This window comes from Pseudomonas sp. S5F11 (genome assembly GCF_019641515.1).
In the GTDB taxonomy this organism is placed as follows: domain Bacteria; phylum Pseudomonadota; class Gammaproteobacteria; order Pseudomonadales; family Pseudomonadaceae; genus Aquipseudomonas; species Aquipseudomonas rhodesiae.
In genome coordinates this window covers 2,626,219-2,683,889 of the sequence record NZ_JAIFJZ010000001.1, presented here as the reverse complement: position 1 = coordinate 2,683,889, position 57,671 = coordinate 2,626,219, and the positions used below count along the sequence as shown (strand labels likewise).

At 58.8% G+C, this 57,671-nt stretch carries 48 protein-coding genes (2 of these 48 only partly in view); 22 read left to right on the top strand and 26 right to left on the bottom strand.

Features of this window, described 5'->3' with window-relative positions; all coding sequences use genetic code 11:
* The 4 genes in view from K1567_RS12135 to K1567_RS12120 are tightly spaced (at most 20 nt apart) and all read right to left on the bottom strand, a layout consistent with a single transcriptional unit that may run on beyond the window.
* Window positions 1-639, bottom strand: the 5' portion of a protein-coding gene (locus K1567_RS12135; protein ID WP_003171711.1) for a betaine/proline/choline family ABC transporter ATP-binding protein. It extends 519 nt beyond the left edge of the window; 639 of the gene's 1,158 nt are visible here — the first part of the coding sequence; its start codon is at window positions 637-639; its stop codon lies beyond the left edge, outside the window.
* Complete coding sequence (locus K1567_RS12130; protein ID WP_005784720.1) at window positions 636-1,289, bottom strand: ABC transporter permease; 654 nt, start codon at window positions 1,287-1,289, stop codon at window positions 636-638. Before K1567_RS12130 ends, K1567_RS12135 begins: the two co-directional genes overlap by 4 nt.
* A 12-nt stretch (window positions 1,290-1,301) precedes the next feature.
* Entirely contained in the window at window positions 1,302-2,195 is an 894-nt protein-coding gene (locus tag K1567_RS12125) for a glycine betaine ABC transporter substrate-binding protein (protein WP_034111735.1), read from the bottom strand.
* 20 nt (window positions 2,196-2,215) lie between these two features.
* Window positions 2,216-2,968 carry an ABC transporter permease gene (locus K1567_RS12120; protein WP_232925194.1) on the bottom strand — a complete coding sequence of 251 codons (753 nt, stop codon included), beginning with the start codon at window positions 2,966-2,968 and terminating at the stop codon, window positions 2,216-2,218.
* 296 nt (window positions 2,969-3,264) lie between these two features.
* Here K1567_RS12120 and K1567_RS12115 point away from each other — a divergent pair, with 296 nt between their 5' ends.
* Together K1567_RS12115 and K1567_RS12110 are read left to right on the top strand one after the other, a co-directional pair.
* Window positions 3,265-4,848 (top strand): peptide chain release factor 3, encoded by a 1,584-nt coding sequence (locus K1567_RS12115; RefSeq protein ID WP_034111736.1) that lies wholly within the window; start codon window positions 3,265-3,267, stop codon window positions 4,846-4,848.
* A gap of 737 nt (window positions 4,849-5,585) precedes the next feature.
* Window positions 5,586-5,831: a hypothetical protein gene (locus K1567_RS12110; RefSeq protein ID WP_034095858.1), complete on the top strand. Its 246-nt coding sequence runs from the start codon at window positions 5,586-5,588 to the stop codon at window positions 5,829-5,831.
* An 87-nt stretch (window positions 5,832-5,918) separates the two neighbouring features.
* Here K1567_RS12110 and K1567_RS12105 read toward each other — a convergent pair whose 3' ends face one another.
* The 11 genes from K1567_RS12105 to K1567_RS12055 all read right to left on the bottom strand — a co-directional run bounded on the left by K1567_RS12105 (window position 5,919) and on the right by K1567_RS12055 (window position 22,707).
* Window positions 5,919-6,890 carry a peptide ABC transporter ATP-binding protein gene (locus tag K1567_RS12105; protein WP_034095859.1) on the bottom strand — a complete coding sequence of 324 codons (972 nt, stop codon included), beginning with the start codon at window positions 6,888-6,890 and terminating at the stop codon, window positions 5,919-5,921.
* Window positions 6,890-7,858: an ABC transporter ATP-binding protein gene (locus tag K1567_RS12100; RefSeq protein WP_034095860.1), complete on the bottom strand. Its 969-nt coding sequence runs from the start codon at window positions 7,856-7,858 to the stop codon at window positions 6,890-6,892. The genes K1567_RS12105 and K1567_RS12100 overlap by 1 nt, the downstream gene beginning before the upstream one ends.
* 10 nt (window positions 7,859-7,868) lie before the next feature.
* Window positions 7,869-8,780, bottom strand: coding sequence for an ABC transporter permease subunit (locus K1567_RS12095; RefSeq protein WP_010213191.1), 912 nt, complete (start codon window positions 8,778-8,780; stop codon window positions 7,869-7,871).
* A gap of 10 nt (window positions 8,781-8,790) precedes the next feature.
* On the bottom strand, window positions 8,791-9,801 hold the full coding sequence (locus tag K1567_RS12090) for an ABC transporter permease subunit (protein ID WP_034095861.1): 1,011 nt from the start codon (window positions 9,799-9,801) through the stop codon (window positions 8,791-8,793).
* Window positions 9,802-9,877: 76 nt separating this feature from the next.
* Window positions 9,878-11,476, bottom strand: coding sequence for an ABC transporter substrate-binding protein (locus K1567_RS12085; RefSeq protein WP_034136955.1), 1,599 nt, complete (start codon window positions 11,474-11,476; stop codon window positions 9,878-9,880).
* 80 nt (window positions 11,477-11,556) lie between these two features.
* Window positions 11,557-12,954, bottom strand: coding sequence for an OprD family outer membrane porin (locus K1567_RS12080; RefSeq protein ID WP_034095863.1), 1,398 nt, complete (start codon window positions 12,952-12,954; stop codon window positions 11,557-11,559).
* Window positions 12,955-13,124: 170 nt separating this feature from the next.
* Window positions 13,125-14,669 carry an ABC transporter substrate-binding protein gene (locus K1567_RS12075; protein ID WP_371918485.1) on the bottom strand — a complete coding sequence of 515 codons (1,545 nt, stop codon included), beginning with the start codon at window positions 14,667-14,669 and terminating at the stop codon, window positions 13,125-13,127.
* 364 nt (window positions 14,670-15,033) lie between these two features.
* Entirely contained in the window at window positions 15,034-16,662 is a 1,629-nt protein-coding gene (locus tag K1567_RS12070) for an ABC transporter substrate-binding protein (RefSeq protein ID WP_220698524.1), read from the bottom strand.
* Window positions 16,663-16,920: 258 nt separating this feature from the next.
* Window positions 16,921-18,522, bottom strand: a complete 1,602-nt coding sequence (locus K1567_RS12065) for an ABC transporter substrate-binding protein (RefSeq protein ID WP_220698523.1) — start codon at window positions 18,520-18,522, stop codon at window positions 16,921-16,923.
* A 110-nt stretch (window positions 18,523-18,632) separates the two neighbouring features.
* Window positions 18,633-21,230, bottom strand: a complete 2,598-nt coding sequence (locus K1567_RS12060) for a hypothetical protein (protein ID WP_236238625.1) — start codon at window positions 21,228-21,230, stop codon at window positions 18,633-18,635.
* Window positions 21,231-21,996: 766 nt separating this feature from the next.
* Window positions 21,997-22,707, bottom strand: coding sequence for an SIMPL domain-containing protein (locus K1567_RS12055; RefSeq protein WP_034111744.1), 711 nt, complete (start codon window positions 22,705-22,707; stop codon window positions 21,997-21,999).
* A gap of 204 nt (window positions 22,708-22,911) precedes the next feature.
* Here K1567_RS12055 and K1567_RS12050 point away from each other — a divergent pair, with 204 nt between their 5' ends.
* Complete coding sequence (locus tag K1567_RS12050; protein ID WP_034095868.1) at window positions 22,912-24,174, top strand: ATP-binding protein; 1,263 nt, start codon at window positions 22,912-22,914, stop codon at window positions 24,172-24,174.
* Window positions 24,167-24,727 carry a response regulator transcription factor gene (locus K1567_RS12045; protein ID WP_003171731.1) on the top strand — a complete coding sequence of 187 codons (561 nt, stop codon included), beginning with the start codon at window positions 24,167-24,169 and terminating at the stop codon, window positions 24,725-24,727. The genes K1567_RS12050 and K1567_RS12045 overlap by 8 nt, the downstream gene beginning before the upstream one ends.
* A 93-nt stretch (window positions 24,728-24,820) precedes the next feature.
* Here K1567_RS12045 and K1567_RS12040 read toward each other — a convergent pair whose 3' ends face one another.
* Entirely contained in the window at window positions 24,821-27,607 is a 2,787-nt protein-coding gene (locus tag K1567_RS12040; RefSeq protein WP_220698522.1) for a dermonecrotic toxin domain-containing protein, read from the bottom strand.
* A 401-nt stretch (window positions 27,608-28,008) separates the two neighbouring features.
* On the opposite strand from K1567_RS12040, the gene K1567_RS12035 reads away from it, so the two are divergent.
* Window positions 28,009-29,733 (top strand): ABC transporter ATP-binding protein/permease, encoded by a 1,725-nt coding sequence (locus K1567_RS12035; RefSeq protein WP_220698521.1) that lies wholly within the window; start codon window positions 28,009-28,011, stop codon window positions 29,731-29,733.
* 83 nt (window positions 29,734-29,816) lie between these two features.
* Here the strand turns inward: K1567_RS12035 and K1567_RS12030 are convergent, their stop codons facing one another.
* Window positions 29,817-30,254: a YhcB family protein gene (locus K1567_RS12030; protein ID WP_034095870.1), complete on the bottom strand. Its 438-nt coding sequence runs from the start codon at window positions 30,252-30,254 to the stop codon at window positions 29,817-29,819.
* A 147-nt stretch (window positions 30,255-30,401) separates the two neighbouring features.
* On the opposite strand from K1567_RS12030, the gene K1567_RS12025 reads away from it, so the two are divergent.
* The 3 genes from K1567_RS12025 (at window position 30,402) to zapE (ending at window position 33,585) form a co-directional block, all read left to right on the top strand.
* Complete coding sequence (locus K1567_RS12025) at window positions 30,402-31,031, top strand: alpha/beta hydrolase (RefSeq protein WP_034111748.1); 630 nt, start codon at window positions 30,402-30,404, stop codon at window positions 31,029-31,031.
* 24 nt (window positions 31,032-31,055) lie between these two features.
* Window positions 31,056-32,411 carry a tryptophan--tRNA ligase gene (locus K1567_RS12020; RefSeq protein ID WP_034111750.1) on the top strand — a complete coding sequence of 452 codons (1,356 nt, stop codon included), beginning with the start codon at window positions 31,056-31,058 and terminating at the stop codon, window positions 32,409-32,411.
* A 79-nt stretch (window positions 32,412-32,490) separates the two neighbouring features.
* Window positions 32,491-33,585, top strand: coding sequence for a cell division protein ZapE (zapE, locus tag K1567_RS12015; protein WP_034095873.1), 1,095 nt, complete (start codon window positions 32,491-32,493; stop codon window positions 33,583-33,585).
* Between the two features lie 34 nt (window positions 33,586-33,619).
* On the opposite strand, the gene K1567_RS12010 is transcribed toward zapE, so the two are convergent.
* Window positions 33,620-34,540, bottom strand: coding sequence for a GlxA family transcriptional regulator (locus K1567_RS12010; protein ID WP_169868007.1), 921 nt, complete (start codon window positions 34,538-34,540; stop codon window positions 33,620-33,622).
* Window positions 34,541-34,760: 220 nt separating this feature from the next.
* Here K1567_RS12010 and K1567_RS12005 point away from each other — a divergent pair, with 220 nt between their 5' ends.
* Window positions 34,761-35,897, top strand: a complete 1,137-nt coding sequence (locus tag K1567_RS12005; protein ID WP_034095875.1) for an acyl-CoA dehydrogenase family protein — start codon at window positions 34,761-34,763, stop codon at window positions 35,895-35,897.
* A 118-nt stretch (window positions 35,898-36,015) separates the two neighbouring features.
* On the opposite strand, the gene K1567_RS12000 is transcribed toward K1567_RS12005, so the two are convergent.
* The gene (locus tag K1567_RS12000; protein ID WP_034095876.1) at window positions 36,016-37,056 is read right to left on the bottom strand and encodes an NADP(H)-dependent aldo-keto reductase; all 1,041 of its coding nucleotides are present in this window, start codon (window positions 37,054-37,056) and stop codon (window positions 36,016-36,018) included.
* A gap of 247 nt (window positions 37,057-37,303) precedes the next feature.
* Between K1567_RS12000 and rplM the strand changes: the two genes are divergently transcribed.
* From rplM to K1567_RS11965, 7 genes are all read left to right on the top strand, one after another.
* Complete coding sequence (gene rplM, locus K1567_RS11995) at window positions 37,304-37,732, top strand: 50S ribosomal protein L13 (protein ID WP_003188508.1); 429 nt, start codon at window positions 37,304-37,306, stop codon at window positions 37,730-37,732.
* 14 nt (window positions 37,733-37,746) lie between these two features.
* Entirely contained in the window at window positions 37,747-38,139 is a 393-nt protein-coding gene (gene rpsI / locus K1567_RS11990; protein ID WP_016971570.1) for a 30S ribosomal protein S9, read from the top strand.
* A 266-nt stretch (window positions 38,140-38,405) separates the two neighbouring features.
* The gene (gene petA, locus K1567_RS11985; RefSeq protein ID WP_034095877.1) at window positions 38,406-38,999 is read left to right on the top strand and encodes a ubiquinol-cytochrome c reductase iron-sulfur subunit; all 594 of its coding nucleotides are present in this window, start codon (window positions 38,406-38,408) and stop codon (window positions 38,997-38,999) included.
* Complete coding sequence (locus K1567_RS11980) at window positions 38,999-40,210, top strand: cytochrome bc complex cytochrome b subunit (protein ID WP_034095878.1); 1,212 nt, start codon at window positions 38,999-39,001, stop codon at window positions 40,208-40,210. The genes petA and K1567_RS11980 overlap by 1 nt, the downstream gene beginning before the upstream one ends.
* Window positions 40,210-40,992, top strand: a complete 783-nt coding sequence (locus K1567_RS11975; RefSeq protein WP_034095879.1) for a cytochrome c1 — start codon at window positions 40,210-40,212, stop codon at window positions 40,990-40,992. Before K1567_RS11980 ends, K1567_RS11975 begins: the two co-directional genes overlap by 1 nt.
* Before the next feature lie 146 nt (window positions 40,993-41,138).
* Window positions 41,139-41,756 (top strand): glutathione S-transferase N-terminal domain-containing protein, encoded by a 618-nt coding sequence (locus tag K1567_RS11970; RefSeq protein ID WP_034136968.1) that lies wholly within the window; start codon window positions 41,139-41,141, stop codon window positions 41,754-41,756.
* A gap of 17 nt (window positions 41,757-41,773) precedes the next feature.
* Window positions 41,774-42,193: a ClpXP protease specificity-enhancing factor gene (locus tag K1567_RS11965; RefSeq protein ID WP_034095881.1), complete on the top strand. Its 420-nt coding sequence runs from the start codon at window positions 41,774-41,776 to the stop codon at window positions 42,191-42,193.
* Between the two features lie 62 nt (window positions 42,194-42,255).
* Here the strand turns inward: K1567_RS11965 and K1567_RS11960 are convergent, their stop codons facing one another.
* Window positions 42,256-43,851 carry a glucan 1,4-alpha-maltotetraohydrolase domain-containing protein gene (locus K1567_RS11960; protein WP_220698520.1) on the bottom strand — a complete coding sequence of 532 codons (1,596 nt, stop codon included), beginning with the start codon at window positions 43,849-43,851 and terminating at the stop codon, window positions 42,256-42,258.
* 263 nt (window positions 43,852-44,114) lie between these two features.
* On the opposite strand from K1567_RS11960, the gene K1567_RS11955 reads away from it, so the two are divergent.
* Window positions 44,115-44,864, top strand: a complete 750-nt coding sequence (locus K1567_RS11955) for a FadR/GntR family transcriptional regulator (protein WP_034095883.1) — start codon at window positions 44,115-44,117, stop codon at window positions 44,862-44,864.
* 38 nt (window positions 44,865-44,902) lie between these two features.
* Here K1567_RS11955 and K1567_RS11950 read toward each other — a convergent pair whose 3' ends face one another.
* The gene (locus tag K1567_RS11950) at window positions 44,903-46,057 is read right to left on the bottom strand and encodes a hypothetical protein (protein WP_047881658.1); all 1,155 of its coding nucleotides are present in this window, start codon (window positions 46,055-46,057) and stop codon (window positions 44,903-44,905) included.
* A gap of 234 nt (window positions 46,058-46,291) precedes the next feature.
* Between K1567_RS11950 and kdgD the strand changes: the two genes are divergently transcribed.
* The 5 genes from kdgD to K1567_RS11925 all read left to right on the top strand — a co-directional run bounded on the left by kdgD (window position 46,292) and on the right by K1567_RS11925 (window position 52,834).
* Window positions 46,292-47,203, top strand: a complete 912-nt coding sequence (gene kdgD, locus K1567_RS11945; protein WP_034095885.1) for a 5-dehydro-4-deoxyglucarate dehydratase — start codon at window positions 46,292-46,294, stop codon at window positions 47,201-47,203.
* A 54-nt stretch (window positions 47,204-47,257) separates the two neighbouring features.
* Complete coding sequence (locus K1567_RS11940; protein ID WP_169902815.1) at window positions 47,258-48,703, top strand: aldehyde dehydrogenase family protein; 1,446 nt, start codon at window positions 47,258-47,260, stop codon at window positions 48,701-48,703.
* Window positions 48,704-48,799: 96 nt separating this feature from the next.
* On the top strand, window positions 48,800-50,164 hold the full coding sequence (locus K1567_RS11935) for an MFS transporter (RefSeq protein ID WP_034136973.1): 1,365 nt from the start codon (window positions 48,800-48,802) through the stop codon (window positions 50,162-50,164).
* 10 nt (window positions 50,165-50,174) lie between these two features.
* Window positions 50,175-51,728: a galactarate dehydratase gene (gene garD / locus K1567_RS11930; protein WP_034111764.1), complete on the top strand. Its 1,554-nt coding sequence runs from the start codon at window positions 50,175-50,177 to the stop codon at window positions 51,726-51,728.
* Between the two features lie 164 nt (window positions 51,729-51,892).
* Entirely contained in the window at window positions 51,893-52,834 is a 942-nt protein-coding gene (locus K1567_RS11925; RefSeq protein WP_034095889.1) for an AEC family transporter, read from the top strand.
* Here the strand turns inward: K1567_RS11925 and K1567_RS11920 are convergent.
* The 5 genes from K1567_RS11920 to gatA all read right to left on the bottom strand — a co-directional run.
* Entirely contained in the window at window positions 52,831-53,211 is a 381-nt protein-coding gene (locus tag K1567_RS11920; protein ID WP_169867981.1) for a carboxymuconolactone decarboxylase family protein, read from the bottom strand. The two genes, K1567_RS11925 and K1567_RS11920, sit on opposite strands and share 4 nt — an antisense overlap.
* Complete coding sequence (locus tag K1567_RS11915) at window positions 53,208-54,254, bottom strand: calcium/sodium antiporter (protein ID WP_040267246.1); 1,047 nt, start codon at window positions 54,252-54,254, stop codon at window positions 53,208-53,210. Before K1567_RS11915 ends, K1567_RS11920 begins: the two co-directional genes overlap by 4 nt.
* 67 nt (window positions 54,255-54,321) lie before the next feature.
* Window positions 54,322-54,693, bottom strand: a complete 372-nt coding sequence (locus tag K1567_RS11910; RefSeq protein WP_169867982.1) for a septal ring lytic transglycosylase RlpA family protein — start codon at window positions 54,691-54,693, stop codon at window positions 54,322-54,324.
* Between the two features lie 159 nt (window positions 54,694-54,852).
* Window positions 54,853-56,298: an Asp-tRNA(Asn)/Glu-tRNA(Gln) amidotransferase subunit GatB gene (gatB, locus tag K1567_RS11905; protein ID WP_034095893.1), complete on the bottom strand. Its 1,446-nt coding sequence runs from the start codon at window positions 56,296-56,298 to the stop codon at window positions 54,853-54,855.
* Window positions 56,299-56,308: 10 nt separating this feature from the next.
* A protein-coding gene (gene gatA, locus K1567_RS11900) for an Asp-tRNA(Asn)/Glu-tRNA(Gln) amidotransferase subunit GatA (RefSeq protein ID WP_034095894.1) crosses the window boundary here: on the bottom strand, window positions 56,309-57,671 show its 3' portion. The gene runs 89 nt beyond the window's last position; the window shows 1,363 of its 1,452 coding nt (coding positions 90-1,452); the start codon falls outside the window, past its right edge — the gene reads right to left on this strand; its stop codon occupies window positions 56,309-56,311.

The window sequence follows — 57,671 nt, the reverse complement described above, 5'->3', positions numbered from 1 at the left end:
GAAAATCGCGATCTTGTCGCCCAGCTTGATGGCTTCGTCGATGTCGTGGCTGACCATAATCACCGTCTTGTTCAGCGCCCGCTGCATCTCGAAAAACTCGTTCTGGATCATCTCCCGGTTGATCGGATCGACCGCGCCGAACGGCTCGTCCATCAGCAGCAACGGCGCATCCGCCGCCAAGGCGCGGATCACGCCAATCCGCTGTTGTTGGCCACCGGACAATTCACGCGGATAGCGATGTAGGTACTGCTTGGGCTCCAGCTTGATCATGCTCATCAACTCGCGGGCGCGGTCGTGGCATTTCTGTTTGTCCCAGCCGAGCAGTTTCGGCACGACCACGATGTTCTCTTCGATGGTCATATTGGGAAACAGGCCGATCTGCTGGATCACATAGCCGATGTTACGGCGCAGGGTCACTTCGTCGAGGTCGGTGGTGTCTTCGCCGTTGATCAGGATCTTGCCCGAGGTGGGTTTGATCAGGCGGTTGATCATCTTCAGCGTGGTGCTTTTGCCGCAGCCCGATGGCCCGAGGAATACACAGATCTCGCCTTCATTGACGGTCAGGCTGACATCGTTGACGGCGGTGACGGTTTTGCCGTTGCTTTGGAACGTCTTGGACAGGTTTTGAAGTTCGATCATTTGAGCAATCCTTTTGGAGTCAGCGAGCGTTGCAGCCATTGCAGAAGCAGGTCGGCGAAGATGGCCAGCAGGCTGACCAGCACGGCACCGACGATCAGCATCGACATATCGCTGCGGCTGATGGAGGCCAGAATCAGTACACCCAAGCCACCGGCGCCGATGGTGGCGGCGATGGTCATCACACCGATGTTCATCACCACGGCAGTGCGCACGCCAGCGAGGATCACTGGCACCGCGATGGGCAACTCGACCATGCGCAAGCGCTGGCCGAAGGTCATACCGATGCCTTTGGCGGCTTCGCGAATGCCCGGCTCCACGCCGGTGAGGGCCAGGTAGGTGTTACGCATGATCGGCAGCAGGGAGTAAAGGAACACGGCGGTAATGGCCGGCATCGGCCCCAGGCCCTGGCCGAACTTGGAGTAGAACGGCAACAGCAGGCCGAACAGGGCGATGGAAGGCACCGTCAGCAACACGGTGGCGCTGGCTTGGAGCGGGCCGGCCAGCGTCGGGAAGCGCGTCATCAGGATGCCCAGGGGAACACCGATAAAGATCGCCAGGATCACCGCGATACCGACCAGGGTGATGTGCTGCCAGGTCAGGTGCAGGACTTGGGCCCAATCAAGATGGGAAAAGGCGTTCAGGAATTCCATGTCTTCTCCTCGTTAGTTGATCGGATGCTGGCGCAGAAAATCAGCGGCCACGACGGACGGGCTTTCGTGGTCGACGTCGACGCGCGCGTTGAGTTGGCGCATGGTTTCGTCGTCGAACAGCGCGGCCAGCGGCTTGAGGTCGGCGGCCAGTTGCGGGTGCGCGTCCAGGTAGGCCTGGCGCACTACCGGCGCGGCGGTGTAGTCCGGGAAGTAATGCTTGTCGTCCGCCAGCAGTTTTAATTTGAAGGCGTTCAAGCGACCGTCGGTGGTGTAGACCAGGCCGGCGAACACTTGGCTATTGCGCAGCGCGGTGTAGACCAGGCCAGCGTCCATTTGCCGGGTGTTTGCGCGGGTCAGGTTCATCTCATACAGCTTGACCATGCCGGCAAGACCGTCGGATCGATTGGCGAACTCGGTGTCCAGCGCGACCAGGCGATGTTCCCGGGTGTTTTCCGCCATCGCCTTGGTGAGGTCGCTGATGCTGTTGATCCCGGGATGTTCCTGCGCGACCTTCTGTGGCAACGCCAGGGCATAGGTGTTGCTGAAGCGCGACGGCGCCAGCCAGATCAGGCCCTTTTTCGCGTCGAGTTCTTTGACCCGAGCGTAGGACTGTTCGCTGTCGAGTTTCTCGTCGATGTGGTTGTAGGCCACCAGCGACACACCGGTGTATTCCCATAACAGGTCCAGTTGCCCGCTTTCCTGGGCACTGCGCGCCAGGTTGCTGCCAAGGCCGCCGGTCACTTGAGGGGCATAGCCCTTGGTGCGCAAGTATTGGGAGGTGATCTCGGCGAGCAGGGTCTGTTCGGTGAACACCCGGGCGCCGATGCGGATTACCGGTTTTTCTGCGGCTTGTGCAAACCCTGCGCACAGCAGGACGCAGCTCAATATCAGTGTCAGCTTTTTCATGTGAATTCCTTTGCCAAGCCTTAAGACGGACGCAAGCCGCGTTCCAGCCAGAGGCGGCTGGCCATGGTCACCAGACCGTCCAGCAACAAGGCCAGCAGTGCCGTGCATGCGGCGCCGAGCAACAGTTGCGGCTGATTGTTCAGGGCGATGCCGGGGAAGATCAGACTGCCCAGGCTGTTGGCGCCGATCAGAAACGCCAGGGGCGCGGTGCCCACATTGATCGCCAGCGCCACGCGCACGCCGCCGATGATGATCGGCACGGCATTGGGCAACTCCACGCGAAACAGCACCTGGCGCGGGGTCATGCCGATGCCGGTGGCGGCTTCTTTGAGCGAGCCTTGAACGTTTTTCAGGCCTTCGTAGGTGTTGCGCACGATAGGGAGGAGGGAGGCGAGGAACAGCGCGAAGATGGCCGGGCCGCTACCGATGCCGAGGACGCCGAGGGCGATGGCCAGTACGGCCAGGGGAGGGACGGTATTACCGATGTTGAAGATCTGCATGAAGCGTTCTGCGCGCCCGACCATGTGCGGTCGACTGAGCAGGATACCGGCGGGGATGCCCACAACGAGGGCCGCCAGCATGGAGACTAGAACGAGAACTAAGTGAGCTTGCAGGTAAAACAACAAATCGTCGCGGTACAACTCGATCGTGTTGATGCCGATCCAGTGGATCAGCAGGGCCAGGAGCGCGACGACAACCGCGCCTCCTATCAGCCCTTTGCCATAGCGAATAGCCACAGGCGGACTCCTTTTTTCTTCTGTCGACGAACACATTCCTGCGTGGCATGCCATGGCTGGCTGTCAGCGAAAAGTGAACGCGAAATGCAGCTCGCCAATGCCGTCAAAAGCGGCATGAGTTCGAGCCATAAGCGCAGCCTCGTCAGGCTAACTTGCTGATTTTTCAGCCCCTGTTACGAGTGCGATAGCAGGGGAGTGGACGTCTCTACCTTTTAAAAGGTTCCACACTTGGCACCATTTAGCCACCCCTGATCGGGTGAACGGTGGTCCGTCACCTTGGGTTTGCGCTATACTCGCCGCCCTTTTTTGACTCACCTGCCAGGCGATTTCCCATGACCCACCAGGCCGCCGAAGTCGCGAAACGCCGCACTTTCGCCATTATTTCCCACCCCGATGCCGGTAAAACCACCATCACCGAGAAGCTCTTGCTGATGGGCAAGGCAATCGCAGTGGCCGGCACGGTGAAATCCCGCAAATCCGACCGCCATGCCACCTCCGACTGGATGGAAATGGAAAAACAACGGGGTATCTCCATTACCACGTCGGTCATGCAGTTCCCGTATCGCGATCACATGGTCAACCTGCTCGACACCCCGGGCCACGAAGACTTCTCCGAAGACACTTACCGCACCCTGACCGCGGTGGACTCGGCGTTGATGGTGTTGGACGGCGGTAAGGGCGTCGAGCCGCGCACCATCGCGCTGATGGACGTGTGCCGTCTGCGCGATACGCCCATCGTCAGCTTTATCAACAAACTCGACCGCGATATCCGCGACCCGATCGAGCTGCTCGACGAAATCGAAGCCGTATTGAAGATCAAGGCCGCGCCGATCACCTGGCCGATTGGTTGCTACCGCGACTTCAAAGGCGTGTACCACCTGGCCGACGATTACATCATCGTCTACACCGCCGGCCACGGGCATGAACGCACCGAAACCAAGATCATCGAAAAACTCGACTCCGACGAAGCCCGCGCCCACCTGGGTGACGAGTACGACCGCTTCGTCGATCAGTTGGAGCTGGTGCAGGGCGCCTGCCATGAATTCAACCAACAGGAATTCCTCGACGGCCAGCTGACCCCAGTGTTCTTCGGGACCGCCCTGGGCAACTTCGGCGTCGACCATGTGCTCGACGCCGTGGTGGACTGGGCCCCGCGCCCGCTGCCACGGGTGGCCAACGAACGTACCGTGGAACCGGTGGAAGAGAAATTCACCGGCTTCGTGTTCAAGATCCAGGCAAACATGGACCCCAAGCACCGCGACCGTATCGCGTTCATGCGCATCTGCTCCGGCAAATACGAAAAAGGCATGAAGATGCGCCACGTGCGCACCGGCAAGGACGTGCGCATCGGCGACGCCCTGACGTTCTTCTCCTCCGAGCGTGAACAGCTCGAAGAAGCCTACGCCGGCGACATCATCGGTTTGCATAACCACGGCACCATCCAGATCGGCGACACCTTCACCGAAGGTGAAGCGCTGGGCTTTACCGGTATCCCGCACTTCGCCCCGGAACTGTTCCGCCGCGTGCGCCTGCGCGATCCGCTCAAATCCAAGCAATTGCGCCAAGGCTTGCAGCAACTGGCGGAAGAGGGCGCCACCCAGGTGTTCTTCCCCGAGCGCAGCAACGACATCATCCTCGGCGCCGTGGGTGTGCTGCAGTTCGATGTGGTCGCCAGCCGCTTGAAAGAGGAATACAAGGTCGAATGCTCCTACGAGCCGATCACCGTGTACTCCGCACGCTGGATCGAATGCGCCGATAAGAAAAAGCTGGAAGAGTTCTCCAACAAAGCCGTGGAAAACCTCGCGCTCGACGGCGGCGGGCACCTGACCTACCTGGCCCCGACCCGCGTCAACCTGGCGCTGATGGAAGAGCGCTGGCCGGACGTGAAATTCCGCGCGACCCGCGAGCACCACTAAACAACATGTGGGAGGGGGCTTGCCCCCGATAGCAGTGTGTCAGCCCTGAATGTACTGGCTGACACACAGCTATCGGGGGCAAGACCCCTCCCACTTTTTTTACCGCGTTGTGTCTAACCGGAACTTGGATAGGCGGAAATTGGCGGTTAGCGGGCCAAATTGTGGCGAATTTGCCAGCACATCTTGGCCCAGATGTGGGAGGGGGCTTGCCCCCGATAGCAGTGTGTCAGCCCTGAATGTACTGGCTGACACACAGCTATCGGGGGCAAGCCCCCTCCCACTTTTTTTACCGCGTTGTGTCTAACTGGAACTTGGATAGGCGGAAATTGGCTGTTGGCGGGCCAAATTGTGGCGAATTTGCCAGCACATCTTGGCCCAGATGTGGGAGGGGGCTTGCCCCCGATAGCAGTGTGTCAGCCCTGAATGTACTGGCTGACGCACTGCCATCGGGGGCAAGCCCCCTCCCACTTTTTTTACCGCGTTGTGTCTGCCCCGGAACTTGGATAGGCGGAAATTGGCGGTTAGCGGGCCAAGTTGTGGCGAATTTGCCAGCACATCTTGGCCCAGATGTGGGAGAGGGCTTGCCCCCGATAGCAGTGTGTCAGCCCTGAATGTGCTAGCTGACACACAGCCATCGGGGGCAAGCCCCCTCCCACATTTTTTTCCACCAGGCGTTAGATTGGCGAGAACCCGGCATCCGGTCTAGCGTTTAACCACCGACTGCAAAGGAGACCACCGTGCGAAAGGCTCAACGCGCCATATCCCTGCTGTTGCTGGCCTGCCTGTGGCTGACGACCCTCCCGGCACTGGCTGACGCAGGCACGCCTCAGTGGAAAGACACCGGCCCGGTCACCAAGAAAAAGCAGAAAGAGGTCAATTCCGGCAGCTGGCAACCCCAGGCCCAACCGGCTCCCAAAGAGGACGCAGAAAACCCCTACAACGAAGGGGAAGACAGCGAAACCTATGACGATGGCGACCAATAGCCGCAAAAAGAAAGCCCCTCCCGCCAGGCTGATGCGCAACCTGATGGGAAGGGCTGTGAAACTCTGCTACTGATCGGTCCGGCGCGCTCAGGCGACGAATTGTTCCGCGTAGTGGCAAGCCACCTGACGGTTATCCAACGCTCGCAATTGCGGCTCCTCGGTGCTGCAACGCTCGGTGGCGTACGGGCAGCGCTTGTGGAACGCGCAACCCGGCGGCGGGTTCAAGGGGTTGGGCAACTCGCCGACGATTTTGATCTTCGGTTTGTTCGGATCCGGATGAATGGTCGGCGTGGCCGACAGCAGCGCCTGGGTGTAGGGGTGCAGCGGGCGCGCGTAAATGTCTTCCTTCGGGCCGACTTCCACCGGGCGACCGAGGTACATCACCATCACATCGTCGGCAACGTGTTGCACCACCGCCAGGTTGTGGGAAATGAACACGTAGGCCGTGTTGAATTCCTGCTGCAGATCCATGAACAGATTGAGCACCTGGGCCTGGATCGACACGTCGAGCGCCGAGGTCGGTTCATCCGCCACCAGCACTTTGGGTTGCAGCATCATCGCCCGAGCCAGTGCAATCCGCTGGCGCTGGCCGCCGGAGAACATGTGCGGGTAGCGCTGATAATGCTCGGGGCGCAGGCCCACTTGCTTCATCATTGCCTGCACTTTCTCGCGGCGTTCGGCGGCGGACAGGTTGGTGTTGATCAGCAGCGGTTCGCCCAATTGGTCGCCGACTTTCTGCCGTGGGTTCAACGAGGCATAAGGGCTTTGGAACACCATCTGCACGTCTTTGCGCAATTGCTTGCGCTGGGCCTTGTCGGCACCGGCGACTTCCTGGCCGGCGATTTTCAGCGAGCCCGAAGACGGTTCTTCAATCAGCGTGAGTGCGCGGGCGAGGGTGGACTTGCCGCAACCCGACTCGCCGACCACGGCGAGGGTCTTGCCGGCTTCCAGCTCGAACGACACACCATTGAGGGCCCGCACGGTGGCGTGGCCCTTGAACAGGCCACGGGACACTTCGTAGTGACGGGTCAGGTCGCGGGCGGTAAGAACGACGGCCATTACGCCACCTCCTGGTTCAAGGGGTAGAAGCAGCGCGCGAGGCTGTTGGTTTTGGGATCGAGGCCCGGGCGCTGGGCACGGCAGGATTCCTGCACATACGGGCAGCGCGGCGACAGCAGGCAACCCTGCGGGCGGTCGTAGCGGCCGGGCACGATGCCAGGCAACGTGGCCAGGCGGGTGGCGCCCAGGCTGTGCTCGGGGATCGCCTTGAGCAGCGCTTCGCTATAAGGGTGCGCGGGAATATCAAACAGTTGCGGCACCTGGCCAACTTCCACGGCTTGGCCGGCATACATCACGCATACGCGCTGGGCGGTTTCGGCCACCACGGCGAGGTCGTGGGTGATCAGCACCAGGCCCATGTTCTGCTCTTTTTGCAGGGCCAGCAGCAGGTCCATGATCTGCGCCTGGATGGTCACGTCCAACGCGGTGGTCGGTTCGTCGGCGATCAGCAGTTTCGGCTCGCCGGCAATTGCCATGGCGATGGCTACGCGCTGGCTCATACCGCCGGACAGTTGGTGCGGATAGGCGTCCATACGGCTGGCGGCGCCTGGGATCTCAACTTTTTCCAACAATTCGATCGCGCGTTTGCGTGCCTGTTTGCCGGACATTTTCAGGTGCAGGCGCAGCACTTCTTCAATCTGGAAACCCACGGTGTAGCTGGGGTTCAGCGCGGTCATCGGGTCCTGGAACACCATCGCCAGGTCTTTGCCGACGATCTGGCGACGTTGACGGCTGCTCAGCTTGAGCATGTCCTTGCCGTCGAAGGTCAGCGCATCGGCGGTGACGATGCCGGGATGCTCGATCAGGCCCATCAGCGCCATCATGGTCACGGATTTCCCCGAACCCGACTCGCCCACGATGGCCAGTACTTCGCCCTTGTCCACGGACAGGTCGAGGCCGTCGACCACCGGCACGGCGGTTGCGTCGCCGAAGCGTACGTTGAGATTCTTGATTTCTAACAGTGACATGGGAATCTCCTCAGGCGGCGTTCTTGAGTTTCGGGTCCAGCGCATCGCGCAGGCCGTCACCCATCAAGTTGATTGCCAGCACGCTGAGCAAAATGGTCAAACCAGGCAGGCTCACCACCCACCAGGCGCGTTCGATGTAGTCACGGGCCGAAGCCAGCATGGTGCCCCACTCCGGGGTCGGCGGTTGTACGCCAAGGCCGAGGAAGCCCAGCGCCGCGGCATCGAGGATCGCCGAGGAGAAACTCAAGGTGGCCTGCACGATCAGCGGCGCCATGCAGTTGGGCAGCACAGTGATGAACATCAGGCGCGGCAGACCGGCACCGGCCAGGCGCGCGGCAGTCACGTAGTCACGGTTCAACTCGCCCATCACCGCAGCACGGGTCAGACGCACGTAGGACGGCAGCGACACGATGGCGATAGCGATCACGGTGTTGATCAGGCCAGGGCCGAGGATGGCAACGATGGCCACGGCCAGCAGCAGCGACGGCAGGGCCAGCATGATGTCCATCAGACGCATGATGGTCGGGCCCAGCAGACGCGGGAAGAACCCGGCGAACAGACCCAGCAGGATGCCCGGGATCAGCGACATCACCACCGACGACAAACCGATCAGCAGCGACAGGCGCGAACCCTGGATCAGACGCGAGAGCAGGTCACGGCCCAGTTCGTCGGTGCCCAACAGAAACTGCATCTGCCCACCCTCCAGCCACGCCGGCGGGGTGAGCAGGAAGTCGCGGTATTGCTCGCTGGGGTTATGGGGCGCGACCCACGGGGCGAAGATCGCGCAGAACACGATCAGCAACATAAACAGCAGGCCGGCAACCGCGCCTTTGTTCTTGGAAAAGGCTTGCCAGAATTCTTTGTACGGGGACGGGTACAGCAGGCTTTGATCGACTGCTGACACTGGAGTAGGTGTGGTCATGGTCATGATCTCAGCGCTGGTGACGGATGCGTGGGTTGGCGAAGCCGTAGAGGATATCCACCACGAAGTTCACCAGGATCACCAGGCAGGCGATCAGCAGGATGCCGTTCTGCACCACCGGGTAGTCCCGCGCGCCAATGGCTTCGATCAGCCATTTGCCGATGCCGGGCCAGGAGAAGATGGTTTCGGTCAGCACAGCGCCGGCCAGCAGGGTGCCGACTTGCAGGCCCACTACGGTCAATACCGGGATCAGCGCGTTGCGCAGGCCGTGTACGAACACCACGCGTGTCGGCGACAGGCCCTTGGCCTTGGCGGTGCGGATGTAGTCTTCGCGCAGCACTTCGAGCATCGACGAACGGGTCATCCGCGCGATCACCGCCAGCGGAATGGTGCCGAGCACGATGGCCGGCAGGATCAGGTGGTGCAGGGCGTCGAAGAACGCGTCCGGCTCGTCAGCCAGCAGCGTGTCGATCAGCATGAAGCCGGTGCGCGGCTCGATGTCGTAGAGCAGGTCGATGCGCCCGGAAACCGGGGTCCAGCCCAGGCTCACCGAGAAGAACATGATCAGGATCAGGCCCCACCAGAAGATCGGCATCGAATAGCCCGCCAGGGAGATGCCCATCACCCCGTGGTCGAACAGGGATCCTCGCTTGAGTGCCGCGATTACCCCGGCCAACAGGCCCAGGACGCCGGCGAACAACAGGGCGGCCATGGACAGTTCCAGGGTCGCGGGGAAGAGGGCGGTGAACTCGGTCCACACGCTGGTACGGGTGCGCAGGGACTCACCAAGATCGCCCTGGGCGAGCTTGCCGACATAGTCCAGGTATTGCGCATACAGCGGCTTGTTAAGGCCAAGGCGTTCCATTGCCTGTGCGTGCATCTCGGGGTCGACGCGGCGTTCGCCCATCATGACTTCTACGGGGTCGCCGGGAATCATGCGTATCAACGCAAACGTCAGCAACGTGATGCCGAAGAACGTGGGGATCAATAACCCCAGTCGGCGGGCAATAAAACTAAACATCTTGTGGTGTACCTCAATCAGCCGGTTAGGCAGGTTCGGCACCGCCCATGTCGACGGTGCCGAGCGTTTTTCTTATTTACTTCACCTGGGTGGTGGCGAAGTTATTAGTCGTCAGAGGGCTTTGGGTAAAGCCTTCGACGTTCTTGCGCATGGCGGTAAACATTTTCGGGTAGGCCATGGGAATCCACGGTTGGTCTTTCTCGAAAACATCCAGGGCTTGTTCATAGAGTGCAGCGCGCTCAGCGGGTTCAGCGTCAGCGCGGGCCTTGTCGATCAAAGCCTGAAACTCTTTGTTACACCAGCGGGCGTAGTTTTCGCCGTTTTTCGCAGCATCGCAACTCAGGTTCGGCGTGAGGAAGTTATCCGGGTCGCCGTTATCGCCGGCCCAGCCCGCGGACACCATGTCATGCTCGCCAGCTTTGGCACGCTTGAGCATCTCGCCCCATTCCATGACTTTGATGTTCACTTTCAGGCCGATCTGCGCCAGGTCTGCCTGCATGCGCTGGGCGCCGAGCATCGGGTTGGGGTTCGTCGGGCCGCCGCCGTTACGGGTGAACAGGGTGAACTCGGTGCCTTCCGGTACGCCAGCTTCCTTGAGCAGGGCGCGGGCCTTGTCCAGGTCGCGCTCAGGGTTCTTCAACTTATTGTTGAAGCCCAGCAGGGTTGGTGGATACGGGCCGGTGGCGTCGATGGCGTTGCCTTTGCCATAGAGGGATTCGTTGTAGCCTTTCTTGTCGAACGCGATATTGATCGCGTGGCGCACCCGCGCGTCGCTCATGTACTTGTGGGTGGTGTTCAGGGCGGTGTACGCGGTGGTCATCGCCGCCAATTCCGCCACTTTCAGGTTTGGGTCGGCCTTCACGCTCGGCACGTCGTCGGGCTTGGGATACAGCGCGATCTGACATTCGTTGGCCTTGAGCTTTTGCAGGCGCACGTTGTTGTCGGTGGTGATCGCCAGGATCAGCGGATCGGCCGGCGGCTTGCCACGGAAGTACTCCGGGTTGGCCTTGAAGCGCACCTGGGCGTCCTTGGCGTAGCGGGTGAAGATGAACGGGCCGGTGCCGATCGGCTTGCTGTTCAGCTCATCGGTCTTGCCGGACTTGAGCAACTGGTCGGCGTATTCGGCGGAGTGAATCGAGGAGAACGCCATGGCCAGGTCGGCCAGGAATGGTGCTTCAGGACGGGTCAGGGTAAAGACGACGGTGTGATCGTCGGTTTTCTCTACGCTCTTGAGCAGTTCTTTGAAGCCCATGCTCTCGAAGTACGGGTAGCCCACGGTGGACTTGTTATGCCACGGGTGATTCGGGTCCAGCTGGCGCTTGAAGCTCCAGAGCACGTCGTCGGCATTCAGGTTGCGCGTGGGTTTGAAGTAATCGGTGGTGTGGAACTTGATGTCTTCACGCAGGTGGAAGGTGTAGGTCAGGCCATCGGCGCTGATTTCCGGCAGGTCCTTGGCCAGCGCGGGAACCACTTCGGTAGTACCGGGCTTGAAATCCACCAGACGGTTGAACACGGTTTCGGCCGCGGCGTCCGCGGTGACGGCGGTGGTGTACAGGACCGGGTCAAAACCCTCCGGGCTGGCTTCGGTGCAGACCACCAGGGGTTTGGCCGATACGCCGATAGCTGCGCTCAATAGCGCGGCGGCAACGGCAGCTTGTAGCGGGAGCATTTTCATTCAGAGCCCTCTGCAATCGATGGGACCAGACAAGCGTAGACGGCAGGCTCTTCCTGAGCCTGCCGTCTGCCTGGTGCTAATTAAAGAATGTTGAATGGGATGGTGGTGACCAGACGGAACTCTTTGATGCTGCCGTCCGCCTGGAACTCGCTGCCACGGTGCTCCACATAAGTCGCGCGCACGGTCGTGGCTTTGAGTGGGCCGCTTTGCAGGGCGTAAGAGGCGCCTACACCGTATTCCTGATGCTTCTCGCCGTCTTGGGACTGGATGCCGTCGTAGGCGAACTTGGCCCGGCCATTGTTGCCGGTGTAGTGAGTACCGTCGATACCCCAGCCGCGAGCCGAGTAGGCGTTGAATTTCAAGCCTGGTACACCGTACTCCGCCATGTTGATGGCGTAGGCGACCTGGAAGGACTTCTCGTTCGGGCCGTTGAAGTCCGAGGTCAGGGAGTTGGCCAGGTAGATGCCGTTGGTTTCGTGCAGGTAGTCGAAGTACTCGTTACCGTTCACTTGCTGGTAAGCGAAGGTCAGGCTGTGTGCCTGGTGAGTCAGGCCCAAGGACAGGGAGAAGGTATCGTTGTCGATTTCCCCCATCTCTTTTTTGCCTTCATCGACAGTCTTGTAGTAGTTGAAGCCGGTGGTCAGCCCCAGTTGCTGAGCGTCGCCCAATTCGTGGGTAGCGCCGAAGTAGTACTGGTTCCAGAAGTCCTTCACGTTGGCGGCGAAGAAGCTGGTTTTCAGGCTTTTCAGCGGCTGGTAGTTCACGCCCAGGGTCGATACTTTGTCGGTTTCCTGGGTGCCGTTGCCGTATTCGCTACGGAATTTCGACAGGCTTTGTTCGGTACGTGGCGAAACGCGATCGAAGATACCGCCCTGGAACGACAGGTTGCTGAACTCTTCGCTATTGAAGCTCACACCTTCGAAGCTCGATGGCAAAGCACGGTTGCCGATGGTGTCGACGATGCCGCTGCTGAAGTTCTGGCGACCTGCGGTCAAAGTGGTGTTGGACACGCGGAACTGCACGTTGGCCAGGCCCAGTTTGCTCCACTGATCTACGGCGTTGCCGTCGGAGTCGGCTAGGGTACGGTTGGAGCCGCCCTTGATGTCACGCTTGCTGCGATCCAAGACCAGCGCGTTGTAAACCGCTACTTCTGTCTTGACACCGACAGTGCCCTGGGTGAACCCCGAGCTAGCGTTAAGGATAGTGCCCTGCACCCAGTTGGTACGGTTGCGGTCGGTGCGAGTTTCGCCGTGTTTCTCGTAGGAGAAGGTGCCGCCACGGTATTTGCTTTCATGGGAGTACCAGTTACGCGTGGTGCCGCCCAGGCTGAAATCTTCGATAAAGCCTTTGGCTTCGCTTTGCGCGCTGGTGCCGGCCAATGTCGTCGGAACGAAGTCCTGGCTGGCCGGTTCTGCGTAGGCGGTGGCCGTGATGCTGCTGATGGCCATAGCCAGAAGCACTTTGCTGCTCAGTTTCATGGGTGGAGCTCCTTTGGTTCTCTTTTTTTATGCCGGTCTTTTTAGGTGAACCGGCTATTGGTGTGTAACTCGTTCAAGCTGTTGCAAACGTTTGCCGTAGGAAAAATCCCAATAAAAGGCTGCACGTTTGCAGCAGGGCAGCTTTCGCCCTGCGCAATCCGGTTATTTTCTTATGGGGTAATACTGACGCCCGAGAACACGTTGCGGCCGAAGGGGCTGACTTTGAACCCTTCGACTTTGACGCTTAACGGCTGGTTGACCGTCGAGTGGGCGACGGGCGTGATCGGCACCTGCTGCTTGAGCAGTTGCTGCGCCTGTTTGTATAGAACAGTCCTTTGTTCACGGTCGGTTACGACCTTGGCTTGCTTGATCAGCTTGTCGTACGCCGGGTCACACCACATCGAGTAGTTGTTCCCACCGATGGCGTCGCAGCTGTAGAGGGTGCCCAGCCAGTTGTCCGGGTCACCGTTGTCGCCGGTCCAGCCAATCAGGCTGACATCGTGCTCACCGTTCTTGGTGCGCTTGATGTATTCGCCCCACTCGTAGCTGACGATCTTGACCTTGAGGCCGATCTTGGCCCAGTCGCTTTGCAGCATCTCGGCCATCAGCTTGGCGTTGGGGTTGTACGGCCGTTGCACCGGCATCGCCCACAGGGTGATCTCGGTGCCTTCCTTCACGCCGGCGGCCTTGAGCAGTTCCTTGGCTTTTTCCGGGTTGTAGGCGGCGTCTTTGATGGTGTCGTCGTAGGACCATTGGGTCGGCGGCATTGCGTTGACCGCCAGTTGCCCGGCGCCCTGGTACACGGCATTGAGGATGCTTTGCTTGTTCACCGCCATGTCCAGGGCCTGGCGCACTTCAAGTTGGTCGAAGGGCTTGTGACGCACGTTGTAGGCGATGTAACCGAGGTTGAAACCCGGTTTGGTCAGCAATTGAAGGTTCGGGTCGGCCTTGAGCGCATCGACGTCCGCCGGACGCGGGTGCAGGGTTACTTGGCATTCGCCGGCCTTGAGTTTTTGCACGCGCACCGAGGCATCGGTGTTGATGGCGAAAATCAACTGGTCGAGCTTCACGCGGCTCGGGTCCCAGTATTGTTTGTTGGCCACGTAACGGATCTGCGAGTCTTTCTGGTAACGCTGGAATACGAACGGCCCGGTGCCGATCGGCTTCTGGTTGATGTCGCTGGGCTTGCCTTCTTTGAGCAATTGCTCGGCGTATTCGGCCGACAGAATCGAGGCGAAGCTCATGGCGATGTTTTGCACGAACGCAGCGTCCACCGTGTTCAGGGTCATCACTACGGTATACGGGTCGGTTTTCTCGACCTTGGCGATGTTCTTGTTCAGGCTCATCCCGTTGAAGTACGGAAACTCGGTGGGGTAGGCCTTGCGGAACGGATGATCCGGGTCAAGCATGCGGTTGAAGGTGAACAGCACGTCGTCGGCATTGAAGTCCCGCGTCGGCTTGAACTCCTTGTTGCTGTGAAATTTCACCCCTTCACGCAGATGGAAGGTGTAGGTCAGGCCATCTTCTGAAATATCCCACTTGGTCGCCAACCCAGGTACTACGTTGGTGGCGCCTTTCTCGAACTCGACCAAGCGGTTGTACAGCGGCTCGGCCGCGTCGTTGTCGGTGGCGGTGGTGTACTGCGCTGTATCGAACCCTGCGGGGCTGCCTTCGGAGCAGAACACCAGGCTCTTCTTGTCGGCGGCTTGGCCCATCGTGGCCACAGCCAGCAGGCTGGTGCCAAAAATTGCGGATAGAACGGTGGTATGGCGCATGACGATCCCGATCCTTGTTTGTAGTTGTCATCAGCGAGCAATCGCCCAGCCTTTCGGACTGGGAGACATCACTGATCCCACGCACAGCAAGTGCCTTTCCCATATAGCTACCGCTGCTGTCCTACGACGTTATGGGTCGCGGAGTTCGCAGTAAATGCGCCAAATCGGATTGACCTTGTAGGCAACGGAGTCGCGGACCGCAGTTCGTTGCTGTAGGACGCAACGGATGCGAGCGTGGTCTGTTTCCTACTGGTCTGGCGGATGCAATAACGGCGACGTTATGAAACGTCGCCGTCACTGGTTCTTACTTGCCGCTTACGCTCACGCCATAGAAGGAGTTCAAGCCAAACGGGCTGATCTTGAAGTCCTGTACGGTGTTACGCATGGGTTGATACACCGTCGAGTGCGCGATAGGTGTCATCGGGACTGCATCTTTGAGGATATGTTGCGCCTGCTTGTACAGCTCGGTGCGTTTAGCGACGTCGGAAGTGGCCTTGGCCTCTTTCACGATGCCGTCGAATTTCTTGTCACACCACTTGGAGAAGTTGTTACCGGCCAGCGAATCGCAGCCGAACAGCACGTTCAGCCAGTTGTCCGGGTCACCATTGTCGCCGCTCCAGCCAATGATCATGGCCTGGTTCTCGCCGCCTTTGGAGCGCTTGATGTACTCGCCCCACTCGTAGCTGGTGATCTTGACCTTCAGGCCGATCTTCGACCAATCGTTCTGCAGCATTTCTGCCATCAGTTTAGCGTTCGGGTTGTACGGACGCTGAACCGGCATGGCCCACAGCACGATCTCGGTCCCTTCCTTGACGCCGGCTTCCTTGAGCAGCGCCTTGGCTTTCTCAGGGTCGTACTTGGCGTCCTTGATGGTGGTGTCATAGGACCACTGGGTCGGCGGCATGGCGTTGACGGCCAGTTGGCCTGCGCCCTGGTAGACGGAGTCGATGATCTGCTGCTTGTTCACCGACATGTCCAGCGCCTGGCGTACGCGCAGGTCAGCCAGCGGGTTGGGCTGGTCGCTGCCTTTGACTTTGTCCATGACGTTGTAGGCCACGTAGCCCAGGTTGAAACCAGCCTGGTGCGGCAGTTTCAGGTCCTTGTCTTCGCCCAGCGCCTTGAGGTCGGCCGGACGTGGGAACAAGGTGATCTGGCATTCGTTTTTCTTGAGCTTCTGGATACGCACCGACGGGTCGGTGGTGATGGCGAAGATCAGGTTGTCGATCTTCACGTCTTCAGGCTTCCAGTAATCCTTGTTGCCGGTGTAACGGATGTTGGAGTCTTTCTGGTAGCTCTTGAACACGAACGGGCCAGTGCCGATCGGCTTCTGGTTGATTTCCGCTGGCTTGCCTTCTTTCAGCAGCTGGGCCGCGTATTCCGCCGACTGGATCGACGCGAAGCTCATGGCCAGGTTCTGGATGAATGCCGCGTCCACGGTGCCAAGGGTGAACTTGACGGTGTGGTCATCGACTTTCTCGATGTTCTTGATGTTGGTGTCCATCCCCATGTCCGTGAAATACGGGAACTCGGTGGGGTAGGCCTTACGGAATGGATCGTCTTTGTTGATCATCCGATTGAAGGTGAACAGTACGTCGTCAGCCGAGAATTCACGAGTGGGCTTGAAGTACGGGGTGGTGTGGAACTTGACGCCTTCGCGCAGATGGAAGGTGTAGGTCAGGCCATCCGGGGATACGTCCCAGCTGGTGGCCAGGCCAGGTACCACGGCGGTGCCGCCGCGTTCGAACTGGCTCAGACGGTTGAACATGGTTTCGGCCGAAGCATCGAAGTCTGTTCCGGTGGTGTACTGGCCTGGATCGAAACCGGCCGGGCTCCCTTCGGAGCAGAACACCAGGTTAGTCGCCGCATGGGCGAATGGGGCCGCGGCCATAAGGCCCGCGCTCACTAATAACGGAAGGACTGCGTGTTTAAGCATGTTGGCCTCATGATTTGTTGTCATTTTTGGTGGTGAGGGCGACCTCGTGAGTCGGCCTGCCGATACTTATGCAGGCGCCATACCCAATGCAAGACGTTGAGCGGTTGCAAGACGCAAAGAGTGGTACGAGCGTACAGGAATGTCGCAATTATGAAAGTTTTGACATGTTTGCGCCTGTTTTGAGGGTTTTTTCGGTGCGCGGCTTGCACCAAGAAAGGCCAACCGAGGCGTCTAGCGCACTCGATTGGGGCGTCACTGTTACTTCTCCAGACTCACGCCATAAAAGGGCGTGAGCCCAAAGGGGCTGATTTTGAAGTCTTTGACTTCCTTGCGCAGAGGTTGGAAAACCGTCGAGTTCGCAATAGGCGTTATAGGTACTTGTTCCTTAAGAATTTTTTGTGCCTGTTGATACCACTTGATGCGCTGCGCGCGGTCGTTGCTCACTTTGGCCTGCTGCACCAGTTTGTCGTACGCTGGGTTACACCATTTGGCGTAGTTGCTGCCCTTGACCGCGGCACAACTGTAGAGCACGCCGAGCCAGTTATCCGGGTCGCCGTTATCGCCGGTCCAGCCGTAAATCATCGCGTCGTGCTCGCCATTTTTGGCCCGTTTGATGTACTCGCCCCATTCGTAGCTGACGATATTGGCGTTGATGCCCACCTTGGCCCAATCCTGTTGAATCATCTGGGCCGACATGCGCGCGTTCGGGTTGGATGCGCGTTGTACGGTCATCGCCCACAGGTTGAGGGTGGTGCCGGGTGCAACCCCTGCTTCTTTTAGTAGCGCCTTGGCTTTGACCGGGTCGTAGGGCGCGTCCTTCAGCGATGGGTCATAAGACCACTGGGCCGGTGGCAGCGCGTTCTGCGCCAATTGTCCGGCACCTTGATACACCGCTTTGATAATCGCCTGCTTGTCGATGGCCATGTCCAGAGCCTGGCGCACTTTCAACTGATCCAACGGCGGATGCGTCACGTTGTAGGCCAGGAAGCCCAGGTTGAAACCGGCTTGTTGCAGCACGCGCAGATTCGGGTCCTGTTTCATCACCTCAATGTCGGCAGGGCGCGGATAGCCGCTGACCTGGCATTCGCCGGCCTTGAGTTTTTGCAGGCGCGAAGCGGCGTCGGGGGTAATCGCGAAGACCAGGTTGTCGAGCTTCACATCCTCGGGTTTCCAATACTGTTTATTGGCCACGTAGCGAATCTGCGAGTCCTTCTGATAACGCTTGAACACGAACGGCCCGGTGCCCACCGGCTTCTGGTTGATATCTTCGGCCTTGCCGTCTTTCAACAATTGGCCCGCGTACTCGGCCGATTGCACGGAGGCAAAGCTCATGGCCAGGTTCTGCACGAACGCGGCGTCGACGTTGTTCAGGCTGAAGCGCACGGTGTGCTCGTCGAGTTTGTCGACATGCTTGATCGTGGTGTTCAGGCCCATGTCGGTGAAGTACGGCGACTCGGAAGGATAGGCCTTGCGGAACGGGGTTTCGGCGTCCAACAGGCGGTTGAAGGTGAATAGCACGTCATCCGCGTTGAAATCACGAGTGGGTTTGAAGAAGTCAGTGGTGTGGAACTTGACGCCTTCTCGCAGGTGGAAGGTGTAGGTCAGGCCGTCGTTGGATACCTCCCAGCGGGTCGCTAACCCAGGCTCGACCTCAGTGCCGCCACGCTTGAACTGGGTCAGGCGATTGAACACGGTTTCGGCGGACGCATCAAAGTCGGTGCCACTGGTGTATTGGCTAGGGTCGAACCCGGCGGGGCTGGCTTCGGAGCAATAGACCAGAGTGCTGGCGGCCTGGACCATCGGCATAAAGGCCAGCAGGCCGGCGGCGAGGACGAGCGGTTTTAAGGCGATTCTTTCCATGTAGACCCCTGAAGTGGCAGGCGTATGAACGCTGCTCAAGCGTAACGGCGGTGACCGAGGTTACCGCCGTTCGGGGGATCAGGTAAGTGGGCTGTGTGGCGACACTTCGACTACCCGGCGACCGCTACTTCGATTTGAGTGGGCGCATCTTTGTCGATCGTGAACATACTATCCAGTTCATTGCCTTCCCGGATCGTGAAAGTTCTCTTGATGGTCACTTCCACCCCCGGAACGCGGTTGACATCGTTTTCCGGATTGGAGAGGTGCCCTTTGGACGTGATCTCGACTTTCGTTAGATTGTTGGACCGGTCGTGATAGATGTGAAACTGGGTGTCGTCAGCGCCAAAGTAGTAGCCATCCTGCAATACCGAACCGCCGTTCAACTCAATGGTGGCGGGGGCTATTGAGCCTTGATGGGCGACTTCGGAAATGCGTGCACGCAGGTCGTCATCCGGAATGGCGCTCTCAAACTGACTGAGCCGCGCTTGCCTGATACCTTCGGCCGAGTTCGCCGTGGCATCCAGTCGCAGGGTTTTGGTCAGTCCATTTTCTGTTGTGGTGACGGTGTAGGGGTTGCGGTTTATATCCAAAACAAAGTTGGGTGAGTATTCGTTGGGGCTGTGCTCCGTGGGCTGCGCCTTTTCACCCGCGCCAACGGAAAACTCAGTCTCGTCGACATTCCATAGAACCTTGAAGTTTGTTTTGGGCTGGCCTTCTTCAGCCTCAAAATTGGAAATGGCGAAGTCGTAGTGGGTTCCCGCGTTGGGTTTCAAGAATTCATCGACTCTTTCGGAACCTTTCATGGGGCTGCCTGTGTAATCGCGGAAATGACTGGCAAAGGAAGGTGGGGACTTCGGGTCATCGCTGGGGGTGGGTGACTGGTCGCGCGTCCAGGGCCAGCGGATACCTCCGCTTCCTTTGGCCGGTGTCCATTCGCCATTGCCCGAAGAGTGGACGGTCATCACAGGCCGTCTGGTTTCGGGGTCAATAATCTGCACGTAATTGTTGCTCAGCTTGAAATCCCCTCGGATCTCGTACACCTTTTTGATGCCTGTTGCGTCGGTGTAGCGGATCAACCAGCGGTCGGCGCCTGTGCTTGCATCCTTGATCTGATAAATGCCCTTGGCGTTGGGGACAGTGTTTTCAATCAAGTGCTCTCCATCCGGTACCGCGTGCTGGCTGATTTGTCCCGCTTGGCTGGGGCGCAGCCGGTTGCCGGGCGGTGTCTCATCCGGAACAACGATTTTACCGGTATTCGTTTTGGGCTTGGATGTGTAGACGAGTTCAAAGTCGTTTGTCTGCGGGTTTTTCTTCCATGCGTAATTTCTCGCGCTCGGAAGGCCACCGCCTTTGAGGACGTCACCCAGCCCGGCTTCTACAGCGACTGGAGCAATTTCATGGGCCAATTGCAGGCCTGAGAGGACCGCGGCCGCACCGCCTCCCACACGATCTTCTGCCGTCATCCCATCGAGGGCATCGTGGACGCCGAATACAATATTGCCGGTGTTACCAATGATGGGGACGTAGCCGAACGTATTGCCCCAAAAGTCTTTCGCGGACTTCCAGTCTTGCTGTGAGGAGCCGAATACTTCCGTCTGATCGGACCATAACGCATTCTTGGCATTGACCGCCTGATAGTGGGAGGCAACGCCGTTGTTCAAATTGCCAAACTTCAACTGGTAATCGCCACCGCGGGCGCGTGTGTAGTTGAATAGTTGCGCAGCCGGTATTTGCTCATCCGAGAGCAAGTTGTGGTATCCGGGGAAGTAAGCCTTTTCACCTGAGATCAGCGTATCGAGCACATACTTCGCACTGGGCCAGTGGGCATCCTTGCCGCCTTGCGTATCTCCGGTATTAAAACGATTCAGTAAAGTGGAGTAGTTGTCTTTGGCCCAACGCGCAAAGTCTGCATCGCCATGTAGCTCGCGGACGGAACCATTCTTGATATCGATCATTAATCCCTGGTTGGGCCGGTGTTCATAATTTCCATCGTAAGGAGTGTAGGGAATAAAGGCATACCCGGACATTGGATAGCCATACACATTTGGAATGATGACCTGCGAGTTTTTATCCAGCGTACGCGCTACCGCTTGTTGTCCTGCATGGCTCAGTTTTTGAAAGCTTTCCGTGTTATTGCGCAGGCTTTGCAAGGTGCCTTTTACAGCATAGGCATCCGCTTCTCCGGAGATGGCTGCCAAGGGGCCGGAAGGGTCGCGCATAGGTTTTGAAACTTCATTTTCCCAATGGTTTTGCAGGCTTCTACCCACCGTCTCCAGGTCGTTGATCTTGCTCTGATCCTTCGACGCTATTTCCATAAAGTTGAAGTTGATAGGACCGCCCCGTTGGACTCTATCGTGTGCTAAAGCACCCGCGGCAATTTCCCATGCGAAGTAGGTGCGCTGCGATGTGCTGATCAGGGTTTCCGGCTTTCCCTTTCCCGTATAGGCAGAGAACGTCACTGTGAATTGTTCGTGCGGGTCGTATCCGGCGGCCAATAAACCACCGCTGAAGTAGCCTGCGGGCTCCATGAACATGCGGGCGTTCTGGAACCTGACGCTGCTTTCACCTGGGCGAATACTGGGTATATTTCCAAGCAGCATCTGAACGCGAACGGAATAGTCTTTGATGCGCTGCTCGCGCTCTTTCAGGGTGTAGCCAGCCGAAGGCGCAGAGACAGCACTGAAGCCATAAATCACGTTTTCTTGCACGGTTGTTTCAGGATGACTGGCCGTGGCTGGACCTGGCGCTTGCGATGAGCGGCTTTTGTCTTGCTCGCTGGTCGTGCGTTGAGAGGACGGGGGGCTGATTGCAGGGGCATGAGGCCTGTGTACGGTCGGTGGACTCACAACTGACTGTATGTTCATTAAAGGCTCACTTTATTCGTGGGGGCGTGATGGCATCGGTGTGCCGGCTGCTTTATCAACTGCGAGTATCTTGAGGCTGGGTCAGATCACATGTTCTGTCGTCTTCATTGGATTCACTTTCGCAATCCCATCATCCCTATGAGCGCTCGAATAAAGTTGCCTCTATGCCTGTCTGTCAGACATAGACGTTGCACCGCTCTCCTGACGGTGCTTGGTGACCCTGTCCTTGGATTTAATTTCTTCACTGAAGTGTTTTGCGTTTGTGCTTCAGGTGCTCTGTGCTGGAATAGCGAGTGGCATGAAAAACTCCTTTGAGGGTGGTCGATCAACTGGCCGCTGAGTTGGATTCAGCCTCGCTTAACTATGTGGCGGCGCGTAGAGGAGTGGTTCAACTTTTATGGATGGGCAGTGATGTTAGCCTGACAATATAAGTAAAGGCCTACTGGGTTCTGGGTGTGAGCTGCGCTGCTCATCAGCTTGTTTAATAACGCTGAGTTTATTGACGGAGGGTTTGTCTGGCGTGTTCGCTGAACGATATGCCATGGATAAAACGGCAGGCCAAAAAAACGGCCCAGCTATCAGGCTGGGCCGTTTTTGTGGATTGCAACAGTTACTGCAAGACTTCGATCACTCCATCTGCGCTCATGTTGACCTGGCTGGTACCGGCCTCGACTTGCGGCGTCGGAGCCGAATCCATCGCCGCGGCTTTCATCATCATCCCGCCTCGTTCGTAGGGTTGTGGATAACCATTGGTGTTGAAGTTCAGGTTGACGATTTTGTAGCCCTTGCCACCTAGCGCATCGGTGACCAGTTGCGCGCGCGCTTTGAACGCCACGACCGCGTCCTTGAGCAGAGCGTCTTCGCTGGCCTTGCGGGTGGCGTCGGCGATGGCGAAGTTCATGCTGTCCATTTTCAGGGTGTTCAGCAACTCGCCCGTCAGTTTGGACAGCGCCGGGAAATCCGCACTTTCCAGGCGCAGCTCGGCGCGCTCGCGCCAGCCGGTGATTTTCTGGTTCTTGTCGTCGTAGATCGGGTAGCTGTTACGACTGCCTTGACGCAGAGTGACGGCCTTGACTTCGCGGGCTTGGCCCAACGCTGTGTTCAAGGTAGTGGTGATGTCGGCTGCGAGTTTGGCGGGGTCGGCGTTTTGAGCTTCGGTGTAAAGGGTCACGATCATCTTGTCGCGGGCTACTTCCTGGCTGGCCTCCGCGCGCAGGGATATCTGGTTGTAGTGCAGTTCATCGGCCGCCATCGCCGAAAGGCTGGCCAGGGTGCTGGCGCTAAGGGTTAGAACGGCGGCGCTGCGAATGAAACGAGACATAAAAGCTCCTTGGGTTGATCCTGTGGATATGACTGTAGACGTTGATGTCGGGTTCTTCGGGTTTACACATTCCCTACAGGTTGTCGTGTGGGCGACGAACGGTCATTCAGCGCGCCTGCGTCAAAGAGCCACACGCGCCGTGCCAGCCGGTCTGCTTCGTTTATACTCCTGCCGATCCGCCTGCAGCACTCATCGGGAGAGCTCATGCTCGCCGCCGTAAAACTGACTTCCGCCACTCGCCAGAACCTCTGGCGCCTGACGTTCATCCGCATCCTGGTACTGGCCGCTCAGGCCGGCTCGGTCGGGCTTGCCTATTGGTTCGATCTGCTGCCGCTGCCGTGGCTGCAACTGGGCGTGACGTTGGGTTTTTCCACCGTGCTCTGTGTGTTTACCGCCATCCGGCTGCGCACCACCTGGCCGGTGACCGAGCTGGAGTACGCCCTGCAACTGGCCTGTGATCTGTTTATCCACAGTGTGTTGCTTTACTTCTCCGGCGGTTCCACCAACCCCTTCGTTTCGTATTACCTGGTGCCTCTGACCATCGCCGCCGTGACCTTGCCGTGGCGCTACTCGGTGGTGCTGTCCGGGATCGCGCTGACCCTCTATACCCTGTTGCTGGCTCAGTTCTATCCGTTGCAGACGTTCCCTATCGCTCGGGAAAACCTGCAGATTTACGGGATGTGGCTGAGCTTTGCCCTGTCGGCCGCCGTGATCACTTTCTTTGCCGCGCGCATGGCCGAAGAACTGCGCCGGCAGGAAGAACTGCGCGCCATTCGCCGTGAAGAAGGCTTGCGCGACCAGCAATTGCTGGCCGTGGCCACTCAAGCGGCCGGCGCGGCTCACGAATTGGGCACGCCGCTGGCGACCATGAGCGTGCTGCTCAACGAGATGACCCAGGACCATCACGACCCGGCGCTCCAAGAGGATCTCGGCGTGCTGCGCGAACAGGTCAAGCAGTGCAAGCAAACCTTGCAGCAACTGGTACGCGCCGCCGAAGCCAACCGCCGCCTGGCGGTGGAGATGCAGGACGTGACCCAGTGGCTCGACGAAGCCCTGAACCGTTGGCACCTGATGCGCCCCGAGGCCAGTTACCGATTCCATCTACTGGGCCAGGGCCCGGTGCCGCGCATGGCGCCGCCGCCGGACTTGACCCAGGCGCTGCTCAACCTGTTGAACAATGCCGCTGATGCCTGCCCCGAAGGCCTCGAAGTGCAGTTGGACTGGGACACGGAAAACCTCACCATCAGCATTCGCGACCACGGCGCGGGCGTGCCGTTGGCCATTGCCGAGCAGATCGGCAAACCGTTTTTTACCACCAAGGGCAAGGGCTTCGGCCTCGGTCTGTTTTTGAGCAAGGCCAGCGTGACCCGCGCCGGTGGCTCAGTGAAGCTCTATAGTCATGAGGACGGCGGCACGCTCACCGAGCTGCGCCTGCCCCGTGTCGCACGAGGAGATATCGATGAGTGATGAGATCCAAGTCGAAGGCGAAGAACTGCCGCACCTGCTGCTGGTAGATGACGACGCCACATTTACCCGCGTGATGGCGCGCGCCATGAGCCGTCGCGGTTTTCGCGTAAGCACCGCCGGTTCCGCCGAAGAGGGCCTGACCATCGCCCAGGCCGACCTGCCGGACTACGCCGCGCTCGACCTGAAAATGGACGGCGACTCCGGCCTGGTGCTGCTGCCCAAATTGCTGGAATTGGACCCGGAAATGCGCGTGGTCATTCTCACCGGTTACTCCAGCATCGCCACGGCGGTCGAGGCTATCAAGCGCGGTGCCTGCAATTACCTGTGCAAGCCGGCGGACGCCGACGACGTGCTCGCCGCGTTACTGTCCGAACATGCCGACCTCGACACCCTGGTGCCGGAAAACCCGATGTCGGTGGACCGCTTGCAGTGGGAGCATATCCAGCGCGTACTCACCGAGCACGAAGGCAATATCTCCGCCACCGCCCGTGCTCTGGGCATGCATCGCCGGACGTTGCAGCGCAAGCTGCAGAAGCGTCCGGTACGACGTTAAACGGCGACTGAATAATCTCAATGGGGCCTGCCGAGCTTACGTAAGAAGAGTTGAGCAGGCCTCCCAGCTTTTGCTTGGGATTACAGCGTGCCCTTATATAGGGCGATTGAATAAATCGATGGGGTTTACGGTTCCGCTGTTCATGTAAAAGTCGGCATCCCTGAAGGTGCTGACGTCGAATACGGGCATTGACGATTGGTACCCGACAGGCTTGAACGTGCGTCCTACCTGTCCACTGTTCAATAAGCTTTCCAAGCCTTTTTCCATGGACTCTTTAGAGGGGAACTTTGCGAGCCCGAAATTTGGGTCATAGAGAAAAAATAGCTTGTTGTTGTTTTCTATTTTTACGCCGGCAATGATGCCGTGGGCCTTGTCGCTGATTTTTAATGTAGTTGACTGAGTGGCATTAGCCAGTTCGTCAATAATATCTTTGTAGGTGATTTTCCTGACGGGCTGGCCACCATGGTATTTGAGGGCGATGCTTTCATGAAGCTGGCTAAGCTTTTTTCGAAACGCTATAGATTCAGGGGTCTCTGAGCCCGTCGCGGCTTTAAATAAATTATCAAGGAATATGTCCTCTTTACCGTACTGCATCGCCAACGCCATTGTGCTAGACATCGCTGCACATTCACCGTTTGTGAGCGCGTCAATGTTACTTAAGTAAAAGCCCTGAGGCATGCCCCTTACGGTACCACCAGCCGCCTCCGTTTCACGCTTGAAGACCAAGAAATGTTCCAGGCCCTTAGTTGCGCGGCGCTTTTCAAGTGTCCTGATCAAAGTGCCAACCTCTTCCGCTGTTCGTTCGGGTTTCATGGCGAATTCTTTTATTTCGACGCTGGACATGTTTTGGGAATAACCTTTTATATTTTCCGGCTTGCCCTGGCTATAACCCCGTTCATATTCTGCGGCTTTTGGGCCGTTTTTTATGTCGTCAACTTTTAATCTGAGTTTTTTGTTAAGGTAGCGATCTGGAGTCGTTTCGCTAGAACCGAACCAGTCGGTCCATGAGCCGCCTAGCGGGTTTCCTTCTGGTTTGGGAGCGGGAGAGTCCGGTTTCTCGGTCGGTGCCGTTGTTGGATCTGGCTTGGTGTTCGTCGGTGCGGGCACGCTATCGCCGGCGTGTTTTTCCAGCGCTTTTCCTGCTTTCCCGGCAATCCTTGGCACTACCACGGCGGCTGCGTTAAAGAGGCCGAAAACGATTCTGTCCGTACCTTCTGATTTACCGTGTATTTTGTCGTCTATCCCGACGCCTGCCGTTATTGCTCCATCGGCTAGGTAAAATGCATCCAATGCCAATGCGAGTTCCGGCACCACCAGCGACAGCGGGGTAAGAAACAATGCAGCTTTTGCAGCTTTTTCCAAGCCATTAAGGATATTGGTCTTGGTCACGTCACGGTCAGAGGTGATTTTGACCGAAGCGTCTGCATAAGACCGGTCTAGTTGGCGTTTCGTGATTTCTTCAAACGGCAGGTTGTTTGGTTCAGTTGTAATGTATTCTTGCGGGTCCCACTTGCCGCTAAATGCTCTATGGTCATAGGAAAGCAACCCGCCTGGGCTACTGCGTTCTTTTGGCCATGTGCCTAGACCTGCCAGTGTCTCGTCTATTCCGGCCCGTGCCCAGCCGTTAGGCTTATCCTTGAGTGGAAAATGTGTGGCCATTGCGTCGCGTTTGAGCGGATCGGCCATTTGTGCAGCCAACCATGTCTTCATTTCTTCGGGGCTATTGAAGCTATGAATGGGGGACGAATTTCCCGGTATATAAAGAAGTGTGAGTGGTGGGATCTTATTGCCGTTGGCATCGAACTTGACCTTCTTGTCGGTAATGTACATAAGGTCCGTGGATTGATATTCACCTATTTTAAGCAGACCAACTTCAATGTTTGGATCCTTAGGTGGGTTTTTCTGAAGTTGTTCATATTGTATATCAGGCCATGAATCCTGATTTCCGGGTAGGCCGGCTGCCCGCATGACCAGATCTCTGCCCTCCTTAGTCAGACTTCCCTCCTGGTGTTGTGCCATCGCTGATTTAACAAACGACGCTTTGGCCAATACTGGATATTTTTCTCTATGGCTGTTCCAGAACTGATCCAGAAATTCTGTGTAGGGTTTTTGAAAGTCGGCCTGCCAGATAAGCTTTCTAAATTCTTTTGGAGTTATCGAGCTTTGGTTAGATGCGTTGTATGTTTGCGCCGGAGAGCCAGCCTCCTCTGAATAGATACCTTCGTAGCTATGGGTGACGTCGGCGCTTTTGTTATAGGGGTCAAAGCGACTTGGAAAATCAAAGATTCCCGGTCTGATAGTTGGTAGGCTGTCCTGGATTTTAACATTTGGGCCGCCCTCGAAGAATGGAACGCTATAGCCTTTTCCTTCCGGCGTATCTTGCGAGTTCTTGATGAGTGCCTGAGTCAAAGAAATACGTTGGGTGATTTTCGCCGGATAAGGCTCTTTTCCCGTACTGTTGTAATCGTAAGTGACGAGATAAGTGTTATCGGGATCAATATCCCATTTTTTTTTCTTGGCGGGGTCCGGTTCCTGCGCTTTCATTTGCGCAAATTTTTCTTTGAGAAAGTCGGACGCTTCCTGCTCGATGCTTTTGTATGATTTGGAGATTTCTTTAGCCACGGGGTCAACGTTGATGTTGAGACCAATGTTGACGGGGGGCGCTTGTTTATCAGTATTCTCGACCTTTTTACCTGGATTGGGATCGATGGTGATTTCGGTATAACCACCCCCTTTTGATGCCGGGAGCGGGGTGACCTCCACCTCTAACTGCTGATCTTTCGGCGCGTTATCGCTGATGGCGCGTTTATTGCGCCGTGTATTGTGCTGATCTTCGGTTGCGTAATGTGCGGGAGTCGAAAAGCCAGGGCTGATTTTCATTAATGACTACTCGGTACATAGGGTAAATAGGCGGACATGTGATCGTCCGCTTGTGTGGCCACTGGCGTAGGATCAGTTCCAGCATATGAGTAGGCATCTCCGGGCTTCGATATCAGCTAAGTTGCAGGCCTTACCGCTTGCTTGGTCAGCACTTGAGTTTGAAAGCGCCCGTTACGACGTTGAACGGCGACTGAACAATCTGCTTCGGGCTGCACCAAGGCTGGGCTGATCACTTATGATCAGCCCAGTATTTGATGATCGATTGTAGGCGCGAGCTTGCTGGCGAAGGACGCCAACGATGACGCGGGAAACCGCCAAGCACGGGGTGCCCTTGAGTTTTTCACGAGCAAACTCGCTCCTTGATCTGACGCCTGTTCTTTATTTCCTACCGAGCCTGAACGATGAATCAGAACGCTGAGTACTCCGCGGTCAATGACGCGGTCCGTGGGCAATTCTTTCGCCGAACCTGGGCAATGATCACGCCCTATTGGCGCAGTGAAGAGAAGGGCAAGGCCTGGTTGTTGTTGGTGGCGGTGATCGGCCTTTCGCTGTTCAGCGTAGCGATCTCGGTGTGGATCAACCATTGGTACAAGGACTTCTACAACGCCCTCGAAAAGAAGGATACGGCCGCCTTTTGGCAATTGATCGGTTATTTCGGTGCGATTGCCGCCGTGGCGATCCTGGGCGCGGTGTATCGCTTGTACCTGACCCAGATGCTGACCATCCGCTGGCGCGCCTGGCTCACCGAAAAGCACTTTGCGCGCTGGCTCGCCTACAAAAACTACTACCAGCTGGAGCAGGGCGGTTACACCGATAACCCGGACCAGCGGATTTCCGAAGACCTCAACAGTTTCACCACCGGCACCTTGAGCCTGGGGCTCGGGCTGTTGCGTAATGTCGTCAGCCTGGTGTCATTCTCGATCATCCTGTGGGGTGTTTCGGGCAGTATCGATGTGTTCGGCGTCACCATCCCTGGTTATATGTTCTGGTGTGCATTGTTGTATGCCGCCGTCGGCAGTTGGCTCACCCACCTGATCGGACGACGCTTGATCGGCTTGAGCAATCAGCAACAGCGCTTCGAGGCGGACCTGCGTTTTTCCATGGTGCGTGTGCGCGAGAATGCCGAGAGCATTGCCCTGTACAACGGCGAACCGAACGAGAATCAGCGTTTGAGCGAACGCTTCAGCAAGGTTTGGCATAACTTCTGGGACATTATGAAGGTGTCCAAGCGCTTGACGTTTTTCACCGCCGGCTACAGCCAGATCGCAATCATCTTTCCCTTCATCGTCGCCGCGCCGCGTTACTTCACCGGCAAGATCGAGCTAGGCGAGCTGATGCAAATCAATTCGGCGTTCGGCAACGTGCAGGATAACTTCAGCTGGTTTATCAGCGCGTACACCGAGCTGGCCAGTTGGCGCGCCACCAGCGATCGTCTGTTGAGCTTCCAGCAGGCCATGAGTGAAAACGAGCAGCGCCCGGCAGCCATTGACGTCAGCGCGGAGGGGGAGCGCCTTGTGGTGCAAGGGTTGGGCATGAACCTGGCGGACGGCCGCCATCTGCTGACCGATGCGAACATGGTGGTTGAACCGGGCCAGCGTGTGATGCTCAGCGGCCGCTCCGGCAGCGGTAAAAGTACCTTGCTGCGCGCGATGGGGCATTTGTGGCCGGCCGGCCACGGCAGCATTCGCCTGCCGGCCAAGCGTTACTTGTTCCTGCCGCAAAAGCCCTACCTGCCAATCGGCACGTTGAAGGCTGCGTTGAGTTACCCACAGGACGACGGCGTCTATTCGGCGCAACGTTATGCACAGGTCTTGCAAACCTGCCGTTTGCCGCATCTGGTGGACCGTCTGGATGAGCCCAACCACTGGCAGCGCATGCTTTCACCGGGCGAGCAGCAGCGCGTGGCCTTCGCCCGCGCGTTGCTGTATGCCCCGCAATGGCTGTACATGGACGAAGCCACATCGGCGATGGACGAAGAGGATGAGGCCACGCTGTATCAAGCATTGATCGATGAACTGCCGGGGCTGAGCATCGTCAGCGTCGGCCATCGCAGCAGCCTCAAGCGCTTCCATGGCCGGCATGTGCGGATCGAAGGCGGTTGGCTTCAAGAACAACCCGTGGCCTAAAGCCCACTATTCCGAAAAACGAGGCCCAACAAAAAGCCCGGTTGATCATCGATCAACCGGGCTTTTTTGCGGCTTGAAAAGACTTACTTCTTCAAGCCGTAATGCTCATCCAGCATGCCGGGGGCATCCGCCGTTTTTGGCGCGTAGTCCCGTGGCGGTTCCTGATTTTCCCGGGGCGGGGTCAGGCGTTCCCGTGGTGTTTGCGGTGCATCGGAGTGCAGCGCGGCCAGCAGGCGCTGGCGGGTAATATCGTCGAGGGCCAGGCGGTTAGCGCCATCGGCGAGATGATCCTGTACTTCCTGGTAGCTCTGAGTGAGCTTCTTGACCAGGGTCGCAGTGCTATTGAAGTGGGTAACAACCTCGTTCTGATAACTGTCAAAACGTTCCTGGATGTCATCGAGCTGACGCTGCGTGCGGTTAGGCGCGGCATTCGGCAGCAGGCGAGCAACCAGGAATCCAATGGCGACACCGGCAACCAGGGCAAGAGTCGGCAACAACCAAACTAAGAGCGAGTGTTCCACGAGTCCTTCCTCTATAAACGGCTTTGCTTTACGTTAACGGCTCGGACCTGCGCTGTATACCGCGATTAAGCTCGCAATGATGTCATGCACAGATTTTTAGCTAGACGAGTCGACCCATTGAGAGGTCACGGAGTTCATTCCTTGCTCATGCGTGAAACCCCCGTTTTGATCGATGGCCCGGTAGGCCAGTTGGAAGCCTTGTACCTGGATCAGCCCGAAGCACGTGGCCTGGCGCTGATCTGCCACCCTAACCCGGTGCAGGGCGGGACCATGCTCAATAAAGTCGTGTCGACCCTGCAACGCACCGCCCGCGATGCCGGTTTGATCACGCTGCGTTTCAATTACCGTGGCGTCGGCGCCAGTGCCGGCACTCACGACATGAGTACTGGCGAAGTGGACGACGCCGAAGCGGCCGTCACCTGGCTGCGGGAAAAACACCCGGACCTGCCGATCACCTTGCTCGGGTTTTCCTTTGGTGGCTATGTGGCGGCGAGCCTCGGCGGGCGCCTGGAGGCCAAAGGCGAAAAACTTGCGCACCTGTTCATGGTCGCCGCTGCCGTGATGCGTCTGAGCGATAACGATGTGCTGCCCCAGAATTGCCCGTTGACCCTGATCCAGCCGGAAACCGACGAAGTAGTCGACCCGCAGTTGGTTTACGACTGGTCCGCCGCGTTGAAACGCCCCCATGAGCTGCTGAAAGTGGCAGAATGCGGGCACTTTTTTCACGGCAAGCTCACCGACCTCAAGGATCTGGTGCTGCCGCGTCTCTCGAATTGATAGCAGTCTGATAAGCGATTACCCATGACGACTCGTACCCGTATCCTCACCGGCATCACCACCACCGGCACGCCGCACTTGGGCAACTACGCCGGTGCGATTCGCCCGGCCATCCTCGCCAGCCAGGATGCCAATGCCGATTCCTTCTACTTTCTGGCCGACTACCACGCCCTGATCAAATGCGATGACCCGCAGCGCATCCAGCGCTCGCGCATGGAAATCGCCGCGACCTGGCTGGCCGGTGGCCTGGATGTGAACCGGGTGACGTTCTATCGCCAGTCCGACATCCCGGAAATTCCCGAGCTGACCTGGCTGCTGACCTGCGTCGCCGCCAAGGGCCTGCTCAACCGCGCTCACGCTTACAAAGCGTCGGTGGATAAGAACGTGGAAGCCGGCGAAGACCCGGATGCGGGCATCAGCATGGGGCTGTATAGCTACCCGGTGCTGATGGCGGCGGACATTCTGATGTTCAACGCGCACAAGGTGCCGGTGGGCCGCGACCAGATCCAACACGTGGAAATGGCCCGCGACATCGGCCAGCGTTTCAACCACCTGTTCGGCAACGGTAAAGAATTCTTCACCATGCCCGAGGCGTTGATCGAAGAAAGCGTCGCCACCTTGCCGGGCCTGGACGGCCGCAAGATGTCCAAGAGCTACGACAACACTATTCCGTTGTTCACCAGCGCCAAGGACATGAAAGACGCAATCTCGCGAATCGTCACCGACTCCCGCGCCCCTGGCGAAGCCAAGGACCCGGACAACTCGCACCTGTTCACGCTGTACCAGGCGTTTGCGACTAAAGCGCAAGAAGAAGAGTTCCGTGGCGAGCTGCTGCAAGGCCTGGGCTGGGGCGAGGCGAAGAATCGTCTGTTCCAACTACTCGACGGCCAATTGGGTGAGGCCCGCGAGCGTTATCACCAATTGATGTCACGCCCTTCGGACATGGAAGACCTGCTGCTGGTCGGCGCCAAAAAGGCTCGCGCCGTAGCCGCGCCGTTCCTCGCCGAGTTGCGTGAAGCGGTAGGCTTGCGTTCGTTCGTCAATCAGGCGGCCGCGCCGGTCAGTGCCAAGAAGAAAGCCGCCAAGACGGCGCGCTTCGTCAGCTTTCGTGAAGACGACGGCAGTTTCCGTTTCCGCCTGCTGGCCGCCGATGGCGAGCAATTGCTGCTGTCACGCAACTTTGCCGATGGCAAGGCGGCGGGCGCGGTGACTAAACAACTGCAAAGCGGTCAAGCGTTGGACGTACGCACCGAAGGTCTGCGTTTCAGCGTATGGCTGGACGGCGCCGCGGTGGCCGACAGCGCTGAGTTTGCCGACCCTGCGTCGCTTGACGCGGCCGTCGAAGCCCTGCGCATCGCATTGACCCCCCTCGAGGATTAACCCGACCAAGGGTTGATTGCCATTATCCAGGGCCGTCGTTACAGTGACGGCCCGTTTTTGTTGCCTTGCTAACGAAATTATGACGCCCCTAGAACGATATCAAGCTGATCTGAAACGCCCTGAATTCTTCCATGATGCGGCCCAGGAAACGGCGGTGCGTCATTTGCAGCGCCTGTACGACGACCTGCTCGCGGCCTCGCAAAGCAAGCCGGGGATGCTCAGCAAGCTGTTTGGCAAGAAAGACCACACGCCGGTCAAAGGCCTGTACTTCTGGGGCGGCGTGGGCCGTGGCAAGACTTACCTGGTCGACACCTTCTTTGAAGCGCTGCCGTTCAAGGAAAAAGTCCGCACCCACTTTCACCGCTTCATGAAGCGTGTGCACGAAGAGATGAAAACCCTCCCGGGCGAGAAAAACCCGCTGACCATCATCGCCAAACGTTTTGCCCAGGAAGCCCGGGTGATCTGCTTCGATGAATTCTTCGTTTCCGACATCACCGACGCCATGATCCTCGGCACGTTGATGGAAGAACTGTTCAAGAACGGCGTGACCCTGGTCGCCACCTCGAACATCGTGCCCGACGGCCTGTACAAAGACGGCCTTCAACGTGCGCGCTTCCTGCCGGCGATTGCGCTGATCAAGCAACACACTGAAATCGTCAACGTCGACAGCGGCGTCGACTACCGCCTGCGTCATCTCGAACAAGCGGAGCTGTATCACTTCCCGTTGAACGAAGCCGCCCACGAAAGCTTGCGTAAGAGCTTCCGTGCGCTCACGCCGGAATGCACCCAGGCGGTGGAAAACGACAAGCTGGTGATCGAGAACCGCGAAATCATCGCCCTACGCACCTGCGACGACGTGGCCTGGTTCGAGTTCCGCCAGCTGTGCGACGGCCCACGCAGCCAGAACGACTACATCGAATTGGGCAAGATCTTCCATGCGGTGATCCTCAGCGGCGTGGAACAGATGAGCGTCACCACCGACGATATCGCGCGGCGCTTTATCAACATGGTTGACGAGTTCTATGACCGCAACGTCAAGCTGATCATCTCGGCGGAAGTCGAACTCAAAGACCTCTACACCGGCGGTCGTTTGAACTTCGAATTCCAGCGAACCTTGAGCCGCTTGCTGGAAATGCAGTCACACGAGTTCCTCTCGCGCGGCCACAAACCCTAAGTGTGAGAGGGGGCTTGCCCCCTCTCACATTGGTTTAAGCAGCCTGCTGGAACTGCTGGCGGTATTGGTTGGGCGACAACTCAGTGTGCTGCCTGAACAGCCGCGCAAAGAAACTCGCATCGTCGTAACCCACCTCATAACTGATGGTCTTGATGCTTTTGCGGCTGCCTGAGAGCAGGCCCTTTGCCGTCTCGATGCGCAACCGTTGCAGGTAATGCAGCGGCTTGTCACCGGTGGCGGTCTGGAAGCGCCGCATGAAGTTGCGGATGCTCATGCCGTGTTCCCGGGCCACGTCTTCGAAGCGGAATTTGTCGGCGAAGTGTTCTTCGAGCCAGTGCTGGATCTGCAGGATGATCACGTCCTGGTGTAACTTCTGCCCGCCAAAGCCAATACGTCCAGGCGAATAGCTGCGCTGCACTTCATAGAGAATGTCCCGGGCCACGGCCTGGGCAATGTTGGCGCCGCAGAAGCGTTCGATCAGATAGATATAGAGGTCGCACGCCGAGGTGGTGCCGCCGGCGCAGTAGAGGTTGTCGGCGTCGGTGAGGTGCTTGTCCTGATTGAGTTGCACCTTGGGGAAGCGTTCGCTGAAGGCGTTGAAGAAACGCCAGTACGTAGTGGCTTCCTTGCCATCGAGCAGGCCGGCTTCAGCCAGCCAGAACACCCCGGTGGCTTCGCCGCACAGCACGGCGCCGCGTGCGTGTTGCGCGCGCAGCCAGGGCAGCACCTGGGGGTAGCGGCCGCACAGTGCGTCGAAATCATCCCAGAAGGCCGGTAACACGATGATATCGGCGTCTTCCAGTCCGCCGTCCACCGGCATGATCACATCGCTGAAGCTGCGCACCGATTGCCCGTCGGGGCTGACCAGGCGCGTTTCGAACGCGGGTGTCAGGCCCAGGCCTTGTTGCTTGCCATAGCGCAGGCTGGCGAGGTGGAAGAAATCCTTGGCTTGCATGAGGGTTGAAGCGAATACCCGATCAATGGCCAAAATGCTGACGCGCCGCAATGGCGTGGAGATTTGGTTAGACATAATTTCAATTATTCTTATAGGGGAAAGTGGTCACCAGACGGCTGGATCGTCTTATTTTTTGTCGCATGTGTCCAGTGTCCCATGACGCTTTGGCGGCATAGGCTCTGTGGGCTCGTCCTTGTCCGACAATCCAAACAGGTGCGCCATGATCCCGAGAACCTTGTTCAGCCCCGACCACGAACTCTTTCGTGAGAGCGTGCGCACTTTTCTGGAAAAAGAAGCCGTGCCGTTCCATGGGCAGTGGGAAAAGCAGGGCTATATCGATCGCGACCTGTGGCGCAAGGCGGGAGAGGCCGGCATGTTGTGCTCCCACTTGCCGGACGCTTATGGCGGCTTGGACGCTGACTTTCTCTACAGCGCCGTGGTGATCGAGGAGATCGGCCGGCTGGGGCTGACCGGCATTGGTTTCTCCCTGCATTCGGACATTGTTGCGCCTTACATCCTGCACTACGGCAGTGAGGCGCTGAAGCATAAATACCTGCCGAAATTGATCTCTGGGGAGATGGTCACCGCCATCGCGATGACCGAGCCTGGCGCAGGCTCCGACCTGCAAGGGGTCAAGACTACCGCCGTGCTGGATGGCGATGAGTATGTGATCAACGGCTCCAAGACCTTTATCACTAACGGCTATCTCGCCGATCTGGTGATCGTGGTGGCCAAGACCGATCCCAAGGCCGGCGCCAAGGGCACCAGCCTGTTTCTGGTGGAGGCCGATACGCCGGGTTTTGCCAAGGGCAAGCGTCTGGAGAAGGTTGGCATGAAGGCGCAGGACACCTCGGAACTGTTCTTCCAGGATGTGCGAGTGCCCAAGGAGAACATCTTGGGCCAGGCGGGGATGGGCTTTGCCTATCTGATGCAGGAGTTACCGCAGGAGCGTTTGACGGTGGCGATCGGCGCGCTGTCGTCCGCCGAGGCGGCGTTGGCGTGGACCCTGGAATACACCCGCGAGCGCAAGGCGTTCGGCAAGGCGATCGCCGATTTCCAGAACACCCGTTTCAAGCTGGCGGAGATGGCCACTGAAATTCAGGTCGGTCGGGTGTTTGTCGATCAGTGCATGGCGCTGCACCTTGAAGGAAAACTCGACGTGCCCACCGCCGCAATGGCCAAGTACTGGGCCACCGACCTGCAATGCAAAGTGCTCGACGAGTGCGTGCAACTGCACGGTGGCTACGGCTTTATGTGGGAATACCCGATTGCCCGCGCCTGGGCGGATGCTCGGGTGCAGCGGATCTATGCGGGGACCAATGAGATCATGAAGGAGATCATTGCGCGGTCGCTTTGATTTTTGCTGGTCATGAATGCGTCATCGGGGGCAAGCCCCCTCCCACATTGGAATGCATTTCAATGTGGGAGGGCGGTGCGACGATTGGACTTGCCCCCGATAGCGGTCTACATGCCAATTAAGGCGCCGGGTTCGGATGATCCTTCTGAATCGCCTCAATCCCTTCCAGTACTTCCTTCGATAGCTTCAGATCAGCACTGGCAATGTTGCTGTCCAGTTGCTTCAGGCTGGTGGCACCGATGATATTGCTGGTCACGAATGGCTGTTGCGTCACGAAGGCCAAGGCCATCTGCGCCGGGTCCAGGCCGTGCTCGCGCGCCAGTGCCACATAGCGGCTGCACGCCGCCTCCGACTGCGGGTTGAAGTAGCGGCTGAAGCGGCTGTATTCGGTCAGGCGCGCCTTGGCTGGGCGAGCACCGTTTTCGTATTTGCCGCTGAGCATGCCGAATGCCAGGGGCGAGTAGGCCAGTAGCCCGCACTGTTCGCGAATCGCGACTTCCGCCAGGCCCACTTCAAAGCTGCGGTTGAGCAGGTTGTACGGGTTCTGGATCGATACCGCGCGCGTCCAGCCGCGGGCTTCGGCCAGGGCCAGGAATTTCATGGTGCCCCACGGGGTTTCGTTGGACAGACCGATGTGGCGGATCTTGCCGGCCTTGACCTGTTCGTCCAGCGCTTCGAGGGTTTCCTCCAGCGGCGTGAGGTCGTCTTCGTCCTTGTGCTTGTAGCTCAGTTGGCCGAAGAAGTTGGTACTGCGCTCCGGCCAGTGCAATTGATACAGGTCGATCCAATCGGTTTGCAGGCGCTTGAGGCTGGCATCCAGCGCTTGGACGATGTGCTTGCGGTTGTGGCGCAGATGGCCGTCGCGAATGTAGTCGATGGTGTTGCCGGGGCCGGCGATCTTGCTGGCCAGAATCCAATCTGCACGGTCGCCGCGGCTTTTGAAGTAATTGCCGATGTAGCGTTCGGTGGTGGCGTAGGTATTGGCTTTGGGCGGCACGGGGTACATTTCAGCGGTGTCGAGAAAGTTGATCCCCGCGGCCTTGGCTCGCTCGATCTGTGCGAAGGCCTCTGCCTCGCTGTTCTGCTCGCCCCAGGTCATGGTGCCCAAGGCTATCGCGCTCACGTTCAGATCCGTACGGCCCAGCTGTCGATAATCCATCGGGTACTCCTTCGGGAAAACAATCATAAAAGCAGGTTGAATTTTTTTTCGCAATCTGCATAATTGCCCACCTCTTTCTGCAGTGGAAGTGATGCGCCGCCTGCCGAAGAATCTTGCCGTTGAACGGACGCGCCGACCCGAGCCCCCGATAGCGTCTGTATCCGGCTGCCTTTGACTTGTCAAAGTACGCACTATTCAGTAAGATCCGCCGTCTAATTTACAGGGCGGCCCCTGAGGCTATTAAAGAATGACAACTTTTACTGCAAAACCGGAAACAGTTCAGCGCGACTGGTTTGTCGTCGACGCCGCTGGTCAGACCCTGGGTCGTCTGGCCACTGAAGTCGCCAGCCGTCTGCGTGGCAAGCACAAGCCTGAGTACACCCCTCACGTCGATACCGGTGACTACATCGTGATCATCAACGCTGAGCAGGTTCGTGTAACCGGCAACAAAGCAAGCGACAAAATGTACTACCGTCACTCCGGTTTCCCAGGCGGTATCAAGTCTTCCAACTTCGAAGGCCTGATTGCCAAGAAGCCTGAAGCCCCGATCGAAATCGCGGTCAAAGGCATGCTGCCGAAGGGCCCACTGGGTCGCGATATGTTTCGCAAGCTGAAAGTCTATGCGGGCGCTGTCCACCCTCATGCTGCTCAGCAGCCCCAAGAACTGAAGTTTTAACGGAATAGTTCATTATGTCGGCGACTCAAAATTACGGCACTGGCCGTCGCAAAACCGCAACCGCTCGCGTTTTCCTGCGTCCGGGTACTGGTAACATCTCGATCAACAACCGCTCCCTGGACAACTTCTTCGGTCGCGAAACTGCCCGCATGGTAGTTCGTCAGCCGCTGGAACTGACCGAGACCGTTGAAAAGTTCGACATCTACGTCACCGTTATCGGTGGCGGTGTAAGTGGTCAAGCTGGCGCAATCCGCCACGGCATCACTCGCGCTCTGATGAGCTACGACGAAACCCTGCGTAGCGCTCTGCGCAAAGCTGGCTTCGTGACTCGCGATGCTCGTGAAGTTGAACGTAAGAAAGTCGGTCTGCGTAAAGCGCGTAAGCGTCCGCAGTACTCGAAGCGTTAATTCGCTTTACGTTCCAGAAGAACGCCCAGCCTCCTTGCGGAGCTGGGCGTTTTTTATTGCCTGCGATTTATGCATAAAAATTGGCGTGACAACTTGCCACATCCGTAGACCCCCTATACTACAAGGCCTGGAGCCGGAGCTCCGGGTAATTCCCTTGTCAGAGGTGGGGCTTTTCATTACCATTCGGCAAAATTTTTATAAGTTCAGATTTAATACTTAGTAGACGCCTGATTTAACAGGCCAAAAAGCTGATGGGAGAGGACTGAATGAGCAATGACGGCGTGAATGCAGGCCGGCGTCGCTTCTTGGTAGCAGCCACATCCGTGGTGGGTGCTGCAGGAGCGGTGGGGGCTGCGGTCCCGTTCGTGGGGTCATGGTTTCCCAGTGCCAAGGCGAAAGCCGCAGGTGCACCGGTGAAAGTGAATGTCAGCAAGATCGAGCCAGGCCAGCAGATGATTGCTGAGTGGCGCGGTCAGCCGGTATTCATTGTTCGTCGTACCGAGGAAATCCTGGGAAATCTGAAAAAGATCGAAGGTCAGCTGTCTGACCCGAAATCCGAGAAATCCGACCAACCCGCCTACGCCAAAAACGAAGCACGTTCGATCAAACCAGAGATTCTTCTGCTGGTCGGTCTGTGTACCCACTTAGGTTGCTCGCCTACCTTCCGCCCGGAAGTAGCCCCTGTCGATCTCGGCAAGGACTGGGTCGGCGGTTATTTCTGCCCGTGCCACGGTTCTCACTATGACCTCGCTGGCCGTGTCTACAAGTCTCAGCCTGCTCCATTGAACCTGCCCGTGCCACCGCATACCTACGAAACTGACGACCTTATTGTCATTGGCCTCGATAAGGAGAACGCGTGATGAGCAAGTTCATGGATTGGGTGGATGCGCGTTTCCCCGCCACTAAAATGTGGGAAGACCATCTCAGCAAGTACTACGCTCCAAAAAACTTCAACTTCTTCTATTTCTTCGGCTCCTTGGCGTTGCTGGTGCTGGTCAACCAGATTGTCACCGGCGTGTGGCTGACCATGAGCTACAACCCTTCGGCGGAAGAGGCATTCGCCTCCGTCGAATACATCATGCGCGACGTCGAGTACGGCTCGATCCTGCGGTTGTTGCACTCCACTGGCGCCTCGGCGTTCTTTATCGTGGTCTATCTGCATATGTTCCGTGGTCTGCTCTACGGTTCCTATCAGAAGCCGCGTGAACTGGTGTGGGTCTTCGGCATGCTGATCTACCTGGCGCTGATGGCCGAAGCCTTCATGGGTTACCTGCTGCCGTGGGGCCAAATGTCGTACTGGGGGGCCCAGGTGATCATCTCGCTGTTCGGCGCTATCCCCGTGATCGGCAATGACCTGACCCAGTGGATTCGGGGTGACTACCTGATCTCCGGCATCACTCTGAACCGCTTCTTCGCCCTGCATGTGGTGGCGTTGCCCATCGTGATCCTGGGGCTGGTGGTGCTGCACATCCTGGCTCTGCACGAAGTGGGTTCGAACAACCCGGATGGCGTGGACATCAAAAAGCACAAGGACGAGAACGGCATCCCGCTGGATGGCATTCCCTTCCATCCGTACTACACCGTCAAAGACATTGTCGGCGTAGTGGTGTTCTTGTTCGTGTTCTGCTCGATCGTGTTCTTTTTCCCGGAGATGGGTGGCTACTTCCTGGAGAAGCCTAACTTCGAACAGGCCAACGCCTTCAAGACACCTGAACACATCGCTCCCGTTTGGTACTTCACGCCGTTCTACGCGATCTTGCGGGCCATCCCAGACAAGCTTATGGGCGTGATCGCCATGGGCGCGGCCATCGCGGTGCTGTTCGTACTGCCCTGGCTCGACCGAAGCCCGGTCAAGTCCATGCGTTACAAGGGCTGGTTGAGCAAGATCTGGTTGTGGGTGTTCTGCATTGCTTTCGTGATCCTGGGCGTATTGGGCGTACTGGCGCCAACCCCAGAGCGTACGTTGCTGTCGCAGGTCTGCACCTTCCTGTACTTCGCCTACTTCATTCTGATGCCGTTCTATACCCGGCTAGAGAAGACCAAACCGGTTCCGGAAAGGGTGACTGGCTGATGAAAAAATTATTCGTTGCATTGATGCTTGCGGCACTGCCGCTGCTGTCCTTCGCTGCCGAACATGGCGGGCCGGAACTGGAAAAAGTCGATATCGACGTATCCGACAAAGCCGCCATGCAGGACGGTGCACGCACGTTCGCCAACTACTGCATGGGCTGCCACAGCGCCAAATTCCAACGCTATGAGCGCGTTGCCGATGACCTGGGCATCCCTCATGAAATGATGCTGGAAAAGTTGGTCTTCACTGGCGCCAAGATCGGCGACCACATGAACATCGGCATGCAGCCGGCGGACGCCAAGGCCTGGTTCGGTGCTGCACCGCCTGATCTGACCCTGGTCGCTCGTGTGCGTGGCACCGATTGGCTGTACAGCTATCTGAAGTCGTTCTACGAAGATCCGACACGCCCCTGGGGTGTGAACAACAAAGTGTTCCCGAACGTCGGCATGCCTAACGTGCTGGTCGGCCTGCAGGGGCGCCAAGTGGTAGGATGCAAGCAGGTTCAGGTCGTTGAGAACGGTAAGAAGCAATATGATCCGTTGACCGGCACGCCTCTGACCCATGAGGCCTGCGATCAATTGACCATCGTGCCTAAGACCGGTGCACTGAATGAAGAGCAGTTCGACGAGAAGGTCAAGAACCTGGTGACCTTCCTGGCCTACTCGGCTAACCCGGTCAAACTGCAACACCAGCGTATCGGTACCTATGTATTGCTGTACCTGGCCTTCTTCTTCGTATTCGCCTATCTGCTCAAACGCGAATACTGGAAGGATGTGCATTGATCCAACCGTAAGCAATTGCTGTTAATCTTGCGCGCCCAGCGGCATCTCTGAACCGTAGCGACCTGGTCATCAGGTACTACAGAGATGCTCTCTGGGCGCGCTCGTTTTTGAGCTTTCGATAATTTCAACAAGCGAGGAGGACCGCCATGGGCGTGACCAATCGGTTGGCCTGTTACTCCGACCCCGCCGACCACTATTCCCACCGAGTACGCATCGTGCTCGCAGAGAAGGGTGTCAGCGCCGAGATCATCAGTGTGGAGGCGGGCCGTCAGCCGCCGAAGCTGATCGAAGTGAACCCTTACGGCAGCTTGCCCACCCTGGTCGATCGTGACCTGGCGTTGTGGGAGTCGACCGTGGTGATGGAATACTTGGATGAGCGTTATCCTCATCCGCCTCTGCTGCCGGTGTACCCGGTGGCGCGTGCCAACAGCCGGCTGCTGATCCATCGGATCCAGCGTGACTGGTGCGGGTTGGTGGATGTGATTCTGGATTCGCGTACAAAAGAGCCCGCTCGGGTGCAGGCGCGTAAGGAATTGCGCGAAAGCCTGACCGGCGTTTCGCCGTTGTTCGCCGATAAACCTTTTTTCCTCAGCGAGGAACAAAGCTTGGTGGATTGCTGCCTATTACCCATACTCTGGCGCTTGCCGATTCTGGGCATTGAACTGCCTCGGCCTGCCAAGCCGTTGCTTGATTACATGGAGCGCCAGTTTGCGCGTGAGGCTTTCCAGGCGAGTCTGTCTGGTGTCGAACGCGATATGCGCTAAGGCTTAAGGAGCCGTTGATGAACTCCAGTCGACCCTACCTGGTCCGCGCGCTCTATGAGTGGATTGTGGACAACGATTGCACCCCGCACATGCTGGTCAATTCCGAATTTCCTGCGGTTCAGGTACCGCAGGGGTTTGCCAGTGATGGACAGATCGTGCTGAACATCTCGCCCAGTGCCGTGCGCCATCTGCACATGGACAACGAAGCGGTGAGCTTCGAAGGGCGTTTTGGCGGTGTGCCCCATACGCTGTATGTGCCGATTGGCGCCATTCTCGGGATCTATGCCCGTGAGAATGGGCAAGGCATGGTGTTTGATCTGGAGTCGCCCTTCGAGGATGACGAAACGATCGACAGCCAAGAGGGCGACGATATGCCGCCGCCGGACACTGAGCCTCCGCGTCCCAGCGGTCGTCCTAGTCTGAAAGTGGTGAAGTGACAAAACGGCGTCGTTCGCACGTCGGTTAAAAAATGCCTCGGTCTTGCCGGGGCATTTTTTTGTCAAAAACTGCCTACGGCTTCGGTGCCGGCGCTGGTGGTCAACGAGTTGTCGGGGTCCTTTTGCCAATAAACTTCGTTGACGTTGGTGAGGCTGCGGATCACACATTTCCATTTGATGGCTTGCTGGGTCGGCCATACCACCGCGCCGCTCCACCGCTTCGGCGCCGTTGGCTTCAGTGCGATGGCGTGGGCCGGATCCCAGGCGCCCAGTTCAACCGGCGAACCCACGGCGTACACTGCCTGCCCATTGCCAGGGTTTGCATTGTCGCAGTGTAGTGTCGTCGTGGTGTCTTCCGGCGCCGAGCGAGTTTGCCAGGCTCGAATACGCTCTGCGTCCGCGAACAGTGCCTTGGTAAAGCCCTCCGGGATCATGCTGAGGTCCGCGTCCAGGGCGATCAATAAGCGCTGGCGACTGCCATTGATCGTAGCCACCAATCCTGAATAGTGGCTCTGAAAGCGGATGGGCGAGTCGGCTCGAATGCCAGCGTCCTTGCGCAGTTTGATCAGCGTGCGAATCAGATCGCCACGGCCCCAGTCGTACATGTCGGGCCAATACACCGTGGGTATGCCGGGGCTCAGCAGAATGTAAGCGTAGGCGATGTTGCGCTTGTCTTCGGGCACAGGCCAGTGGTGCTGCCCGCCGTATTGTCCCGGAGAATAGCCGGTGTCGTGGTTGTCGACGAACGTCACCGCGATCTGCCGCCAGGCTGGGTCCGGGTTGCCATTGAGCCCGTGCCGCCATTCGGCGAGGCTGCCATTTTGCAGGCGCTCCTTGAGCGCGAAATCGAAGACTGCGCAACGCGATCTGTCCGACCAGTCCTTGAGAATGTCCTGCCAACTGGCTTTATTGCGCCAGTCGCTGGCGGGAAACTCGCCAGGGCTTTTCCACAGTTCGCCAACGCAGAACGCTTGGTCGCCAAAATCTTTCATCCACAGGTTGACCCGCTCCGGCGTATAGCCGCGCACAAAATCGAAGCGCAAGCCCTTGGCGCCGTAGTTATCCCGCAGGTTCCTGAACTCCTGCATCATGCGTGACGAAACCTCCGGACTGCTGGTGTTGAGGTCGGCCTTGCCGCTATCAAACGGGTCGCCTTCGTCGCAGCTTGACGCAGGGGTGGGGGGGATGCAGTCAGTGCGCCACAGCTTGAGGCGCCGAAGAAAGCGCACCTGGGTGCCGGGGAGGTTGTCGTTCATATGGTTAGGCACTACGTCGTACACCGCTTGCACGCCAGCACTCGATAAGGCGTCAACCGCTTGTTTGAGCTGGGGTTCGCTGCCGTAATTGCTGTTTTTGTCAAAGTCGTGCCAGAAGTAACCCTCCCCGCCGCCGGAAGTCCCTGAGTTCGCGTCGACCCAGCTGGATTTATCGACCCAGGCGGGAGGCAACCAGATTTTGGTGAAGCCATCGCGCCCGATGGTGGGGGCCATTTGTGTCAGTATTTCGTACCACGTTTGCGGGGTCGTGCGACTGGAGTTCCAGTGGAACCCCTGCAATATGACGTCCTCGCCCCCGCCGTTGCGTACGCCCGGGGCAGCCAGAACGAGGCTGGTCAGCAGCCAGCTTAAGGCTGCGCATAACAAACTAAGGCGTTTCATGGGCGCTCACCTGGGTGTCGGAACAGGCTTGACTCTGCGACGGTCTGGTGAGGTTGTCTGCTGTCATATCTGACAGGGGCAGGAGAACGTTTCGCACTTATTGCCGCGGCTGAAGTAACCGGTGGGTCTATCCGAACACGGGTAGGTACGGCGGCGATATGTACTACGCGTGCGAAAGCCGATGAAAGTGCAGCGCGAGCGGTGATCATACAACCGTCATGGGCTATGATGCCCCTTCAGTTCACCGACAAAGATGACCCCACATGGAAAACGCCAACACCGCCCCTCGTCTTCCCCGCAAGCGCCGCAGCCTTGCTCAGGAATTGGTCACGGTGTTATCCGAGCAAATCCGCGATGGTCAGCTCAAACGTGGCGATAAGCTGCCCACCGAGTCGGCGATCATGGAAGCTCATGGGGTCAGTCGCACGGTGGTGCGTGAAGCCATCTCACGTTTGCAGGCCGCAGGCCAGGTAGAGACCCGGCACGGCATCGGCACTTTCGTGCTGGATACACCAAGCCCCAGCGGCTTTCGTATCGACCCCGCCACCGTGGTGACCTTGCGCGATGTGTTGGCGATTCTGGAGCTGCGGATCAGCCTGGAAGTGGAGTCGGCCGGCCTCGCCGCGTTGCGTCGCAGCGATGAGCAATTGGCGGCCATGCGCGCGGCACTCGACGCGCTGAACGAAAGCGCCGCGCACGCGGGGGATGCGGTTGCTTCAGACTTCGCGTTCCATCTGGAAATCGCATTGTCCACCGGCAACCGTTACTTCACTGACATCATGACCCACCTGGGTACCAGCATCATTCCTCGAACCCGCCTGAACTCCGCACGCTTGGCCCATGATGACCAACAGCATTACATGGACCGCCTGAGCCGCGAGCACGAAGAAATCTACGAAGCGATTGCCCGCCAGGATTCGGACGCGGCGCGCGCGGCCATGCGTTTGCACCTGACCAACAGTCGCGAGCGGCTGCGCCATGCCCATGAAGAGGCGCAGGCGCAGCGCGGGTGAGTCTCAGGGTTTGATCATCGACGGGGCAACGGTTGTGATCAGACCGGTGTATTGGGTTTGTAGTCCTTGAGCAACAAGTACGTACTCCATCCCCACCAATCATTCGTCCACTGCTTGTCGTTCAAGTCATTTACGTCCTTGCGCCGCAGCACCTTGTCGCCCTCCCTCTTGAACAACGGCGAAAAGTTGTTTGCCGGGTTTTGAGCGGCATTCAGGTCCGGCACGTACAGCGGCGCCTTGAAGGTGGCCGGGGAGGGCGCGGTGCCGCTGAGGAAGGTGTCGAAGATTTCGTCCGCCGAGGCTTGCACCGCGCGTTTGACTTGGGTCCGATTGGCCGCATCGGTGCTGTCGAAGTAGCGTTTATCCCCGTAGGCATGCCATTCGTCACCCATGGCATTGCGCACCTTGAGCCCGAATTTACTGTCTTCGTCGTGCATGAAACGGCTGATCAGCGAGCCGAGTTCTCCGGGGGTAACCACGGCGGCCAATTGCTTGCGTGGCACGCGCAGGTGGCCGGCGGAAAACAGATCGGTCAAAAAATGATCGGCAAAACTGTTCATGGCATAGGCCAGTTCCAGCGCCTGGTCGGGGCCGGTCTGATGAGCTACCACAGCCTGTTGCAGGGCTGCGGTATGCCCGGCGAGGTAGGCCGACAGCGCCCACTCGCCGAAGTGGTCGGCGTTGTCCGCCGCCAGTTTCAAGTAACGTCCCAGCGGAATCAGCGCCGACACCGCGCTGCCGCCACCGGTGATGCGGTTCCACTCCTCGGACAAGCTATCGCCCAAGGCGTCGTACGCCTCATGAGGCTGTTTGCCTTCCTTGATTGCCTGGTTGACCGCGTTGATCTCCTTTTGCATCACCGCAAGGATGTTGCGTGCTTCTTCCCGTGACGCCGGCAACACGGCCAGGGAATTGAACGCGGCCGTGAAGCGTTGCACACGCTCGGCGGGGGAGGCGCCATCGCTGATCGGTTGGCCGGGGATGCCATAGAAGTCGCCGCCCAGGGCGATCACTTGGCCGTAAGTCAGTGCCAGCCCGTTGGGCAGATGCAGCTCAACTTCTCGCGCAGGTATCGGCGCGGCGTCTTTGGCGAAGCGCAGCAGCGTATCGTCGCCAATCGCCGTATGTTCGCCGCCTTCGAAGCGTAGGGTCGGTGGGTTTTTTTCGGGTAATACGAGTTCAGGACCTGACATGTTAGCTCCTTGCTAAGTCGTAGGAATCTTCCTTGATTGCTGTATGTATATACAGCTACGGCGAGCATAGAGCATAAATTTCTTACGTCAAGAATGCGTGTTTCAACACTCTTTGCTGGGAGGTTGATGAATTGCAGTTGACGAATACTTTTATAGTTGTACGATGACGTACGACATTATCAAAACCAACAACAAACCTTTCGACAGAAAGTCTTTACCCAGGGTGTTCGAATAATGAATCCACAAGAACTGAAGTCCATCCTTTCCCACGGTCTGCTGTCTTTCCCCGTGACCGATTTCAACGCGCAGGGTGATTTCCACCAGGCGGGTTACATCAAGCGCCTGGAGTGGCTGGCCCCGTACGGCGCCACCGCCTTGTTCGCCGCCGGCGGCACCGGTGAGTTTTTCTCCCTGGCCGCCAGCGAATATTCCCAAGTGGTAAAGACTGCTGTTGATACCTGCGCCACCAGCGTGCCGATCCTCGCCGGTGTCGGCGGTTCGACGCGTCAGGCTATCGAATATGCTCAGGAAGCCGAGCGTCTGGGGGCCAAGGGCCTGTTGCTGCTGCCGCACTACCTCACCGAAGCCAGCCAGGATGGGGTTGCCGCCCACGTTGAGGCTGTGTGCAAATCGGTCAAGATTGGCGTGGTGGTCTACAACCGCAACGTCTGCCGTCTGACTGCGCCGCTGTTGGAGCGCCTGGCTGAGCGCTGCCCGAACCTCATCGGCTACAAGGACGGCCTGGGTGACATCGAACTGATGGTATCGATCCGCCGTCGCCTCGGTGATCGTTTCAGCTACCTGGGCGGCCTGCCGACCGCAGAAGTTTACGCCGCTGCCTACAAGGCTTTGGGCGTACCGGTGTACTCCTCGGCGGTGTTCAACTTCATCCCGAAAACCGCGATGGACTTCTACCACGCCATTGCCAAGGATGATCACGCCACCGTCAGCAAGATCATCGACAACTTCTTCCTGCCTTACCTGGACATCCGCAACCGCAAGGCCGGTTATGCCGTGAGCATCGTCAAGGCCGGCGCAAAAATCGCCGGTTATGACGCCGGCCCAGTGCGCACACCGCTGACCGACCTGCTGCCGGAAGAGTACGAAGCCCTCGCCGCGCTGATCGATAAGCAAGGCCCGCAATAAGACATTTACAAGGCCGCTGAGCAATCAGCGGCCTTTTGCGTCAGGAGAAGATTCGTGTCCCAAGCCAAACGTTTTGAAAACTACATCAATGGCCAGTGGGTGGCCGGTGCGGACTATTGCACCAATATCAACCCGTCGGAGTTGTCCGATGTCATCGGCGAATACGCCAAGGCCGATGTCGCTCAAGTCAACGCCGCCATCGACGCCGCACGCGCCGCGTTCCCGGTCTGGTCCACCTCGGGCATTCAGGCCCGTCACGATGCGCTGGATAAAGTCGGCAGCGAAATCCTCGCCCGCCGCGAAGAACTCGGCACCCTGCTGGCCCGTGAAGAGGGCAAGACCCTGCCCGAAGCCATCGGTGAAGTGACTCGCGCCGGCAATATCTTCAAATTCTTTGCTGGCGAATGCCTGCGCTTGTCCGGCGACTACGTGCCGTCGGTGCGTCCTGGCGTCAACGTCGAAGTTACCCGCGAAGCCCTTGGTGTGGTTGGCTTGATCACCCCGTGGAACTTCCCGATTGCCATCCCCGCATGGAAAATCGCCCCGGCCCTGGCGTACGGCAACTGCGTGGTAATCAAACCCGCCGAGCTGGTGCCGGGTTGCGCCTGGGCCCTCGCGGAAATCATCTCCCGCGCCGGTTTCCCGGACGGTGTGTTCAACCTGGTAATGGGCAGCGGCCGTGTGGTCGGTGATGTGCTGGTCAACAGTCCGAAAGTCGATGGCATCAGCTTCACCGGTTCCGTCGGCGTCGGCCGTCAGATCGCCGTCAGCTGTGTGTCGCGCCAGGCCAAAGTGCAGTTGGAAATGGGCGGCAAGAACCCGCAGATCATTCTCGACGACGCCGACCTCAAACAGGCGGTCGAGCTGGCGGTACAGAGCGCGTTCTACTCCACTGGGCAACGTTGCACGGCGTCCAGCCGTTTGATCGTGACCGCCGGCATCCACGACCAGTTTGTCGCGGCCATGGCCGAGCGCATGAAGTCGATCAAGGTCGGCCATGCCCTCAAGAGCGGCACCGATATCGGCCCCGTCGTGTCCCAGGCCCAACTGGATCAGGACATGAAATACATCGACATCGGCCAAAGCGAAGGCGCGCGGTTGGTCAGCGGTGGCAGCCTGGTGACGTGCGACACCGAGGGTTACTTCCTCGCGCCGACTTTGTTCGCCGACAGCGAAGCGGCCATGCGCATCAGCCGTGAAGAAATCTTCGGGCCGGTGGCCAACGTGGTGCGCGTGGCGGACTACGAGGCAGCCCTGGCCATGGCCAACGACACCGAGTTCGGCTTGTCGGCCGGTATCGCCACCACGTCGCTGAAGTACGCCAATCACTTCAAGCGCCACTCCCAGGCCGGGATGGTGATGGTCAACCTGCCGACCGCCGGCGTGGATTATCACGTTCCGTTCGGTGGGCGTAAGGGCTCATCCTATGGTTCGCGGGAGCAGGGTCGCTATGCGCAAGAGTTCTACACCGTGGTGAAAACCAGCTACATCGGTTCGTAAGACGCAATACCCCGTGGGGCCGGACGCCTGCCGGTCCCACGATCAAAACAGAAAACCATTACCCGCAAAAAAAATAATTAGTGGGAGTACTTCTACATGCAAGCGACCAAGCCGACCCACGTCCGCTATTTGATCCTGCTCATGCTCTTTGTGGTGACCACGATCAACTACGCCGACCGGGCCACCATCGCCATCGCGGGCTCCAGCCTGCAAAAAGACCTCGGCATCGACGCGGTCACTCTCGGTTACATCTTCTCCGCATTCGGTTGGGCCTATGTGGCCGGGCAAATTCCCGGTGGCTGGCTGCTGGACCGGTTCGGCTCGAAAAAAGTCTATGCCCTGAGCATCTTCACCTGGTCCCTGTTCACCGTGCTGCAAGGCTATGTGGGTGAGTTCGGTGTTTCCACCGCCGTGGTCGCGCTGTTTATGCTGCGCTTCCTGGTGGGCCTGGCCGAGGCACCTTCCTTCCCGGGTAACGCACGCATCGTCGCGGCCTGGTTCCCGACCGCTGAACGGGGCACCGCCTCGGCGATATTTAACTCGGCGCAGTACTTCGCCACGGTGCTGTTCGCGCCCCTGATGGGTTGGATCGTCTACCGCTTCGGCTGGCAGCACGTGTTTATCGTGATGGGCGTGATCGGCATCGTGTTCTCGCTGATCTGGCTGAAAGTGATCCACAGCCCCCGCCAGCACCCAATGATCAACGAGGCCGAGCTCAATCACATCGCCGCCAATGGCGCGATGGTCGATATGGATCAGGACAAGGCCAAGGGTAAGAAAACCGACGGGCCGAAGTGGGATTACATCCGTCAGTTGCTCACCAACCGCATGATGCTCGGGGTGTACCTGGGCCAGTACTGCATCAACGGCATCACCTACTTCTTCCTGACCTGGTTCCCGGTGTATCTGGTGCAGGACCGTGGCATGACCATCCTCAAGGCCGGTTTCATCGCCTCGTTGCCGGCGATCTGCGGCTTTATCGGCGGCGTGCTCGGCGGGGTGATTTCCGATTACCTGCTGCGCAAAGGCCACTCGCTGACCTTCGCCCGCAAGGCGCCGATCATCGCCGGCCTGCTGGTGTCCAGCAGCATCATTGCGTGCAACTACGTGGATGTGGAGTGGATGGTGGTGGGCTTCATGGCCTTGGCCTTCTTCGGCAAGGGCGTTGGAGCACTGGGCTGGGCGGTGGTGTCCGACACTTCGCCGAAACAAATCGCCGGCCTCAGTGGTGGCTTGTTCAACACCTTCGGTAACCTGGCGTCGATCACCACACCGATTGTCATCGGCTACATCATCAGCACCACCGGTTCTTTCAAATGGGCTCTGGTGTTTGTCGGCGCCAACGCGCTGGTGGCGGTGTTCAGCTACCTGGTGATCGTCGGTCCGATCAAGCGCGTGGTGCTCAAAGAGCCACCCGCCCAGGGGCCTGAAGTGACCCACCTTACCCAAGCGCATTCCTGAGGTTCGTGTAATGCAGTTGATTGAACATGCCGACTCGCCGCGCTCGATTCGTTTGCACGAGCGCGACAACGTAGTGATCGTGGTCAACGACCAGGGCGTACCGGCCGGGACCGAGTTCCCGGACGGCCTGGTGACCGTAGACTTCATCCCCCAGAGCCACAAAGTGACCCTGGAAGATATTCCCGAGGGCGGTCAGATTATTCGTTACGGCCAGACCATCGGGTATGCCTTGGCGCCGATTCCGCGTGGCAGTTGGGTCCAGGAAGATCAACTGCGCATGCCCACCGCGCCACCGCTGGATAGCCTGCCGCTGTCTACCGAAGTGCCCGAGGGCCAGGCGCCGCTGGAGGGCTATACGTTCGAGGGCTACCGCAATGCCGACGGCACCGTCGGCACGCGCAATATCCTGGGCATCACCACCACGGTGCAGTGCGTGACCGGCGTGCTGGACCACGCGGTCAAGCGCATCAAGGAAGAGTTGCTGCCAAAGTACCCCAATGTCGATGACGTGGTGGCGCTGACTCACAGCTACGGCTGCGGGGTGGCGATCACCGCGACGGATGCCTACATCCCGATCCGTACCGTGCGCAACCTGGCGCGCAACCCGAACCTGGGGGGCGAAGCCCTGGTGATCAGCCTGGGCTGTGAGAAATTACAGGCCGGCCAGGTGATGCACGACAACGACAGTTCCGTCGACTTGAGCGAGCCGTGGCTGTATCGGCTGCAGGACTCCAGCCACGGTTTCACCGAGATGATCGAGCAGATCATGGAACTGGCCGAAGTGCGCTTGAAGAAGCTCGACCAGCGCCGCCGGGAAACCGTGCCGGCGTCCGAGCTGATCCTGGGCATGCAGTGCGGCGGCAGCGATGCGTTTTCCGGTATCACCGCCAACCCGGCCCTGGGCTACGCCTCGGACTTGTTGCTGCGGGCCGGCGCGACGGTGATGTTTTCCGAAGTCACCGAAGTGCGTGATGCCATCTACCTGTTGACCTCTCGCGCACAGACGAAGGAAGTGGCCGAAGAGTTGGTTAGAGAAATGGACTGGTACGACCGTTACCTGGCCAAAGGCGAGGCAGATCGCAGTGCCAACACCACGCCGGGCAACAAGAAAGGCGGGTTGTCGAACATTGTCGAGAAGTCGTTGGGCTCCATCGTCAAGTCCGGCAGCAGCGCAATCAACGGCGTGCTCGGCCCTGGCGAGCGCTTCAAGGGCAAGGGCCTGATCTTCTGCGCCACTCCAGCCAGCGACTTCGTGTGCGGCACGTTGCAACTGGCCGCGGGGATGAACCTGCATGTGTTCACCACCGGTCGTGGTACGCCTTATGGGCTGGCGATGGCGCCGGTGGTTAAGGTCTCGACGCGTACGGAGCTGGCGCAACGCTGGCCGGACCTCATCGACATCGACGCCGGGCGTATCGCCACTGGTCGCGCAAGCATCGAGGAGCTGGGCTGGGAGTTGTTTCACTTTTACCTGGACGTGGCCAGCGGCAAGAAGAAAACGTGGGCCGAGCATCATAAGCTGCACAACGACATCACGTTGTTTAACCCGGCGCCGATTACCTGAGACCGAGGCGACTGCATCGGGGGCAAGCCCCCTCCCACATTTGAAGGTATTCACAATTCAAACTGTGGGAGGGGGCTTGCCCCCGATAGCGGTCTAACAGGCACCCCTGAGCTGTATGGCTTATCATTAGCCACCTAACGACGCTCACCAAGGTTCTCCCCGGCATGCTGGCTATCTTCCTCACCACCCTCACGATCACCGCGCCGGTGTTTGCCATGCTGTTTCTGGGAGTGCTGCTCAAGCGCATCAACTGGATCAACGACAACTTTATCCACACTGCATCGTCCCTGGTGTTCAACGTCACCATGCCGGCGCTGTTGTTCCTTGGCATCCTGCATGCCGACCTGCACTCGGCGCTCAAGCCGGGCCTGCTGATCTACTTTTGCGTCGCCACGCTGGTGAGCTTTGCCCTGGCTTGGGGGTGGGCGATCTTTCGTTGCCCCAAGGAAGATCGCGGCATCTACGCCCAAGGCGCGTTTCGCGGTAATAACGGCGTGATCGGCCTGGCACTGGCGGCGAGCATGTATGGCGACTATGGCATCTCCCTCGGCGCAATCCTCGCGGCGTTGGTGATCCTGTTTTACAACACGCTGTCGACCATCGTGCTGGCGGTGTACAGCCCAGTGATCAAGTCCGACCCGTGGAGCATCTTCAAAAGCGTGGTCGCCAACCCGCTGATCATCAGCGTGATCACGGCCGCGCCGTTCGCTTACTTTCAGATCGGTTTACCGGGTTGGCTGGAAAAGTCTGCGCAGTACCTGGCGGACACCACCTTGCCACTGGCCTTGATCTGCATCGGCGGCACCTTGTCCCTGGCGGCGCTGCGCAAGAGTGGCAGCATGGCGTTGAGCGCGAGCCTGATGAAAATGATCTGGCTGCCGCTGCTCGCCACGCTCGGCGCCTGGCTGCTGGGCTTTCGTGGGGCGGAACTGGGGATTCTGTTCTTGTACTTCGGTGCGCCGACCGCAGCTGCCAGCTTTGTGATGGCCCGGGCGGCCGAGGGCAATCATGAGCTGGCGGCGGCGATTATCGTGATCACCACGCTGATGGCGGCGGTGACCACGAATATCGGTATTTTCGTGTTGCAGGCCGGGGGCTGGATCTAGGCGTCTTTCTGGTAGCTGTCGATCACTTCCTGCGCCGCTCGAAACGCATCGATGGCGGCCGGCACCCCGGCGTACACCGCGCAGTGCAACAGCGCCTCGCGGATCTCTTCTACGCTACAGCCATTGTTCAACGCACCACGGACGTGGCCTTTGAGTTCTTGCGGGCACTTGAGCGCGGTCAGGGCGGCGAGGGTGATCAGGCTGCGGGTCTTGAGGGGCAAACCGTCGCGGTTCCACACGGCGCCCCAGGCGTGTTCGTTAACGAAGTCCTGCAGCGGCTGGGTGAAGTCCGTGGCGTTGCCCAGTGCGCGGTCGACAAACGCGTCGCCCATCACCTGGCGACGCATCTGAACCCCAGGTGTTTTCTGCTCGGTCATGACGATTCCCTCTTGTGTTGGCGGCGCCAGGCTCGCAGCGTGCTGAACAACAGAAACGCCACCAGCACTGGCAGGATGTAATACACCATCAAGTGTTCAAGTTTGTTGGCCAGGGGCATGCCGGTGGTGAACGACATCACATGCAGCCCATACGCCAGGTACAAGCCCAGCAGCACCAAACCTTCGGCACGGGTCACGCGGTAGCCGGTATAGAACACCGGCAGGCACAGCACCACTACGCCGAGCATCACCGGCAAATCGAAAACCAGCGCGTTGGGCGAGACCGACAGCGGCGACGGCGCCAGCACGGCTGTCAGGCCTAGCACACCCAGCAGATTGAACAGATTGCTGCCGATCACGTTGCCCACGGCGATTTCCCGCTGCCCACGCAGGGCGGCGATCAGGGAAGTGGCCATGCACGGCAGCGAAGTGCCGACGCCGATCAGCGTCAGGCCGATGATGCGTTCCGACAGGCCCAGGTCGCTCGCCACATCCACCGCCGCACCGAGCAACACGTGCCCGGCCAGCACCAGCACCAGCAAACCGCCGAACATCAGCAGCACGCTGCTCAGCCACGGTGCCTGGGCCACGGTGTCGAGGGTGCGCGGCCGCCGTGAGTGGCGGGTCTGGTAGTGCAGCACACCGAGGTAGGCGATCAGCGCCACCAGCAGCAGCGCGCCATCGACCGGCGTGAGTTCCTCGTTGGCGGCCAGGGTAAATACCAGCAGCCCGGCGAGGATCATCACCGGAATATCCAGGCGTACCAGTTGTCGCGAAACGCGCAGCGGGATGATCAGCGCAGAAAGGCCCAGGGTCACCAGGATGTTGAAGATGCTGCTGCCGATCACACTGCCCACGGCAATGTCGGTATTGCCGGCCAAGGTGGCTTGCAGGCTGACCGTCATCTGCGGTGCGCTGCTGCCGAAGGCGACGATCGTCAGGCCGATGATCAATGGCCGCACCTTGAGGCTGGCGGCCAGGCGCACCGCGGCGCGTACCAGAATTTCGGCGCCGACGATCAGCAGCAACAGGCCACTGATCAATTCCAGCAGGCTCCAGGGGGAGAGGGCGGTTAATCCGAAAATGGCCAGGGCTCCTTTGCGTTGTGGTTCAGTTGCTCAGGGCCTGCACGCGAACCCGTGCGGTGCCGCTGCTCAGCATGCCCAGTTGCTCGGCTGCCTTGCGTGAGAGGTCGATCAGTCGCCCACGGGTATGCGGGCCGCGATCATTGATGCGCACCACCACGGAGCGGTCGTTGTTCAGGTTGGTCACCTTGACCTGGGTGCCGAAAGGCAGTTGCCGATGGGCGGCGGTCAGGACGTTCTGGTTGAAGGGTTCACCGCTGGCGGTCTTCTTGCCGTGGTGTCTGGCGCCGTAATAGGAAGCGGTGCCAGTTTCGTCGTAGCCGTTGGGGTCGATGATGCCGCTGGCGCAACCGCCTAAAAGAGAGAACAGGGCCAGGAGGCCGAGTAGACGCTTCATTTCCACGTTACCCCATTACAAATGTGGGAGGGGGCTTGCCCCCCGATAGCTGAGTGTCAGCCGCCACTGGGTTGACTGAATCACCGCTATCGGGGGCAAGCCCCCTCCCACAGGGAGTCCGAGTTAAGCGTGAAGTCTCACTCGAACCATTCATCGTTGTCAGCCTTCGAGCTTGCTTTTGAGCAGTTCGTTCACCTGTTGCGGGTTGGCCTTGCCCTTGGAGGCTTTCATGGCCTGGCCGACAAAGAAGCCGAACATCTTGCCGCGCTTGGCTTCGTCCGCCGCACGGTACTGCTCGACCTGCTCGGCATTGGCCGCCAGCATTTCATCGAGAACGGCCGAGATGGCGCCGCTGTCGGTGACTTGCTTGAGGCCGCGCTTTTCGATGATCTCATCGGCACTGCCTTCGCCGCTGGCCATGGCTTCGAACACGGTCTTGGCGATTTTGCCGGAGATGGTGTTGTCCTTGATGCGCAGCAGCATGCCGCCCAGTTGCTCGGCGGTGACCGGTGCTTCGTCGATTTCCAGGCCCTGCTTGTTCAACAGACTGCCCAGCTCGACCATCACCCAGTTGGCCGCCAGTTTGGCGTCGCCGGCAATGCTCACGACTTTTTCGAAGTAGTTCGCTTGCTCGCGGCTGGAGGCCAGCACGCTGGCGTCATAGACCGACAGGCCGAACTGCGCCTGGAAGCGCTCGCGTTTTTGCTGCGGCAATTCCGGCAGGGTGGCGCGGATGTCATTGAGGAACGAGTCCTCCAGCACCACCGGCAACAGGTCCGGGTCGGGGAAGTAACGGTAGTCGTTGGCTTCCTCTTTGCTGCGCATGGCGCGGGTTTCGTCTTTGTTCGGGTCGTACAGACGCGTCTGCTGGATGACCTTGCCGCCGTCTTCGATCAGTTCGATCTGACGACGCACTTCGCTGTTGATCGCTTTCTCGATGAAGCGGAACGAGTTGACGTTCTTGATCTCGCAGCGGGTGCCGAACTCGACCTGGCCCTTTGGCCGAATCGACACGTTGCAGTCGCAACGCAGCGAGCCTTCGGCCATGTTGCCGTCGCAGATGCCCAGGTAGCGCACCAGGGCGTGGATGGTCTTGACGTAGGCCACGGCTTCCTTGGCGCTGCGCATGTCCGGCTCGGAGACGATTTCCAGCAGCGGCGTACCGGCGCGGTTCAGGTCGATACCAGTGGCGCCGGGGAATTCCTCGTGCAGGCTTTTGCCGGCGTCTTCCTCAAGGTGCGCGCGGGTCACGCCGACACGTTTGATGGTGCCGTCTTCCAGCGGGATATCCAGGTGGCCCTTGCCGACGATCGGCAACTCCATCTGGCTGATCTGGTAGCCCTTGGGCAGGTCCGGGTAGAAGTAGTTCTTGCGCGCAAATACGTTGTGCTGGCCGATTTCGGCGTCAATCGCCAGGCCGAACATCACTGCCATGCGCACCGCTTCTTCGTTCAGCACCGGCAACACGCCGGGCATGCCCAGGTCCACCAGGCTGGCCTGGGTGTTGGGCTCGGCACCGAAAGTGGTGGCGCTACCGGAGAAAATCTTCGATTGGGTGGCGAGCTGGGTATGAATCTCCAGCCCGATCACGACTTCCCATTGCATAGTGTTCTCCTCAGAAGCCGGTAGGGGTGCGAGTGTGCCAGTCAGTCTGCAACTGGTACTGGTGCGCCACATTGAGCAGGCGGCCTTCCTGGAAATACGGGGCGAGCAATTGCACGCCTACCGGCAGACCGTCGACGAAACCGGCCGGCATGGACAAGCCTGGCAAGCCCGCGAGGTTGGCGGTGATGGTGTAGAGGTCTTCCAGGTACTCGGCGATCGGGTCGCCGGTCTTGGCGCCGATCTTCCAGGCCGGGTTCGGCGTGGTCGGGCCGAGGATCACGTCGACTTCTTCGAAGGCGGCCATGAAGTCGTTCTTGATCAAACGACGGATTTTCTGCGCCTTGAGGTAGTACGCGTCGTAGTAGCCGGCCGACAGGGCATAGGCGCCGACCATGATGCGGCGCTGCACTTCGGCACCGAAGCCTTCGCCACGGGAGCGTTTGTACAGGTCGGTCAGATCCTTTGGGTTCTCGCAGCGATAGCCGAAGCGCACGCCGTCGAAACGCGACAGGTTGGAGGAGGCTTCCGCGGGCGCGATCACATAGTAGGCAGGAATGGCGTGCTGGTTGTTCGGCAGGCTGATTTCCTTGATCACGGCGCCGAGTTTTTCCAGCTCCTTGATGCTGTTGTTTACCAGCTCGGCGATGCGCGGGTCGAGGCCGGCGCTGAAGTATTCCTTCGGCACGCCGATGCGCAGGCCCTTGATCGAAGTGTTGAGGCTGGCGCTGTAGTCCGGCACCGGTTCATTGATGCTGGTGGAGTCCTGCGGGTCGAAGCCGGCCATGCCTTGCAGCAACAGCGCACAGTCTTCGGCGGTGCGTGCCAGCGGGCCGCCCTGATCGAGGCTGGAGGCGTAAGCGATCATGCCCCAGCGGGAAACGCGACCGTAGGTGGGCTTCAAACCGGTGAGGTTGGTGAACGCCGCCGGCTGGCGAATCGAGCCACCGGTGTCGGTGGCGGTGGCGGCCGGCAGGAAACGTGCGGCAACGGCGGCTGCCGAACCGCCGGAGGAGCCGCCCGGTACATGTTCGAGGTTCCACGGGTTTTTTACCGCGCCGAAGTAGCTGGACTCGTTGGCCGACCCCATGGCGAATTCGTCCATGTTGGTCTTGCCCAGGGTCACGGCCCCGGCTGTCGCCAGCTTGGACACCACGGTGGCGTCATAAGGCGCCTTGAAGTTGTCGAGCATCTTCGAGCCGCAGCTGGTGCGAATGCCCTGGGTGCAGAACAGGTCTTTGTGGGCGATCGGGGCGCCCAGCAGTACGCCGGTCTCACCGCTTGCGCGACGGGTGTCGGCGGCCTTGGCCTGGCTGAGGGCCAGTTCTTCGGTGAGGCTGATGAAGCTGTTGACCTTGGGGTCCAGCTCGGCGATA

Bases quoted from the DNA above. Each gene is read 5' to 3' on its own strand.
- zapE (WP_034095873.1), top strand. From the start codon at position 32,491: ATGACGCCCCTAGAACGATATCAAGCTGATCTGAAACGCCCTGAATTC.
- K1567_RS11965 (WP_034095881.1), top strand. From the start codon at position 41,774: ATGAACTCCAGTCGACCCTACCTGGTCCGCGCGCTCTATGAGTGGATT.
- K1567_RS12025 (WP_034111748.1), top strand. From the start codon at position 30,402: ATGCGTGAAACCCCCGTTTTGATCGATGGCCCGGTAGGCCAGTTGGAA.
- K1567_RS12105 (WP_034095859.1), bottom strand. From the start codon at position 6,890: ATGGCCGTCGTTCTTACCGCCCGCGACCTGACCCGTCACTACGAAGTG.
- K1567_RS12050 (WP_034095868.1), top strand. From the start codon at position 22,912: ATGCTCGCCGCCGTAAAACTGACTTCCGCCACTCGCCAGAACCTCTGG.
- K1567_RS12080 (WP_034095863.1), bottom strand. From the start codon at position 12,954: ATGAAACTGAGCAGCAAAGTGCTTCTGGCTATGGCCATCAGCAGCATC.
- K1567_RS12010 (WP_169868007.1), bottom strand. From the start codon at position 34,540: ATGCAAGCCAAGGATTTCTTCCACCTCGCCAGCCTGCGCTATGGCAAG.
- K1567_RS12020 (WP_034111750.1), top strand. From the start codon at position 31,056: ATGACGACTCGTACCCGTATCCTCACCGGCATCACCACCACCGGCACG.
- K1567_RS12005 (WP_034095875.1), top strand. From the start codon at position 34,761: ATGATCCCGAGAACCTTGTTCAGCCCCGACCACGAACTCTTTCGTGAG.
- K1567_RS12070 (WP_220698524.1), bottom strand. From the start codon at position 16,662: ATGCTTAAACACGCAGTCCTTCCGTTATTAGTGAGCGCGGGCCTTATG.
- rpsI (WP_016971570.1), top strand. From the start codon at position 37,747: ATGTCGGCGACTCAAAATTACGGCACTGGCCGTCGCAAAACCGCAACC.
- K1567_RS12095 (WP_010213191.1), bottom strand. From the start codon at position 8,780: ATGACCACACCTACTCCAGTGTCAGCAGTCGATCAAAGCCTGCTGTAC.
- K1567_RS12075 (WP_371918485.1), bottom strand. From the start codon at position 14,669: ATGGGCCAAGCCGCCGACAAGAAGAGCCTGGTGTTCTGCTCCGAAGGC.
- K1567_RS12125 (WP_034111735.1), bottom strand. From the start codon at position 2,195: ATGAAAAAGCTGACACTGATATTGAGCTGCGTCCTGCTGTGCGCAGGG.
- K1567_RS12040 (WP_220698522.1), bottom strand. From the start codon at position 27,607: ATGAAAATCAGCCCTGGCTTTTCGACTCCCGCACATTACGCAACCGAA.
- K1567_RS12085 (WP_034136955.1), bottom strand. From the start codon at position 11,476: ATGAAAATGCTCCCGCTACAAGCTGCCGTTGCCGCCGCGCTATTGAGC.
- K1567_RS12130 (WP_005784720.1), bottom strand. From the start codon at position 1,289: ATGGAATTCCTGAACGCCTTTTCCCATCTTGATTGGGCCCAAGTCCTG.
- K1567_RS11960 (WP_220698520.1), bottom strand. From the start codon at position 43,851: ATGAAACGCCTTAGTTTGTTATGCGCAGCCTTAAGCTGGCTGCTGACC.
- K1567_RS12090 (WP_034095861.1), bottom strand. From the start codon at position 9,801: ATGTTTAGTTTTATTGCCCGCCGACTGGGGTTATTGATCCCCACGTTC.
- K1567_RS11935 (WP_034136973.1), top strand. From the start codon at position 48,800: ATGCAAGCGACCAAGCCGACCCACGTCCGCTATTTGATCCTGCTCATG.
- K1567_RS11980 (WP_034095878.1), top strand. From the start codon at position 38,999: ATGAGCAAGTTCATGGATTGGGTGGATGCGCGTTTCCCCGCCACTAAA.
- K1567_RS12115 (WP_034111736.1), top strand. From the start codon at position 3,265: ATGACCCACCAGGCCGCCGAAGTCGCGAAACGCCGCACTTTCGCCATT.
- K1567_RS11970 (WP_034136968.1), top strand. From the start codon at position 41,139: ATGGGCGTGACCAATCGGTTGGCCTGTTACTCCGACCCCGCCGACCAC.
- K1567_RS12100 (WP_034095860.1), bottom strand. From the start codon at position 7,858: ATGTCACTGTTAGAAATCAAGAATCTCAACGTACGCTTCGGCGACGCA.
- K1567_RS11910 (WP_169867982.1), bottom strand. From the start codon at position 54,693: ATGAAGCGTCTACTCGGCCTCCTGGCCCTGTTCTCTCTTTTAGGCGGT.
- K1567_RS11955 (WP_034095883.1), top strand. From the start codon at position 44,115: ATGGAAAACGCCAACACCGCCCCTCGTCTTCCCCGCAAGCGCCGCAGC.
- K1567_RS12035 (WP_220698521.1), top strand. From the start codon at position 28,009: ATGAATCAGAACGCTGAGTACTCCGCGGTCAATGACGCGGTCCGTGGG.
- K1567_RS11920 (WP_169867981.1), bottom strand. From the start codon at position 53,211: ATGACCGAGCAGAAAACACCTGGGGTTCAGATGCGTCGCCAGGTGATG.
- K1567_RS12120 (WP_232925194.1), bottom strand. From the start codon at position 2,968: ATGTGTTCGTCGACAGAAGAAAAAAGGAGTCCGCCTGTGGCTATTCGC.
- kdgD (WP_034095885.1), top strand. From the start codon at position 46,292: ATGAATCCACAAGAACTGAAGTCCATCCTTTCCCACGGTCTGCTGTCT.
- K1567_RS11975 (WP_034095879.1), top strand. From the start codon at position 40,210: ATGAAAAAATTATTCGTTGCATTGATGCTTGCGGCACTGCCGCTGCTG.
- K1567_RS12065 (WP_220698523.1), bottom strand. From the start codon at position 18,522: ATGGAAAGAATCGCCTTAAAACCGCTCGTCCTCGCCGCCGGCCTGCTG.
- gatB (WP_034095893.1), bottom strand. From the start codon at position 56,298: ATGCAATGGGAAGTCGTGATCGGGCTGGAGATTCATACCCAGCTCGCC.
- petA (WP_034095877.1), top strand. From the start codon at position 38,406: ATGAGCAATGACGGCGTGAATGCAGGCCGGCGTCGCTTCTTGGTAGCA.
- K1567_RS12000 (WP_034095876.1), bottom strand. From the start codon at position 37,056: ATGGATTATCGACAGCTGGGCCGTACGGATCTGAACGTGAGCGCGATA.
- garD (WP_034111764.1), top strand. From the start codon at position 50,175: ATGCAGTTGATTGAACATGCCGACTCGCCGCGCTCGATTCGTTTGCAC.
- K1567_RS11950 (WP_047881658.1), bottom strand. From the start codon at position 46,057: ATGTCAGGTCCTGAACTCGTATTACCCGAAAAAAACCCACCGACCCTA.
- K1567_RS12045 (WP_003171731.1), top strand. From the start codon at position 24,167: ATGAGTGATGAGATCCAAGTCGAAGGCGAAGAACTGCCGCACCTGCTG.
- K1567_RS11925 (WP_034095889.1), top strand. From the start codon at position 51,893: ATGCTGGCTATCTTCCTCACCACCCTCACGATCACCGCGCCGGTGTTT.
- rplM (WP_003188508.1), top strand. From the start codon at position 37,304: ATGACAACTTTTACTGCAAAACCGGAAACAGTTCAGCGCGACTGGTTT.
- K1567_RS12055 (WP_034111744.1), bottom strand. From the start codon at position 22,707: ATGTCTCGTTTCATTCGCAGCGCCGCCGTTCTAACCCTTAGCGCCAGC.